Raw genomic sequence first — 56,119 nt, forward strand, 5'->3', positions numbered from 1 at the left:
GGCGTCGCCACGCCGGACGGCACGACGCCCTTGATCACCTCGTAGCCGTGCAGGCCCTGGGCGGACCAGCGCTCGCTCACCAGGGGCATGTGCTTCTTGAGATAGTAGTCCATGTCGAAGCGCGTGCCGGCTCCGGCGGGATACATCACGCTGATCAGGACCATGGCGTTCTCTCCAGTTTTTTGTTGGTGTCGCGGGGAGATAGAGCATTCGTCGTCCGGGAGGCAACGGACGACGCCGCGCTACGCCACGATCCCGCGAATCGCGAAGGCGCTCGCCAGCATGCCGAACACGTAGAGCGGCACGCCGAAGCCGCTGTACCAGATCGCCCGCTCGCTCGGCGCCTTCAGGAAGCGCCGCATCATCGCGATCTGGCCGAGCAGGAAGGTGGCGACGATCCCCGCCTCGATCGGCCGGCCCCACGACAGCAGCAGCCCGATCACCACGACCTGCGGCACGGCCATGACCCAGCAGGCGACGCGGGCGGCGCGCTCCGGCCCGAGCATCGCCGGCAGGGAGCGGATGCCCATCTGCAGGTCCCCCCGGATCGACTTGAAGTCGTTCAGGGTCATGATGCCGTGGGCGCCCGCGCTGTAGAGGAACGCGAGGATCAGGGTCGGGGCCGGCGGCAGCGCGCCGCCGATCATCACCGCCGCGCCGGTGACCCAGGCGAGCCCCTCGTAGCAGAGCCCGCAGGCGGCGTTACCCCACCAGCCGTTCCGCTTCAGCCGCGGCGGCGGCGCGCTGTAGGCCCAGGCCAGGGCCAGCCCGACGACCGCGGCGACGAAGACCCAGAGACCGAGGCTCGCCGCCACCAGCAGCGACAGCCCCGTCCACGCCACGGCGATGAAGAAGCCCCAGGAGCCGGGAATGCGTCCCGAGGGGATCGGCCGGTGCGGTTCGTTGATCGCGTCGACCTCGCGGTCGTACCAGTCGTTCACCGCCTGGCTCGTGGCGCAGACCAGGGGACCCGCCAGCAGGATGCCGACGAGGGCGATGCCCCAGTTGCCGGCGAGCGGCACCCCCGACGCGACCACGCCGCAACCGAAGGCCCACATCGGCGGGAACCACGTCACCGGCTTGAGGAGTTCGAGCACGGCCGACGGGGCGGGATAGGTCCTGGCGGTCGTGGTCACGCCCTGCATCTCCGGCTCCTCACGATTCATCGAGACGGCGCTCGCCGCGGGGCAACTCGTCCGCATGCGGCCTCAGCCCATAGGGTTCGACCAGCGCCCAGACATGCGGCGGCACCATGTGGCGCAGACGCCGGGGCACCTCGCGGCGCAGGTGCAGCACCGTCTCGACGGCCTTCATCTCGACGCGGGTGCGGGCGAATTCGAGCCCGCGCGGACCGAACCGCGGCATCATCCAGCCGACGATGGGACGGACCCAGTTCGGCATGCGCCGCAGCGGCAGCCCGCCGGCCGCGCGCTCGACATTGGCCATGAAGCCCTTCACCGCCCCCTGGCGCTTGCCGGCGCTGCCCGGTGCCTGCGTGCGAACTTCATCTCCAAGAAGATCAAGCAGCTCCTCGCCGCGCGCGTTGCGCACGATCAGCCATTGCTCGCCCTGGCCCGCCATATAGCCGACGGTGATGTCGGCGAGCACGTTGGTATAGTCCACGCAGGTGCGGCAGGTCAGCGGGAAGAAATCCGGCGGCAATTGCGAGATCGGCAATTGCAGGAACGGGATTTCCTTCACCCGACCGTCGGCGAAGCGCAGCTCCACGTGATAATCGGCCCGGAATTCGAGATAGACGATGGTCTCGGGCGCATCGCTCAGCAGCGCGAGGAAGTCGTGAAAGCGCTCGGTGGTGGTGTTGTCCGAGCAGGGCGTGCCGATGACGTAGAGCCGCTCGAAGCCGAGTTCCGTCTCCAACGCTCGCAGCGCGTAGACTTGGCAGGGAATGCCGATGATCGCGAGACGGCGGTAACCTCGCGCCCGCGCCGGTTCGAGCAGCGCCAGCAGCGGCGCGTAGCCCATGCGCATGCCGCGGCAGGAGGCCATGCCCTCGGCCTTGGTCACTAGCACGGGCATCGGCCGCCAGCGGTCGTCCGGGTCGGGCGCCATGGCGAGAACGGCGTCGACCGCCCCGGTCTCCAGCAGGCGCTCCGCGAGGCGCGTGGCGATCCCGGTCCATTGCGCGCCGTCGATGGGCCGCACGAGGCTCGCCCGCAGCATCCGCCGGAACGGACCGAAGAAGCGCTCGTCGGTCCGCTCCGGATCGCGCGCCCGGCCGTGGACCCTGGTCTCCAGCGCAGCGTAATCCGGCTTGATGAACTGGCAGGCCCGTCCGCAACGCCGGGCGTCGTCCATGCGCGAGACGCCGCAATCTGTGCAGAGGTCTCGCGGGGCTGCGTCGGCGACCGCGGGCGCCCAGACCGGCGGGGCGGAGGCCATGTGGGTCTCGGCGTGAACCGCAGTCACGATGGCTCGCTTGGGCGCAGAACCATTCCGAACACGTCCACGTCACTCCGAAGCTGCTGGCTTCAACGGCCAGCCCGTTCTCGAAGCGCATCCAACCGCCGCGAGCGGGCGATGTAAAGCGTCGTTGACAGATTCGGCGGCAATCCGATGCTTCGGCCGAAGCAAGATGGCGGGCGCAGACATCGAAAAAAGTGGTGCGGGCGGTCGGAATCGAACCGACACTCCTTGCGGAACCGGATTTTGAGTCCGGCGCGTCTACCAGTTCCACCACGCCCGCATGCGGCAGTGCCGTCTTCGCTCACGACGATCGCGAGGTTTGGGTCTGCCGTCGAAGCTGAATGGCACAGGCCACCCGATTCCGTCCAGAGCGCGGGAGAGGTTCAGGCGAGCATGTAGGCGAGGAGCGAGCGAAGCTGCGCCGGTTTGATCGGCTTGTGGACGAGTTCGGCGCCGGTCTCGATGACCTGACGTTCGATCGCGTTGCCGTAATCGGCCGTCGTGACGATCACGGGCGTCACCCACCCCTGCGTGCGGCGCAGATAGGCCACCACGTCGAGGCCGCAGGTGCCGTCGTCGAGGTGGTAGTCGATGATCATCACGTCCGGCCGCTTCATGCCGGTACGCAGGGCCTCGGCGACGCCGGCGAGGTCGCGGTGGGTGCGCACCTGCGCGTCCCAGTTCGTCAAAAGGCGCTCCAGCGCCTCGGCGGTCGAGGCGTCGTTCTCGACGACGAGGACGCGGGCGCCGGTCAGCGTCGTGGCCACGGGCGCGATGCGCACCGGCGCGTCGGGCCGCGTCTTGCCGCAGGGCAGGTCGATGGTGATCCGCGTGCCGTGGCCGACCCGCGAATGCAGCGTGATCGTGTGGCCGAGCGCGCTCGCCATGCGCTGCACGATCGACAGGCCGAGCCCCAGCCCGAGGCTCACTTCGGCGTCGTCGGTATCCTTGCTGCCGCGATAGAACTCCTCGAAGACCAGCGACTGCTCGGAGACCGGAATGCCGCGGCCAGTATCGACCACGTCGATGCGGCAGTGTTGTCCCCGGCGCCGCACCGCGATGAGCACGCCGCCGCGCTCCGTGTAGCGGACGGCGTTCGAGACGAGGTTCTGCAGGATGCGCTGCAGCAGCACGATATCGGTCTCGACCACGACGTCGCGGCAGCGGGTGACGAGGCGCAAATCCTTGCGCTCTGCGAACGGGCGAAAGCTCGCCTCGATATTGGCGACGAGGTCGGCGAGCCGCACCGATTTCGGCACCGGGTGCACCACGCCGGCATCGAGCTTCGAGATGTCGATCAGCGTCTTGATCAGGTCCTCGATGGTTTGGAGACCCCGCTCCACTTGTCCGGCGATAGTCTGCGCCTCATGGCTCGGCGCGAGGTCCGTCAGCGCCGAGAGCGAGAGGCGGGCAGCGTTGAGCGGCTGCAGCAGGTCGTGGCTCGCGGCGGCAAGGAAGCGGGTCTTGGAGCGGTTGGCGGTCTCGGCCTCCTCCTTGGCGGCCTGCAGCGCCTCGTTCGAGCGCTCCAGGCTGTGCATCAGCGCCGTCAGCTCCTCGGTGCGCGAGCGGACCCGGCCTTCGAGGGTGATCGCGGTCTGGAACAGCGAGTAGGCGCCGCCCTGCTGGTCCATGGCCCGCTCGACATGGGCCATCAGCGAGGCGTTGATGCGCTCGAGCTTGTACACGCGCCGGCCCAGCGCCTCGACGGTGCCGGCCGGCGGCGGATCGGCGGCTGTAGCGTCTCCGGCCGACATCAGGCGGCGTTGCCGCGGCCGATGGCGATGCCGGTGAAGGTCTGGTTGAGGTGCATCGAGCGATATTGCTCGCCGTAGGTTTCGAACCCCACGACGCCGTAGCGCCGGTAGAGGTCCGAGATCTTGTGGCGGACCTGCCGGCTCTCCGCATCGAGCCGGCGCAGCACGCAGTCGAAGCCGATCACCACGTCGATCCCGCCGAGCGCCGTGTCGAGGCTCGCCAGCTCGGCCCGGGTCGCCTCGACGATGTCGCGCGGCTGGGCCAGCGTCAGCACCGCGCCCTCGCTGATCGCGCAGAAGAAGGTCAGCGAGCCGTCCGGGTCGAGCCGGCTGATCGAGCGGCAATAGTATTCACCGCCGATCTTCACCGCGAGCGGATAGGCCGCGAAGCTCATCGGCGTCAGATGCTCGCGGTCGAGCCCGACCGCCATGGCGTATTCGTGCGCGGCGGGTTCGGCGTTCAGCTCGTGGACCCGGCGATTCTCCTCCGAGGCGGCGGTCACCACGAACTTCTGCGAGGTCGGCTCGAAATTGTCGCTCTTGAAGATCCGGACCGGAAAGTCGGTCTCGACGAGGATCAGCACGGCCGCATTGGTGTGGATCCCGCCGTCGTGGATCAGCACGGTTCCGGCGAAGGCGAGGTCGTCGCCGGCCGAACCGCCAACGAGGGGGATGCCGTCGAGCGCCCAGGCCACGGCGGAGACGACGGTCTCCTCGGCATTCGCCAGGGCGTCGATGAGCGACAGGGCGAAGCGCTGGCCGGGATCGCGGTCGGGCCGGCCCTGGTCGAGGGCGCGGCGCAGCGCCCTGACGGAGGAAGCTGTGGTCTCGACGTCGAGCCGGTCGATCTCGGTGAGCACGCCCGAAACGATACGAAACCCCTCGCGCGGGAAGGCGATGACGACGAAGCCGCGATCGATCGCGCCGGCCGGGCATATCCCGCCGGAGGTGCTGCATCCGGCGAGGCCGACGCCGGGAAACTGCTCGGCGATGGCCGCGGTGAGCTCGGCGGTGGAATAGGCGGGCGAGAAGAACACGAGCAGATGCCCGATCGACGCACGATCGATCACGGACGCGACGGCCTCGACGGCCTCCCGCGCGTCGGAGGCATCCGTCCAGGCCGTCTGGATCCCGCAGAGATGCGCGCGCATCTGCGTTGCCTGCATCACTGCTTCGTTCCCACGCGCGAGGGACCGCGTCCGGCGGATCTTCGCGACGGAACTATATGTCCGCATCGCAGAACCCTGGCAATCGCGGCCCGGACGGCCCTCGGGACGCCGCCCGGCGGAAGACGTCCCGCACGTCGTGGTCCTTCGGGGCGACGCGGCGTCCCGATCCGACCCGGACGTCATGGAATGGCGGCGCGGGTATCGCGAATTCGGGCGTCCGCAAGACTTGGACGGACTTGAGGCCGGCCGTTGAGCCTTCGGTCACCATTTAGACAGTTCGACGCGGCCGATCGCCGGTTCGCGCCGGCGAGGGCGAGAGAATTAGACATACGTTAATTGCCTTGCCCGTTCCTTGATTTCAGGCAGGGAGGCGTTGCGTGGCAAAGCGGGTGAGCTGGGGCGAGACCGAACTCTACGAAGTTCTCTGCCTGATGATGATCGGCGTCTGCGGCTGGATCGCCGGGATCCAGCTCGGCGCCTTCCGCCTGCTGGATGCCGTGATGATCGATTACGGTCTGTCCGACATCGTGATGCTCGGTTTCTTCGTCGGGATCGCGGCCTTCATGGCCAGCGTCCACAAGTCCCTGAGGCTGCGCCGGACGATGCGCGAGCGGGACCTCGCGGAGGGTCAGGCCGCGTCGGTCGCGCGCCACGATTCCCTGACCGGCCTCGCCAACCGCCGCCGCTTCGTCGAGGGCGTTGACGCCGCATTCCGGCGCGTTCCCGAGGGAGCGGCCGCGGCCGTACTCCTGATCGACCTCGACCGCTTCAAGCCGATCAACGACCTCTACGGACATGCCGCTGGCAACGTCGTGCTCTGCACCGTCGCCGAACGCCTCGAACAGGTGCTTCCACCCGGCAGCATCGCCGCCCGACTCGGGGGCGACGAGTTCGCGGCTCTGCTGCCGTCGTCCATCGGCAGCGAGACGATCGCGCGCCTCGCCCAGGCCGTGATCACGACGCTGTCGGCCCCGATCACCTGGCAGAGCTCGGAGCTGAAGATCGGCGCGACCATCGGTATCGCGCTGGCCAACGGTGCCGTCGGCGACGCGGAAGCCGCGCTGCATGCGGCCGATCTCGCCATGTATCAGGGCAAGAAGGACGGCCGCGGCACCTATCGCTTCTTCGAGAGCGGGATGGACGAGGAGCTTCGCGCCCGCGCCCTGCTGGAGCGCGACCTGCGCAAGGCGATCACCGAAGGGCAGATCGAGCCGTTCTACCAGCCGGTCGTCGCGCTGCCCGGCCGCGAGCTGATCGGGTTCGAGGTGCTCGCGCGCTGGCTGCATCCCGAACGCGGCGTGCTGCTGCCGAGCGAGTTCATCTCGGTCGCCGAGGAGACCGGGATGATCGGCGATCTCTGCTACGCCCTGCTCCGCCGCGCCTGCCGGGACGCCGCGACCTGGCCCCCGCACCTCCAACTCGCCGTCAACATCTCGCCGCAGCAGTTTCAGGACCGTTGGCTCGCCGAGCAGATTCTCGCGATCCTCGACGAGACCGGCTTCCCGCCGAACCGGCTCGAGGTGGAGATCACCGAGAGCGCCCTGATCCACGACCTTGAGGCGACGCGCGCGACCCTGACCGCCTTGCAGAATCTCGGCGTGCGCATCGCGCTCGACGATTTCGGCACCGGCTATTCGAGCCTGTATCACCTGCGCGAGCTGAAGTTCGACAAGCTCAAGATCGACCGCAGCTACGTGAACACGATCACCATGAGCGACGAACGCGCGAAGCTCGTGGATGCGATCATCAAGCTCGGGTCGAGCCTCGGGCTCGTCACGACGGCCGAAGGCATCGAGTGCTCCGGCAGCCTCGACTGGCTGGAGGGCCAGGGCTGCGATTTCGGCCAGGGCTACCTTTTCGGCAAGCCGATGTCGAAGATGGACGCCGACCGGTACGTCCAGGACGGGCCGCCTGAGGTGTCGGCGCGGCGCCAGATCGCGGCCTGAACCCGGCCGAAAAGCCGGGCGCATTAACCAACCGGACGATTTCTCCGTCGGGGGCAGATATGATGCCCGCGGGCGAGGGTATGAACGCCCGGCCGGAGGGCCTCGCGTTGCAGCTTCTCATCATCGACGACCATCCGCTGTTTCGGGAAGCGCTCGCCAGCGCGATCACCCTCGCCTTCCCACAGGCCCATCTGCGCGAGGCAGACGGGATCCGCGCCGCCTGCGAGGTGCTTGCCGCCACGCCGTCCATCGACCTGATGCTGCTCGATCTCTCGATGCAGGGCGTCACCGGCTTCGACGGCCTCGTCACCATGCGCACCCGGTTTCCGCGAATCCCGATCCTCATCGTGTCGGGGCTGGAAGATCCGCGCATCATGCGCGAGGCGCTCCGCCACGGTGCCGCCGGCTTCGTGCCGAAGGCGGTCGACAAGGCGACACTGACCCGCGCGATCTCCGAGGTGATGAGCGGTGCCCTGTTCATGCCGCCGGAACTGGCTGGCTCGCCCGAGCCGAACCCGGCCCGCGGGACGAAATCGCCGCTGGACGTGCGCGTGGCGCTCCTCACGCCGCAGCAGATGCGCGTGCTGATGATGATCCGCCAGGGCAAGCTCAACAAGCAGATCGCCCACGAACTCCAGGTCGGCGATTCCACCGTGAAGGCCCACGTCTCCGAGATCCTACGCAAGCTGGAAGTGATCAGCCGGACGCAGATCGTGATCGAGACGGCCTATCTGGATTTCGATCAGAGCAACGGGTCGTTCGTGGCGGGATGATCCTCCGGTCCTTCGCGCTGCGGAGGCGCGTCCTGCCTGCGGGATCGCTTCAGCCCGTCGCCGGCTTGTCCGCCCTCGCCCGGTACGACAGGGCCTCCGCCAGATGGAGCCGCCGCACCGTCTCCTCCCCGTAGAGATCGGCCAGGGTCCGCGCCACCCGCAGCGTGCGGTGGAAGCCCCGGGCCGACAGGCGCATCGATTCGGCAGCGTTGCGGATCAGGGCGGTGCCCTCGGCGTCGGGGGCGGCGACTTCTTCGATGACCGTCGCCGGGCAGGTGGCGTTGGTGATGGCGGGCCCCAGCCCCCGTTCGGCATAGCGGGTGCTCTGGCGTTCGCGGGCGGCGGCGACGCGGGCGGCGGTCTCACGCGAGCCCTCCGCGGGCGGCGGTAGGATCAAGTCGGCGGCGGACACCGCGCCCACCTCGATGCGCAGGTCGATGCGGTCGAGCAGCGGCCCGGAGATGCGTGCCCCGTACTGTGCCATGCAGCGCTCGTTCGGCCCGCGCCGGCAGGCATAGCCCGGCTCCAGCGCCTGCCCGCAGCGGCACGGATTCATCGCGGCGACGAGCTGGAAGCGGGCCGGATAAGTGACGCGGTGATTGGCACGAGCGATCATCACCTCGCCCGTCTCCATCGGCTGGCGCAGGGAATCGAGCACCTGCGGCACGAATTCCGGCAGCTCGTCGAGAAACAGCACGCCGCCATGGGCGAGCGAGACCTCGCCCGGCCGCGCATTGAGCCCGCCGCCGACGAGCGCGGCCATCGAGGCCGAATGGTGCGGCTGGCGGAACGGCCGGCGGTTCGAGAGCGCGCCGCCCTTGATCTGCCCGGCCACCGACTGGATCATCGAGACTTCGAGCAATTCCCGCGGCGACAGGGGCGGCAGGATCGACGGAAGCCGTGCGGCGAGCATCGACTTTCCGGCTCCCGGCGGACCGTTGAACAGCAGATTGTGGCCCCCGGCGGCCGCGATCTCCAGGGCGCGCTTGGCGGCCTCCTGGCCCTTGATGTCGCGCAGGTCCGGCAGCGGGCCGCCCGATGCGGCGATGGCCGGCTCGGGCCGCGCCATGACCTGGCTGCCCTTGAAGTGGTTGGCGAGCTGGATCAGCGAGCGCGGGGCCAGCACGTCCATGTCGCTGGCCGCCCAGGCTGCTTCCGGCCCGCAGGCGGCGGGGCAGATCAGGCCGAGCCCGCGCGCATTTGCGGCCATCGCCGCCGGCAGCACCCCAGCGACCGGGGTGATGGTTCCGTCGAGCGCCAGTTCGCCGAGGACGCAATAGCCGGCGAGCGCATCCGAGGGCAGCGCGCCGATGGCGCCCATCACGGCCAGCGCGATCGGCAGGTCGTAATGCGAGCCTTCCTTCGGCAGGTCGGCCGGGGCAAGGTTCACGGTGATGCGCTTGGCCGGCAGCGCCAGACCGGACGCGATCAGCGCCGAGCGCACCCGCTCGCGCGATTCCGCGACTGCTTTGTCGGCCAGCCCGACGACGTTGAACGCGACGATGCCCGCCGCGATCTGGACCTGTACGTCGACGGCGCGCGCCTCGATCCCCTCGAAGGCCACGGTGGCGACGCGCGTGACCATGGCGAAAAGCGAGCCCCCTGTGCGGGGCGGAAGCTTAGGCGTGGCGGCGTGCCGTGACAATCGTAGGCCGCCGTCTCGCAGGGGATGGGTCCGGAACCCTCCGGGCGCTCGACCGTTCGAACGCCGTTCCCCTCGGATCTGGAGACCCTCATGCTGGTTCGCACACTCGGCCTGTCCGCCCTCGCCCTGTCGCTCGCCTTCGCCGCCCCGGCCTTCGCCGACGAGAAGCTGCCGGCCGATCAGCAGGCCAAGGTGGAGGACGTCCTCAAGAAGGAGGGCTTCACCAAGTGGAAGGAGATCGAGCTCGACGACGGCTTCATCGAAGTCGACGACGCGATCGGTGCAGACGGCAAGAAGTCCGACCTGAAGCTCGATCCGAAGACGCTGGAAATCGTGAAGCGCAAGGCCGAGTAGCTTTTTCACGGCGGCGCCCTCCGTCCCTCCCCTGTCGGAGAGACACGGAGAGTGATGGGGCCGGGCTTCGGCCAAGGCGGGCGGGGATGACGGCGGGTCTGGCGCCCCGACGAACCTCCGCCCGGAAGCCGCGCGGACCGGCTTGCATCGCCCGCGCGGCCCGGCCATATACGGCGCGGGAGGTTGGCGAGGGACGTTTCACTCGCCAACCGGGTCAGGTCCGGAAGGAAGCAGCCCTAACGAGACCGAGCGGGTCTTCGTCCAGCCTCCCACCTTCGCCCTTGGCGAGAGCGGCGCCCCCCGAGGGCAACCCACCGACATCCGAAGCGGCATGGACGACACCCTCGGCACGCTGATCGACGAGCCGGGGTTCCCCGGCATGCCGGCGCCCGCGCAGGTGACCGCCGCGACGCCCTACCGGGTGCTCGCCCGCAAGTACCGCCCCCAGACTTTCGACGACCTGATCGGCCAGGGCGCCATGGTGCGCACGCTGGCCAACGCCTTCGAGGCGAACAGGATACCGCAGGCCTGGATGCTTACCGGCGTGCGCGGCGTCGGCAAGACGACGACTGCCCGCATCCTGGCCCGCGGCCTCAACTACGTCCGGGCCGGCCAGCCCGATACCGGCCCCACCGTGGTGATGCCGGAACTCGGCCTGCACTGCCAGGCGATCATGGAGTCGCGCCATCTCGACGTGCTGGAGATGGACGCCGCCTCGCATACCGGCATCGACGACGTGCGCGGGATCATCGACGGCATCCGCTACGGGCCGGTCTCGGCGCGCTACAAGGTCTACATCGTCGACGAGGTCCACATGCTCTCGGAGAAGGCGTTCAACGCCTTCCTGAAGACGCTCGAAGAGCCGCCGCCACACGCGAAATTCGTCTTCGCCACCACCGAAATCCGCAAGGTGCCGGTGACGATCCTCTCGCGCTGCCAGCGGTTCGACCTGCGTCGCGTCGAGGCGGATGTGCTCTCGGTGCACCTCAACAAGATCTGCGCAGCCGAGCACGTCGAAGCCGAGCCCAAGGCGGTCGCCGCGATCGTGCGCGCTGCCGAGGGCTCGGTGCGCGACGCCCTCTCGCTGCTCGACCAGGCCATCGCGCACGGGGCCGGCGCGGTGAGCGGCGCATCGGTTCGCGACATGCTGGGGCTCGCCGATCGCGGCCGCATCGTCGACTTGTTCCAGGCCGCCATGCGCGGGGACATCCCGGCGACCTTCTCGGAGTTGCGGGGGCAGTACGAATCCGGGGCAGACCCGGCCGTGGTGCTCTCGGATCTCGCCGGCTTCACGCATCTCGTGACGCGTCTTAAGCTGGTGCCCGAGGCGGCGGCTGCCGATCCGTCGCTCAGCGACGTCGAGCGCGCGCGCGGCGCCGAATTCGCCCAGACGCTCTCGATCCGGGCGCTGTCGCGCGCCTGGCAGATCCTGCTCAAGGCCATTCCGGAGGTGCAGGCCGCGCCGCGCCCGCTCGCGGCGGCGGAGATGGCGCTGGTGCGCCTCGCCTATGCCGCCGACCTGCCGACGCCGGACGAGGCGTTGCGCGGTCTCAAGAACGAAGCCGCCTCGGCCGGCGGCTCCGACGGCGGCGCGCGGTCCCTCCCCGCACAGCGTCCGGCGGCCGCCGCGCCCGAAGAACCGCCGCCCCCGCCACGGCCGCTGGTGGCGGCGGTCCCCGGGGGAGGATCGCCGCAAGCCGCCCCCCCTCCCCCCGCCGTCGCCGCTCCGCCGCAACCCGCCGGGCCCCGGCTCGGCCGCCTCGAAGACCTTGTCGCCCTTGCCGACGAGCGCCGCGACATCACCCTCAAGATGGCGCTCGAACGCGACGTGCATCTCGTCCGTTTCGAAGAGGGCCGCCTCGAATTCCGCCTCGCCGAGGGCGGACGCACGACCCTCGCCACCGACCTCTCCCGCGCGCTCGAAGCCTGGACCGGCCGCCGCTGGCTCGTCGCACTCTCGAAGGATCCCGGCGCGCCGACGCTCGCCGCCGCGGCGATCGAGACCAAGGAAAACCGCCACCGGGACGCCGCAAGCCATCCGCTCGTGCGCGAGGTGCTGGCGCGATTTCCGGGTGCGCAGATCATAGGCGTGCGGGACAAGACGGCGGAGGTCGGCGCTGACGTCGCGGCTGTTGAAAGCCTGACGCCCCCGGACGCGGCGGGTGTCGGGGAGGATGAGGATGCGGAGGGGTAGACCTCTTCCGTTCGTCCGTACCCTGTGCAGAATGCTCCCATGACCGACCTGCTCGAAAAAGCGATGACGACTGCGCGGAGTTTGTCCCCGGAGATGCAGGACGAGATCGCCCGGATGGTCCTCGCCTTCATGGGCGACGACACGTCCGTCTATCAATTCACGTCCGAGGAAGAGGCTGAGCAGGACGAGGCCGATGCTGCCGAAGCGCGTAGCGATTACGCGACGGACGAGGAGGTGCGTGCCATCTGGGCGAAATATGGCCTGTGAGGCTGCGTCTCACACGTCCGGCCACGCGCCAGCTCGATCGGGCGCTGTCCTATGTGGAGCAGTATAATCCTCAGGGCGCGCGAAAAGTGCAGCAGTGCCTGCAAGACGTGATGCGCATGTTGCTGCAGCACCCGTTCGCCGGGCGAGCGACCGATCGGCCTGGCATCAGGCGCATCGTGGCCTCTCCGTATCCATACGTTCTGACGTATCGCGTCAGCGACGCCGAGATCATCATCCGTAGCGTGCGTCACACCTCGCGACGATCCATTTCCTAAGCGTCCTGTCGGCAGCGTCACGCCTTGGTGCTCCTCATGTCCCTTGGACTGACACCCGGCATAGGACATAGACCACAGCCGCCGCTCCAAACGTCAGGAAATTCCCCGCATGCGCGACCTCATGGGCATCATGAAGCAGGCTCAGGCCATGCAGGAGAAGATGAGTTCGCTGCAGGGCGAGCTCGACCATGTCGAGGTGACGGGCGCTTCCGGCGGCGGCTCGGTGAGCGTGGTGATGACGGCCAAGGGCCAGCTCAAGGGTGTGACCCTCGATCCCTCGCTGATGGTGCCGGACGAGCGCGAGATTCTCGAAGACCTGATCGTCGCCGCCGTCAACGACGCGCGGGGCAAGGCCGAAGCCCTGGCGCAGGAGAAGATGGCCGAGCTGACCAAGGGCCTGCCCCTGCCGCCCGGCATGAAGCTGCCGTTCTAGCAGGAGGAGAAGTCAGACGACGGGCTCGGCCGCCTGCGTCGATCGCACCGGGCCCGCCATCTCCGACAGCCGCTCGAATTCCAGCACGTGGTCCGCATGCGCGATCGTCGCCGGGCGGTGGGCGACGATGACGCGGGTCATCTTGAACTCGCGGAGGGCCTGGGCGATCGCGGCCTCGGTGGGCTCGTCGAGCGCGCTCGTCGCCTCGTCGAGAAAGAGGATCTCCGGGCGCTGATAGAGGGCGCGGGCGAGGATCACCCGCTGCTTCTGGCCGCCCGAGAGCGTCGAACCCATGTCGCCGACAAGCGTTTCGAAGCCCATCGGCGTCTTGCGGATGTCGTTGAGGATCGCGGCGTGGGCAGCGCATTCCTCGATCCAGGCCGGGTCGGGGTGCTCGTCGAAGCAGGCGATATTCTCGGCGATGGAACCCGCGAACAGTCCATCGCTCTGCATCACGCCGGCGATGCGCTTGCGGTAGGCGGCCGCGCCCACCGTCTTGATGTCGCGCCCGTCGATGAGGACGTTGCCCTCGGAGGCCGAGAGCAGCCCCATCAGGATCTTCATCACCGAGCTCTTGCCGCAGCCCGAGGGGCCGGTGATGGCGAAACACGTGCCCGGCGCGACCTGGAAGCCGAGGTTGCGGAACACCCAGGGCTCGTCGGCGCCGTAGCGCAGCGACAGGCCGCTGGCGACGATGGAGCCGCGTGGCGCGCCGTCGGTGATGACGGCCGGCGCTGCGACGGGCACCGCCCCGGCCGGCTCCTCCGGGTCGGTCATGACGATGTCGGAGAGCCGGTCGGTCTGCACGTTGAGCATGCGCAGTTGGAAGCCCGAATTGATCAGGTTGCCGATCCGGGTCGAGAACTGGTCGCGGTAGGTCAGGAAGGCGACGAGCATCCCGAGCGACATCGACTGGTCGATCACCGCACGCGCCCCGAGCACCAGCAGGATCAGCCGGTCGGCCCCGAACAGCAGGTCGTTGGCGCGGCCGAAGACGAGGTCGAGGCGCTGCAGGCGCAGCCGCGCGTTCAGCGCCGTGACGAACTGGTTCATCCAGGTACCGCGGCGGCGCTCGCGCAGGCCCAGCAGCTTGACGCTCGCCATGCCGCGCACGGTCTCGATGAAGTGGGTCTGCTGCCGCGCCTCGGCGACGATCGCCTCCTCGGTGCCCTCCTTGTAGGCGTTGTAGGCGGCGATGCGCAGGGCGGCGGCGATGGCGGTGGAGAGCAGCGCCACCAGTGCCAGCCAGCCGCCGTAGAGGAACAGCATGATCAGCATGCCGACCGACATCACGCCGTCGAGCACGGCCTGGACGAGATCCGTGGTCAGGCCCTTCTGGATCGTACCGAGCGACCCGAAGCGCGAGATCACGTCGCCCACATGCCGCTTCTCGAAGTAATCGAGGGGCAGGCGCGAGAGGTGGTCGAACAGGCTTCCCGACCACTGGTAGTTCAGCTTGGTCCCGGTCAGCATGATCGCCCAGGTCCGGGCGACGCCGAGCGCCAGCTGAATCAGCAGCAGCAGCGCCAGCCCGATGGCGACGACGAGCAGCAGGTCGAGGTCGGCGTTGACGATGACCTCGTCGATGACGATCTGCGAGGCGATCGGCATCAGGATGTTGACGAGCTCGATGCCGACCGAGAGCGCCAGGATCGACATCATCGCCGGCCGGATACCGCGCAGGTTGCGGAACAGGTCGCCGAGCCTGAGGCCCTTGACGGTCTTCTCGCGCACGAAGCCCTGGTTCGGCGTCACCTCCATCGCGACGCCGGTGAACTCGCGTGACGCCTCCTCCAGCGTCAGTGTGCGCCGGCCGCGGGCGGGATCGTGGATGACGATGCCCTTGCGGCCGATGGAGGCCAGCACGACGAAGTGGTTCAGGCCCCAGTGCAGGACGCAGGGCAGCTTCAGCCGGGCGAGGTCCTTCAGCTCGATCCGCAGCGCGCGGGTCGAGAGGCCCATCGAGCCCGACAGGTCGATGAGGTTCCGCAGCGTCATGCCCTTGAGCGACAGGGCGTGGTGGCGGCGCATGGCGCCGAGATCGGTCTCGCGGCCGTGGAAGCCCAACACCATGGCGAGGCAGGCCATGCCGCATTCCGCGGCCTCCGCCTGCAGGATCACGGGCAGGCGCCGGCCGAAGCCGAACTGCAGCCCGCCCTGGCTGATGCCGTCGAGGATTTTCATAGCCAGGAGCCTTGATGCTGACGCCTCAAGGGCCGGTTGGTGGTGGTCGCGACATGCGGGTCTCTCCTCCCCCTTGTGGGGAGGAGTTGGAGGTGGGGGTGGTTCTGTCGGGCTCCGACACAGGCAAGCGGAACCACCCCCATCCCTGACCCCTCCCCACAGGGGAGAGGGGAAAAGGGCTCGGCGCAGATGTCGATGGTGACGAGAGACGTCACTTCGCCAGTCCCCGCGAGACGGGCACCGGCGCCCCATCCGTCACGAGGTCGACGCTGCGCTTCACGTGGTAGAGCGGGTCGAGCAGCCAGCGGTAGAGGGCGCGCTGTTCGAGCGCGATGTCGGCCTCGACGCGCATGCCGGCTTCGAGACGCCGCTTCTCGCCATAGGCCATCACGCCGTCCTCGTCGGGCTTGACCACGATGCGGTAGATGCCGCCGCCGGCCGTCTTACGCTTCATCTCATCGGGGGCGTCCTCGCCCTCCAGCGGCGCGCGGGTCACCTCGGTGACGACGCCGCGATAGAGGCCGAAGCGCTGGAACGGAAAGGCGGCGTAGCGCAGCATCACGCTGGCGCCGGTCTCGACGAAGCCGATCGCCGAGGAATCCACGAACAGGTTCGCCTGCAGACGGCCCTCGCTCGGCAGCAGGGTCAGCAGCGTGGCGCCGGCCGCCACGCTCTGGCCGGCCTGGGCACGGATCGAGGTCAGGATGCCGCTCTCGGGCGCGCGGATCTCGAGAGCGCGCTTGGCCTCGCTCTCGGCCTTCTGCTGCTCGAGCTGCGCGGCGGTACGGTCCATCTCGGCGAGATCCTTGGCGAGCTTCTCGTCGAACGAGGCCAATTGCGCCTTCAGGTCTCCGAGCCTGCCATCGATCTGCAGGGCGGTCTGCCGGAACTGCGAGAGTTGCGAACTCGACTGCATGTAGAGGTAGTTCTGGCTCTGCAGGTCTGCGGAGCGGGCGTAACCGCGCGAGACGGCGTTCGCCAGTTCGTCCGCCCGCGCCTTGAGCGGCGGCACAAGCTGCTCCTGCAGCGAGATCTGCTGCCGGATCTGTTCGGACTGGGAGTCGAGATTGGCGATTTGATCCTGGAGCGCCTGCTTCTCCGTGCCGGCCATGGAGGCGCGCAACGTCCGCTGCGTCTCCATGCTCTCCTTCTGGCGGCCGAGCTGCGCGATGACGCGCTCCTGCGTCGGCCCGCTGGCGGAGACCGCGTCGACATCCACCGTGTAGAGGAGCCGGCCCTGCTCGACCCGGTCGCCTTCCTTCACCCCCGAGGCGCTGACCCGGCCAGCCACCGGGCTTGCCACGGTGATCAACCCGACATCCGGCGCCAGCAGCCCCTGGGCATGGACGCGGCGGGTGTAGCTGCCGAACACGGCATAACAGAGGGTCGCGACGACCAGGGCGATGCAGACCCAGGCGACGAGGCGGATCGGCAACGGCTGCACGATCTGCGCTTCGCCGAGCCACGCGTTGCGGCGCGCCTCTGCGACCTCCTTGCGGAACAACGGCGTAGACATGGACACCCGTGATGCCGCGTCGGACGGAGCCGGCGCTTCCTTGCCCGCTTGTCACAGGCGCCCATGCCACGCAATCCGAGTGGCATGGTGTCTTGCGGAATGCTCGGATCGCTGCGGGAATCGGAGCCGGCTGGGCGAGACGACGGCCCGCGCCTGGAGGCCCGACAACGGAACGGTCTTTCCGCCGTCCGAAGCTCGGCAGAGCGTTGTTTCCACGGCCGTCGTCGAGTCCCGATTATCTGAAAAAGCCTTCTCCCGTACTGGCACATTTTGCTCCATGCGCCCGATCGAAGGATGCGGCGTCCTGCCGCATATGTTCGAGAGAGCGTTTTGATTTCAAGGCTTTGGCTGATGACGCCGCTGGTCCTGTCTCGAATTAGGTCGGCCTCGCCGTTGCCCGCTCCCGACGCCCCCGATGCCGCTGGACGCCCGCGCCCGGCACAAGGTGACGGCTGCCGGAAGAGACGGTTTTTCTCTAAAATTCACGGGTTCGTGAGCTGAGAAAGCTAAGTTCCGAATAAATATCGGCGTCGTTGCAGATAAAGTCGGATCGTGTTCGAATGATTTTAGAAGAAGACAGGGCAGCGCTTCTTCCGCAGCTGAGAGTGATCTTCGCTGCATTTGGATCGAACCGGAGAATATTTATGTCGCAGAACTTCGACACCATTCGCGAGCTCAGCCTGACCGAGCTCGATCAGGTGGGTGGAGGCCAGTCCGAACTGTCGGTGAGCGTCGGCGGCCTGAACGAACTGATCGACACGGTCCATTCGATCCCGGCCGGCGCCGTCAGCAACGTGCGGGGGCTCGTCGAAAATCTGGCGGGCGGCCTGCTCGGCTCGGTCGGCGGGCTGCTCGGCGGCTTTGGCGGCAAGTAGGCGACAGCGGACTGCGGGCGATCCGGCCGGCAGCCGAGACCCCGGCTGCCGGCCGGTCGCGGTGACTATCCGCCCTGCGCGCCTTGTTTTCGCCATGTTTGAGTCGGGGCCCGAAAGGTAGTCCGCAATTCGATTGCCCCGGCGGCAACCTGATCGGCTGCGTCCGCCGAACAAAAATCATCAAATGATAAGACGGAGTTGCGGCCGCATGCCTTCGCGAGTGCCCCGTTTAAGGCGCTCAGACTGCGCGAATCTCAGGTTGAATACAATCAAAGTATGCGGCATTTTGGCACAGTATTTCTGAAAAACATTGTTCCATCAGAGGCTTGCCGGGGCAGCCTGAAAGCATTCCACGCCGTGCCTCCGAATGCGGTTCGCGGCACGATGCTGCAACGCGGCGATCCAGAAAAGCTCAACGGCTTCGGGTGGATGCCGGGTCGATCGCTGCGGCCGCGAGACGCATCTGAAAGCTCAGATTGACCACGGCTGCCATAAACGGGGCGGCAGACCGGGTTGATCTGGTGGCCGATGAATGGTCACGTTGATGAGCGATGCGTAACCAACGCTTCGTGATGAGGTTTGAGGCCGGTTCTTCTTACAGAAGATCTTGCCTGTAGCCTGTCATTTCAGGAGAAGATTTATGTCGCAGAACATCGAGACCATCCGTGAGCTCAACGCTTCGGAGCTGGATGCCGTCGGTGGCGGCCTCGGCATCGGCGTCGGTGCCACCGTCGACCTCAGCCAGGAGCTCGGTGCCGTATCCGGCACGATCGGCCAGGTCGGCGGCCTCGTGAGCGGCCTGCTCGGCACCGTGCTCGGTGCGGTTGGCGGCGTTCTCGGCGGCGTGACCGGCGCGGTCGGCCTCGGCAAGTAAGCCGGCCCGACAATGCCGGCGGCGGCAGCGAGGCCCCCCTCCTCGCTGCCGCCGCTCGGCTTTCGCGTGAGCGGACATCCGCGCATCATCCCGGCCCGCGAACCGGAAGCCACGTGGCTGGACGATGCGGATCAGGCCGCGATGGACGCCACCGGCTCCGCCGCCCGCACGTCGGCGTCGACATGATCCTCGAAGCGCTTGAAGTTCTCCCGGAACATCGCGACGAGCCGGGTCGCCGTCTCGGCAAAAGCCGCCTTGTTCTGCCAGGTCTTCACCGGAGCCAGGACGTGCGGCTCGACGCCCGGCACGAAGTCCGGCACCGCGAAGCCGAAATACGGATCGCGCCGGAATTCCACTTTCGAGAGCGAGCCGTCGAGCGCCGCGGCCAGCAGTCGCCGTGTCACCCGGATCGGCATCCGCCGCCCGGTGCCGACGCCGCCGCCGGTCCAGCCGGTATTCACCAGCCAGCAATCGACGTGATGCTTGGCGATCAGCTCGCGCAGCAGATTGCCGTAGACGCTCGGGTGGCGCGGCATGAATGGCGCCCCGAAGCAGGTGGAGAACGTCGCCTCCGGGCCGGTCAGCCCGCGCTCGGTGCCGGCGACCTTGGCCGTGTAGCCCGACAGGAAGTGGTACATCGCCTCCGCGCCGGTGAGCTTGGCGATCGGCGGCATCACGCCAAAGGCGTCGCAGGTGAGCATCACGATGTTCTTCGGATGCGCCGCCCGGCCGGTGGCGCTGGCGTTGGCGATGAAGTCGAGCGGGTAGGCGCAGCGGGTGTTCTCGGTGCGCGAGGCGTCGTCGAAATCCGGTACGCGGGAGAGCGGGTCGATCACGACGTTCTCCATCACCGTGCCGAAGCGCTCGGTGGTGGCCCAGATCTCGGGCTCGGCGTTGCGCGAGAGCCGGATGGTCTTGGCGTAGCAGCCGCCCTCGAAGTTGAAGATGCCGTTGCTCGACCAGCCGTGTTCGTCGTCGCCGATGAGTTTTCGCGAGGAATCGTTCGAGAGCGTGGTCTTGCCGGTGCCCGACAGGCCGAAGAACAGGGCCGAATCGCCGGTTTCGTCCAGCGCCGCATTGGCCGAGCAGTGCATCGGCATCACGCCGGCGTCGGGCAGCATATAGTTCAGGAAGGTGAAGACCGACTTCTTCATCTCGCCCGCATAGGCGGTGCCACCGATCAGCACGAGCTTCTGCGCGAAATCGATGGCGATGACGGTCTTGGAGCGGCAGCCGTGCCGGGCTGGATCGGCCTTGAAGCTCGGCAGGTCGATGATCGTTATCTCCGGCACGTAGGCGCCCAGCGATTCCCGCTCCGGCCGGATCAACAGGTTGCGGATGAACAGTGAGTGCCAGGCGAACTCGGTGAAGACCCGCGCCTTGATGCGGTGGGCCGGATCGGCCCCGCCGAACAGGTCCTGCGCGAACAGCTCGCCGCCCTCGGCATGGGCTATGAAGTCCCGATGGAGTGTCGCGAACTGCTCGGGCGTGATCGAGCCGTTGTTCTCCCACCAGACCTGCGTCTCGGTGGAGGCGTCGCGCACGACGTACTTGTCCTTGGGCGAGCGGCCGGTGTGGTTGCCGGTCTGCGCCACCAGGGCGCCGCCGCGGGCGAGTTCGGCCTCGCCGCGCTTGAGGGATTCCTCGTAGAGGCGCGGGGCCTCGAGGTTCCAGTGGACCGCCTTCAGGCCGCGGAGGCCGATCGCCTCCGCGCCGTGGCCCGCATTGAAGTCGCCGATATCGCTCACGTCGTTCTCTCCTCGGGCCCCTGATCGCAGCCGCCTTCCGGCCTGGGTCTCGTCGTGTCCCGGAGCGTCCGCGCGGTCGGTCAGGTCCGCCGCGCGCAGGTTCACCGCTCCGTGATCCCTCCGGATTGGGTCCGCGTTGGTTTGCCGTCAATAAAACTTTAGACCGATCGACAATTTTTTTGAACGCAACCGCCAGCGACATCACGCTCGTGGAGCCGGTCGGTTGCCGGGGGGGGGCTAATGTCTGTCGGTGCGGGGCGCATGCCTATCTAAGGACCGGAGGCTTTGCGCCGGTGCCGGCCCGACGGTATGGCGCGGGGCCGTGCCGTCTCCCGTTCAGCCGCGAAGTCCCCCTCCCCCATGCCCCAATCCGTCGCCGGCCCGGAGATCGAGCGCCTGATCCAGCTGCTCGCGCGCATGCCGGGCCTGGGTCCGCGCTCCGCGCGCCGGGCGGCCCTGCAGCTCATCAAGAAGCGCGACACCCTGCTCGGGCCGCTCGCCGAGGCGATGCGGGTGGCGGCCGAGCGCATCGTGGTCTGCTCGTCCTGCGGCAACGTCGACACCAGCGAACCCTGCACGATCTGCCGCGACGCCACCCGCGACCCCTCGACCATCGTGCTCGTGGAGGACGTCTCCGACCTCTGGGCGCTGGAGCGCTCCGGCGCGGTCAACGCGCGCTACCACGTCCTCGGCGGCGTGCTCTCGGCCCTCGACGGCGTCCGGCCGGAGCATCTCAACATCGAGCGGCTCGTGGAGCGCGCCAGCGACCCGGCGGTGAAGGAGATCATCCTGGCCCTCAACGCCACCGTCGACGGCCAGACAACCGCCCACTACGTCACCGACGCATTGCGCCACCTCGGCCTCACCATCACCCGCCTCGCCCACGGCGTGCCGGTGGGCGGCGAGCTCGACTATCTGGACGAGGGCACGCTCTCGGCGGCGATCCGGAGCCGGACGGCGTTTTGAGGGGCGAGAACGCGTTCCGATCGGCAGCCGGTTTCAATTCGATCGTCCCGAACGACCCATTGTTTCCGAGTGTTGCCGGCGCGGCACATCGGGGCGGATCGATTATGCCTAGTCGTGATCCGTACTGGCCTCCATGAAGATTGCGTATGCTCGACATACAACTTTAAATGGCGGAGGCAGGAAAGATAAAGTCAAGTAATGTTCGGGGACAAAATGAGACGATCGGGCAGTGCGCGGCCGCTTCGTGGCAATAACGCGCGGTCGTTTCGCACGGTGGGTCTGGTCGTCGTCGCGACGGTGCTGGTCTCCGCATCCCGCCCTGCCCTGTCTCAGACGCTCGATCTTTCCACTTTCAGTTATTTCCCGCAGCGCACGACGCCGGCGACTGCTGCAGACCCCTACGGTTACGCCCTCGACCGGCCGAGCCTCCCGGCCGGCACGCCCCAGACCACCGTGTTCGAGTTCAACGCCAACTGGGGCAACCTCGCAGTCGGACAGGCGGCCGCCCTGAACACCACCGCAACGCGGGCCGGCCTGCCCGTCAACGGCCTGACCGGCCTCGGCGTTACGGTCGCGGTGATCGACAGCGGCATCGACGCCCAGTTCCGGACGGCCAACCCCGCCGACGGCTTCTCCAGTATCCACCCCGAATTCGTGGGCCGGCTCGACACCCGCAGCCGCGCCTTCCTAGCCGAAGGCGGTGCAACTCTCGACATCCTCGACCGCGACGGCCACGGCACGCACGTCGCCGGGACCATCGGCGCGAACCGCAACGGCGTCGGCATGATGGGCATTGCCCCCGATGCCAACATCGTCGCCCTGAAGGGCATCGGCGCAAAGGGCGAGCCCGTCTTCGATTCGGAAGCGGCCCTGGCCTACGCCGCCTCCCTTCCCGACGTGCGCGTCGTCAACGGCAGCTACGGCCCGACCATCGTAGCGAACACCACGATCTGGCAGACCGGCGATCTGACGAGCGAACTCGCTGCGGTCCGCGCGGCGCTGACCGCCGGCAAGGTTCTCGTCTTCGCCAACGGCAACGACTTCGCCTCGGCCCCGGTGGTCTCGCGCAACCCGACCGGCATCGCGCTGTTTCCGTTCATTCGGCCCGCCAATGCGGGGCTCGGCGTCTACAACGACGGCGGCCGCAACTTCGACTTCTCGTCGTTGGCCACCCTGCCCGGCAGCATCATCGCAGTCGCCAACGTCGATGCGAGCCTCAAAATCTCTCCCGATTCCAACCGCTGCGGCGTGACCGCGAACTGGTGCGTCTCCGCGCCCGGCGGCGGCACCGACGACGGCGCTGCGGCGATCCTCTCGGCCTATCCGCGCGCCGTGGCCGGCACCAATGTCGGCCCTTCGGCGCAGGAGACCTACCGGGCGATCACCGGCACCTCGATGGCGACGCCGCACGTCTCCGGCGTGCTCGCTGTGCTGTTCCAGGCCTTCCCGGCCTATTCGCCGCTCGATATCGTGCGCCTGCTCTTCGCCACCACGCAGGATCTCGGCACTCCAGGCATCGACGATATCTACGGCCGCGGCCTCGTCCGCCTGGACCGTGCCTTGAGCGCCCCCGCCATCGATCCCGCGGCGGCCGCGAACACCGCGACGCTGACGGCCGGCGAGACGCGCTACTGGTCGGCCCCCGTCACCGCGAACGGCACCCTGACCGTCACCGGGGCCGGCCGCGAGCAGGGCGCCGGCAGCGAACTCGTCGTCGCGGGCCGCACCACCCTGCGTGGCGCGGTGCGGGCCGAAGCCGTCGACGTCGAGGTCGACGGCACCTTGACGACGCCACTGCTGACGATCGCGCAGAACGCCTCGCTGAGCGGCGAAGGCGACATCTTCGGCAACGTCGACGTGAAGGGCCTGTTCAGCCCCGGCTCGGGCAACGGTGGCGACCTCGTGATCCACGGGAACGCCACGCTCGGCGACAGCTCGCTGTTCCACGCCCTGATCGACGCCTCCGATGCAGAGGACGGCGTCGTCGACTACAGCGTCGCCGTCGTCGCCGGGCAGGGCCATGGCTTCCGCGTGGCGGGCGCCTTGGTATTCGACGTGTTCGGAATCACCGGCACCAATCGGATCGGCGGTATCGGCTCGAAATTCCCGCTGGTCCTCGCCGCGGACGGCGCCAGCATCCTCGGCCGTTTCGCCAGCGTGAGCGTCACAGCGGAGAACGGACTGACCGGCCTGCCCGCAGCCTCGCGCATCGACCTCCTGTACCGCCCCGATGCGATCGTCGGCGCCATCACGCCTGCCGCCTATGCGCGCCTGGAGGCCAACGGCGTCGCCCTGAGCGACCGTCAGCGTGCCGTCGCCTCGGCCCTCGACCGCGCCCGCGGCCAGCCCGGCGACGCGATGAGCGACCAGGCTCTCGCGGTGTTCGACCCGCTGTTCGGCCAGTCGGCGGCTGACCTGCCGCGCGTGTTCGAGCAGCTCTCCGGCGCGGGCAGCAGCGCCAACGCCCAGGCCTCCGTCGAGGATTCGCGCCGGTTCACGAGCCTGATCGGCGGCCGCCTCGACGCCCTGCGCTCGGGCACGGCCGGAATCCAGGGCGATTTCGCGCCGAACCTCGCCACCGCCTCGACGGGTACCGGCGGCCTGTTCGTCTCGCCGACGGCCTTCGTGCCGACGACCTTCACGGCCTTGGCCGGTACGCCGACGGGCGTGGCGGGGCCGGGAGAGGCGCGGTCCGGAACCGGCCTTTGGGGCCTCGGCTTCGGCAACGGATACCGGGTCGGCGCCGACACGTCCGGGCCGGGCCTGCGCGCGCAGGGCGGCGGCCTGATGCTCGGCGCCGACCGGGCGATCGACCCCTCGCTCCTCGTCGGCGCGGCCTTCGGCTACGCCCGATCGAGCACCACGTCCTCGGGGACGCGGGGCACCTCCGACACCTATCTCGGCGCAGCCTATCTCGGTTACCAGCGCGACGGCGTCGAGGTCGATGCCATTGCCGGCCTCGCCTACGCCACCCTCGATTCGCTGCGGTCCTTCGCGCCGTTCGGCGGCGTCATGACCGCCCGTGGCCGTGCCGACGGACTTGGTGCCGTCGCCTCCGTCGAGGCCGGATACCGGTTCCTGGTGCCGACGGAGGCCGGCCTCCTCGGCATCAAGCCGCTCGTCGGCCTCGCCTACAACGACCTGCACCGCTCGGGCTTCGCCGAGACGGGAGCCTCCGGCTTCGGGCTGAGCTTCGCGGGCCAGACCTTCGGGCGTGCCACGACCTTCGCGGGCGTCTCCACCGGGCTCGATCTCGTGACGGCCGGCGGCCTCGCGATCCGGCCCGACCTGCGCCTCGGCTGGACCCACGACCTGCTCGATGCGAGCCCCTTCACCACCACCGCGCTGCTCGGCCTACCCTTCCGGACGCGCGATGCCTGGCCCGGCCGCGACGGGGTTCTGGTCGATGCGCGGGTGACGCTGTGGTCCTACGAGTCGGTCAGCCTGTTCGCCGGCTATCGCGGCGAGTTCCGCTCCAGCGCCGCCAGCCATCAGGGCCATGCCGGCCTGCGCGTGAGCTGGTGAGGATGCGGGGAGCACCGGCGGCGTTCCAGGACGGTTCGGCGGAACCGCGGGCCTGCCGGACGCCCGCTCACACCTTCCGGCATCGCGCCGGCCCGTCCCCCGAGACCGAGCGATGGACCAGGCGGCCCCCGGCGGCTTCGCATCCGGCCCGGATCACTGCCTCGGGGCGATGGAACCCCCAGACCGCGATCATCGGTGCCACCATCGTGAACACGGTGGCCAGCATCAGGAAGCCTGCGACCCAGCCGTGATCGGGTGTCGCCTTCGGCGGCTCCGGACGCGGCGCCGGCATCGGACCGAGGAAGGCCAGCAGGGGGAGCCACTGGAGAGTGCTCATCAGGCGCGCCCGCACGGTCGAAGGGTCGGCGGAGGCTGAGCCCGAACCGGTTCGGCGGCAACGGGTTTCACCTGTGACGCATCGGCGCCCCGGTGCGGCGGCGTCAGTCAGGCGCGACCGGGCACAGCGCCGACCGGAGTCGACATCCGCGGTGCCTTGGGAGCCTTGCCGGCCGGCGCCATCAGGTCGTCGACGGCGCGTTCCACCGGGCCGATCCCCGCATAATGAATCATGTGGCCGAGGCCGGGCAGGACCTTCAGCGTGCTGCCGGCGATCTCGCCGTGCAGCCGGCGCGACTGCTCGTCCACGTCCACCACCGCGTCGGCATCACCGGTGAGGATCGCCACCGGCAGTTGCAGCCGCGGATAGGTCTGCTGCAGGCCGCTCGCTGCCGTATTCATGGTGGAGGCATCTTCGGTGGAGGCGCGGAGCTGCGTAGCGCCCATGGCGATCTCCACCGGAAACTCGGCCTCGAAGCGCGGCGGCACCGCCTGCGGCCGGAAGACGTGCCGGAAGGCCTGCGCGGCGACGAGGCGGCCCATGGCCGGGTTCATCATGGCGCGGGCAGCCTCGCCGATACCCGGCATCGCCAGCGTCTTCGAGAGCGTCACGTCGGCGCGGCGGCTCGGGTAGTAATAGCCGGAGAGCAGAACGAGGCCGCGCAGCTCGCGCAGGCCGCCGGCCGCGAGCGCCAGCGCCACCAGCGTCCCCCAGGAATGCCCGACCACCAGGGGCCGCTCGACCTTCAGTGCCTCCAGGACGCGGTGGACGAGCGCCGCCTGCTCGACGGCGGTCCAGATCCGGGCGCGCGGCCGGGCCGTATGGCCGAAGCCGGGCCTGTCGATGGCGATGACCCGGTAGCGGGTCGCCAGCCGCTCGATCAGGCCGCAGATCGCAAAATCCTCGGCCATGGTGCCGTTGCCGTGCAGCAGCACGACCGGCCGGCCCCTGCCCCGGACGATGGTGTGCACGCGCAACTGGTCGATCGCGACGAAGCGGCCGGGCGCTTTTCGCGATGCGTCCGCTTTGCGGGCACGAACCGTCGCGCCTGTCTTGGGTGTGCCTGTCTTGGGTGTGCCTGTCTTGGGGGCGCCGGCCTTCTTGATGCCGGCAACTTTGGCGGCGGCCTTGGGTTTCGTCCGGACCGCCGATCGGGGCGGCTTGGCCGCCGCCGTCAGGAGCTTGGTGAGCTGCGCGGCGCCCCTGCGGACGGCCCGCTTGGCGCTGCGGCGAGTGCCGAATGGGAACACGGAGAAACCTGGGGCTGCGGTCGCGGATCGCCGGTGCGGGTCGACGGGCCGAGTATCCGCATCATGCGTGCCGGTTTCGTGGCGGGGGTGTGCGGCGATGTAGCGTGCGCTTGGCCTGCCAGCGAATGCCTCACGATCTACCACTGCAAAGTCGTAGCAAATTGTCGTAGTATCCACGGATGAAGGTCGTTCGCTTGAAACCCTACATGCGTGCGATGAAAAGCCTGGGCCTTGGAGAACAGGCCCAGGTCCAGATCGAATCCGTGATCGCCAAGGCGCCCGATGCGCATCCGATGATCCGCGGCCTGCGTGGGGTCCGCAAGGCGCGCTTTCCTCTGCCGGGACGAGGGAAAAGCGGCGGCGGCCGAGCCATCTACTATGTCGCGATCGCGCCGGGCTTGCTCTTCATGATGACGGCTTACCCGAAGAATGAGCGGGACGATCTTTCGCCGGAGCAACGGAAAGCGATCCTCGAGGCAATTGCCGGGATCAAGGGAGTAGAGCCATGACGCGCACCAACCAGTCTGTTGTCGGCTCCCGTGTCGGCGATGATCTCGTCGAGGCTTTCGAGGAGATGGCAGCCTATCTGCGCAGTGAGATCGCCGTCGAGAGCTACGAGTTGCCCGATGACCTTTTGACGCCTGAGCGTGTTCAGACGATCCGACGCAAGGTCGCGACCTCGACGAAGGAGTTCGAGCGCCAGTTCCGCATCTCCGCGCGGACGATGGAGGCCTACGAACAGGGACGTCGGCGCCCCGACACCGCCATGCAGGCTCTCCTGCGGATCATCGAGAAGGAGCCGGAGGCCGTGCGCCGGGCTTTGGCGTCATAGGGGTCGAGGCGGTTCTTATTTCGACGCGACGGTCTCGGCTGACCGGGCCTTGAGGATGTCGAGAAGCCGTTTCGCCAAATCGAGACTCGCGTTTCCCTTGTCTGGCGGTCCCCTGCCGTAGTGCTCCGGGGGCATACCGGCCTCGTCGGCAACCTGCGCGCTGACGCGGGCACGTTCTACGACACCGAGGGCGAAGCGCAGGAAGGCCGGGCCGTTCTCTTCAATGGCGGCGGCGAGGGACTCGGCTACGGCCTCGTTCGTATCGAGGTACTCGGCGGAATCGTGCGGCTCGGTACCGGCCGAGATGCAATCCGCCGCTTCGGTGAGCAACGCCATTCTGAATGCGGGATCCCGTTCGGCCCGCGCATTTACGATGTCCCAGAAACTTCGGGTCGCGACCATCGCGCGCCCTCCTTCGTCCACCTTGTGTCGTCGTGCCGGAGCGCCCGTATCTCGACAATCGAGCTCAGCGAGCAGCGACGGACGACTCCGCATTCCACCGACGTGCGTCACCGCACCTCGATTCCGCGAACCCCAGCGAACTCACTGGCAACGGTCGCCCCCTGCAGACCGCGTTCACCGGAAAGGATCACGTCATGACCCTTCGCTTCGCTTCTCTCGCCGCCGCCCTCGTCCTCGGCCTCGCCGCCCCGGCCTCCCCCGCTTTCGCGCGGAGCTACACCCTTCCGGCCGGCATCGGCTGGACGGTTCCGGCCTCCGATGCGGGCTCCGCACGTGCGGCCCGTCGCGACCATGCCGACGACTCGGCCAAGATGGGCAATGCCGAGCAGAACGCCCGGTCCGTGCCGAATTACGGCGCGACCTCGGGTGGCCCGGCCTACTGACGGCATCGCGTCCCGCGCGGCGGCGGATCGGGCGCGATCCGGCCGCCGTGACGCGGCGAAGTTCGGGATTTGACCGTCCGCAGGCCGCCCCCTATGCGAAAGGCTTGTCCGGCGCGCCCCATGGCGCTGCAATCGAGCCCGCCCTGCCCATGACGATCCGTCCCCTGGTGATCCTGCCCGATCCCGTTCTGCGCCAGACCTCCGAGCCCGTGAGTGCAATCACGCCCGAGATCGAGGCGCTGGCCAAGGACATGCTCGATACGATGTACGACGCCCCCGGCGTCGGCCTCGCCGCGATCCAGATCGGGGTGGCGAAGCGCGTCGTGACGATCGACACCAACAAGGAAGAGGACGCGCGCGACCCGACGGTGTTCATCAATCCCGAGATCGTCTGGTCTTCGGAAGAGCTGCGGATCTACGACGAGGGCTGCCTCTCGATCCCCGAATACTATGGCGAGGTCGAGCGTCCGGACCGGGTCCGGGTGCGCTACATGGACTTGAAGGGCGACACGGTGGAGAAGGAGGCCGACGGCCTGCTCGCCACCTGCCTGCAGCACGAGATCGACCACCTCAACGGCGTGCTGTTCATCGACCACCTGTCCAAGCTCAAGCGCGACCGGGTGATCAAGAAATTCGCCAAGGCCGCCAAGCGCGACGCCGCCTGAAGCTGGGCCATTCGAGCATGCGCGTCGTTTTCATGGGCACGCCGGATTTTTCGGTGCCGACGCTCGCGCGGATCGTCGCCGACGGGCACGAGGTCGTCGCCGTGTACACCCGGGCGCCGGCCAGGGCCGGCCGCGGCATGGGCCTCAAGCCGTCCCCGGTGCATATCCTGGCCGACAGCCTGGCGATCGACGTGTCTATCCCCGCCAGCTTGAAGACCGACGCGGCGGCGGCTGTGTTTTCCGGGCATCGGGCGGACGTCGCCGTGGTGGTCGCCTACGGTCTGATCCTCCCCCAAGGCATCCTCGACGCTCCGCGCCACGGCTGCCTCAACCTGCATGGATCGCTCCTGCCGCGTTGGCGCGGGGCCGCGCCGATCCAGCGCGCCGTGATGGCCGGCGACACCGAGAGCGGTGTCGGAATCATGAGGATGGAGAAGGGGTTGGACACCGGACCGGTTGCGCTGGAGGCGCGCGTCCCGATCCCCGAGGGCATGACCGCGGGCGCGCTCCACGACACGCTGATGCCGCTCGGCGCCGACCTGATGAGCCGAGCCCTCGTCTCTCTGGAAGCGGGCAACCTGTCTTTTACCCCTCAGGCGGAGAACGGAATCGTCTACGCCCACAAGATCACCAACGAGGAAGGCCGCGTCGACTGGACGCATCCATCTTCTGAAATCGCTCGTCACATCAATGGCTTGTCGCCGTTTCCGGGAGCCTTCTTCGAAGCCGACCTCGGCAAGGGGCCGGAGCGGGTGAAGGTTCTGCGCGCGGAGCGGTCCGAAGGATCGGGCGCACCGGGCACCCTGCTCGATTCATCCTGCACGATCGCCTGCGGCGAGGGCGCGGTCCGGCTCCTCGAACTGCGCCGGGCCGGCAAGGGCGGCTCCGCCTCGGGCGAGGAATTTTTGCGCGGGGCGCGCTTGAGCGCCGGGGCGCACCTCGCCTGATGCCCCGCTACAAGCTCGTCATCGAGTATGACGGCGCCCCGTTCTTCGGCTGGCAGCGGCAGGCGGAAGGCCTGACGGTTCAAGGCGTTATCGAGGCTGCCGTCCGGAAGTTCTCGGGCGAAACCGTGCGCCTCACTTGCGCCGGCCGCACCGATGCGGGCGTCCACGCCACGCATCAGGTCGCCCATCTCGACCTCGCCAAGGACTGGCGCACGGACACCGTCCGCGATGCCACCAACGCGCATCTGCGCCCGCATCCGGTCTCGATCGTCGGTGCCGAGATCGTCCCCGACGGTTTCGATGCGCGGCGCACGGCGATCCGCCGACACTACCGCTACCGCATCCTCAACCGCCGCTCTCCGCCCGCGATCACCCGCGGCCATGTCTGGCACGTGCCCTGGGCGCTCGACCACGAACTGATGCAGGCGGCCGGGCGCAAGCTCCTGGGCCGTCACGATTTTTCCGCCTTTCGCGCGGCCGAGTGCCAGGCGGCGAGCCCCGTGCGGACCCTCGAGCAGCTCGACGTCGAGGTTCGACCCATGGGCTTCCACGACGAGATCGTGGTCGCGACCTCGGCGCGCTCGTTCCTGCACCATCAGGTCCGCTTCATCGTCGGCACGCTGATGATGGCCGGCTGCCGGCGCCTCGGCGCGGACGACGTCGCCGACATCCTCGCCTCGCGCGACCGCAGCCGCTGTGGGCCGATGGCGCCGGCCCACGGGCTGACCTTCGTGGGGGTGGATTACGCCGAAGCGGACGGGAAATAGCCGTCCAGTACCCGCCGGTAGATCGCCGTCAGCCGCTCCAGATCCGCGACTGCCACGCACTCGTCGACCTGGTGCATGGTCTCACCCACGAGGCCGAACTCGACCACCGGGCAGGCATCCTTGATGAAACGCGCATCCGAGGTGCCGCCGGTGGTCGAGAGTGCTGGCTTGAGGCCCGTCTCCGCCTCGATCGCGCCCGCGACCAGATCGACGAAGGCGTCCGGCTGCGTGAGGAAGGCCGGTGAATTGGAAGGCTGGAGGTCGAGGCTGTAACGGACGACGTCGCCGGCCGCCCCGTCGAGCCGGCGCCGGATCTCGGCGCCCAGGCTCTCGGCGCTCCAGCCCTCGTTGAAGCGGATGTTGAACACCGCCTTGGCGCTCGCCGGGATCACGTTGGTGGCCGGGTTGCCGACGTCGATCGTCGTGAATTCCAGGTTCGAGGCATCGAAATGCGCCGTGCCGCCATCGAGCGGCTCGGCGATCAGGCCGGAGCAGAGCCGCAGCAGGCCGGGGATCGGGTTCTCCGCCCGGTGCGGATAGGCGACGTGGCCCTGGCGGCCATGCACCGTGACCGTGCCCGTCAGCGAGCCGCGCCGGCCGATCTTGATCATCTCGCCGAGGCGGTTCGGGTTGGTCGGCTCGCCGAGCAGGCAATGGTCGAAATGCTCGCCCTGGGCCCGCGCCCAGTCGAGAAGCTTGACGGTGCCGTTGATCGCCGGGCCTTCCTCGTCGCCGGTGATCAGGAAGGCGATCGAGCCGTCGAAATCCGGGCGCTCGCGCAGGAACGCCAGCGTCGCGGCGAGCTTGCAGGCGATGCCGCCCTTCATGTCGACGGCGCCCCGGCCATAAAGCAGACCGTCGGCGATCTCCCCCGAGAACGGGTCATGAGCCCAGGCGGCGGCTTCGCCCGTCGGCACCACGTCGGTATGGCCGGCGAAGAGCAGGCAGCGGCCGCCACGACCGATGCGGGCGTAGAGGTTTTCGATGTCCGGGGTGCCCGGCTCGGAAAACACCGGGCGCTCCACCGAGAAGCCGGCCCGCCCGAGCACGCTGTCGAGCAATGCCAGAGCGCCGCCCTCTTCCGGCGTCACCGAAGGACAGCGGATCAGCGATTGCGTCAGCGCGACCGGAGATGTCGGATCGAAGGTCATTCAGCCTGGCTCGTTCCGATCTTGCCCGCGGCGCCGTCGCCGAGGGCGCGGATACGCCCTGTTCACGACGCTTCGCAAGCGTTCTTGCGGCCGTTCGGACGCGATGACATTGCAGCATAACCGCGGCTCTTGATTGACAGTGCCAGTACCGTGCAAACGATTCCGACCGGAAACCACCACCTCGTGCCTGACGAGACCGGACGATCGTCCGAACGCCGCGGGCCGGAGCGTACCCCGGTGCTGATCCCGGCCATCGCCTCCTGCGACGGCGGCATGGAGTATCGCTGCGTCCTTCGCGACATGTCCGAGAACGGCGCCAAGATCGGCATTCCGCGAGCTTTCCGCTTGCCCCGCCGGTTCCGGCTAGTGACCGGTAGCAGGCCCGACGGCTTTCCGGTCAAGCTCGCCTGGCAACGGGGTGATTTCGCGGGCCTCGTGCTCGATCTGGAGGCCGACGAGGCGGAGAAGTCCTGAGCCGTCGTCCGGTCTTCCGCGAGATCGTCCGACCGCCTATCTGCCGGTGATGGCCCTCACCTCCGATGAAGTCGAACGCTACGCCCGCCACCTCGTCCTGCGCGAGATCGGCGGGCCGGGTCAGAACCGGCTCAAGGCGGCGCGGGTACTCGTGGTCGGCGCCGGCGGGCTTGGCGCACCGCTGATCCAGTATCTCGCCGCGGCCGGTATCGGCACCATCGGCATCGCCGACGACGACGTGGTTTCACTCTCGAACCTGCAGCGGCAGGTCATCCACGAGACACCCGATATCGGCCGGCCGAAGGTGGAGAGTGCGGCCGAGGCCGTGGCCCGTCTCAATCCGCATGTCCGGATCGCGACACATCCCGTCCGGCTCGACGGCGAGAGCGCCGCCACCCTGGCTACCGGGTACGACGTCGTCGCCGACGGCTCCGACAACTTCGCCACGCGCTACGCCGTGTCGGATGCTTGCTTCCACGCCCAGCGCCCACTGGTGACGGCGGCGCTCGGGCAGTTCGACGGCTCGCTCACCACGCTGCGCCCGCACGAAACCGGCGCCGACGGGCGGCCGAACCCGACCTATCGATGCCTGTTTCCGAACCCGCCTCCGGCCGGCGCCGTGCCGACCTGCGCCGAGGCCGGAGTTCTCGGAGCACTCGCCGGGGTAATGGGCTCGCTGATGGCGTTGGAGGTCATCCGGGCCATCGTGCCGTTCGGTGAATCCCTGGTCGGCCGCCTGCTGATGGTCGATGCCCGCTCGATGCGGTTCGAGACACTGGGCTATGCCTGGGACCCCGCCAACCCTCTCAGTGGAGACCGGGTAGGAGCGGTGGCGGCTCCTTGAGCGCCGAGCCGTCGAGGCAGCACTTCTTATACTTCTTGCCGCTGCCGCAGGGGCATGGATCGTTGCGGCCGACCTCCTTGAACGGGTTCTTGATCGGCTGGCCGGCGCTCTCGGCCGTCCAGGCCAGGGCGGCGGCCGGGTCGTCGAGGTAGCCGAACTTTTCGCCGGCGAACGTCTCGTAGTCCGGCGGCTGCTTCGTCGCCTGCCGGAACGCCTTGCGGAACCAGGCCAGGTCGCTGAATTCGTCGGTGATCCGGCCGTCCTTGCGGGCGGCCTCGACGCGGGGCACCAGCTCGGTTAGCCCGAGATAGGCGATCGTCTGCTCCCAGCCGAACCAGCCGGGGCTCTCCTCCACCGCCACCTGCGCGTCGTCGAAGCGCTCCAGCAGCGCGCGGGTGCCCTCCCGGTCGAGACGGCCTTCGCGGGTCAGGAAGGCCAGCGCGTTGAAGGCAGCGTTGCGCGCGAAATCGTCGATCGTGCTGTCCAGGAGAAAGCGGTGAAGCGCCGCGACATCGCCGTCGAAGGCGCTCGCCAGCGCGAGCGGCATCGTTTCCGACACGGCGTCGCCGAGGAGGCTGTCGAGGGTTTCGTCGTCATGCCGCAGCAGCCGCAGCAGCGGCGCGAACACGCGGGTGTCCCGCGCCGCCGCGAGCGCGTGCAGGCCCCAGAACAGCAGGTTCGCCTCCTCGTCGCTCGGGGCCTCGGGGTCCTCGGCCGCGAGGTCGAGCAGGCGCAGGACCTCGTCGTCCACCGTGTCCGGCGCTGCGACCGCGCGCCGAAGCGCGTCCGCAGGAAGGAAATTCGCCTTCGAGAGAAGCGAAACGAGCGCGTCGTCCATCACCATGTTCCTCAGGCGCGCAGGCTGGCGCCGGTCTTCTTGGCGACCTCGGCGACGATTTTGGCGCTCACGGCCTCGATCTCGGCATCGGTCAGCGTGCGCTCGACCGGCTGGAGCCGGACCGCGACGGCGATCGACTTCGAGCCCTCCGGGATGCCGACACCCTCGTAGACGTCGAACACCTCGATTCCCGCGATGAGCTTGCGCTCGGCCCCCTGGGCCGCGCGGATCACGTCGCCCGCCGCCACGTCGCGGCCGACCACGAAGGCGAAGTCGCGCGAGACCGGCTGCAGACCGGAGAGCGCCAGCACCGGCTTCACCTTCGTCGGCTTGAATTTCGGCAGCGGCAGTGCATCGAGCCTGACCTCGAAGGCGACGAGGGTGCCCTTGAGGTCGAGGGCCTTCATCGCCGCCGGGTGGATCTCGCCGAACCAGCCGACCGGGTTCTTGGGGCCGAACTGCAGCGTGCCGGAGCGGCCGGGGTGCAGCCAGGCCGGGCCGCCGGCGACGATCTGCAGGCTGCCGGTCTGGATGCCGAGCGCCGTCAGCAGCGCGAGCGCGTCGGCCTTGGCTTCGAAGGCGTCGACGACGGCCGCGGTGCCGCTCCAGTGGCGCCCGTCGCCCCCGTGGCGGGCGCTGCCGCGCCGGATCGCGGCGGCGCGAATGCTCTGGCCCTCGGGCTGATCGGTCTCGAAGCACTGTCCGACTTCGAACAGGGCGACGTCGCCGTAGCCGCGGTCGGCATTCGTCTGGGCGGCGCGCAGCAGCCCCGGCACGAGGCTCGGGCGCATGTCGGAGAGGTCGGCAGCGATCGGATTGGCCAAGGCCAGATCTGCGCCGCCGCCGCCGAACAGGCAGGCATCCTCGTGGCGGACGAAGGACCAAGTCACGGCCTCCAGCAGGCCACGGCTCGCCAGCGCCCGCTTGGCGCTGCGGGTCCGCCGCTGAAGCACGGTAAGCTTCGGACCGACCGCGTTCACGTCCGCGCGCAGCAGCGGTTTTGGTTCGATGCGGTCGAGGCCGGCGATGCGGATGACTTCCTCGACGAGATCGGCCTTGCCCTCGACGTCGGGCCGCCATGACGGGGTCAGCACCTTCACCCTGTCGCCGGTGCCGGCGACATGGAAGCCGAGCGTCTCCAACGTCACCTTCATCTCGGCTCGCGACAGCTCGATGCCGGCAAGACGCCGCACCTCCGTCCAGGGGAAGTCGATGACGCGGTCGGTGTCGGGCATCTCGCCGGCGATCGTCGCCTGGGTCGGCGTGCCGCCGCAGGTGTCGACGACGAGTTTCGTCGCCAGATCGAGCCCCGGAAGCACGAAGGCCGGATCGACGCCGCGCTCGAAACGGTAGCGCGCATCAGTGATCACCCCGAGGCGGCGACCGGTGCGAGCGATATTCTTCGGATCCCAGAGCGCCGCCTCGATCAGAACGTCGGTGGTGCTCGCGGCGCAGCCCGAGGCCTCGCCGCCGATGATGCCGCCGATCGACTCGACGCCGTTCTCGTCCGCGATCACCACGGTGTCGCCGTCCAGCTGGTAGGTGCGGCCGTCGAGCGCCTTGAGTTCCTCGCCTTCGCCTGCCCGCCGGATGGTCAGGCCGCCTGCGACCTTCTTCGCGTCGAAGACATGGAGCGGCCGGCCGCGGTCGAAGGTCATGTAGTTGGTGATGTCGACGAGCGCATTGATCGGGCGCAGGCCGATGGCGCGCAGCCGTGCCTGCATCCAGGCCGGCGACGGGCCATTGGTAACGCCGCGCACGAGCCGCAGGGCGAAGACGGGGCAGAGGGCCGGGTCGTCGCCGAGCTCGATCGTCACCGGCACCGTGCAGGCGCCCTCCCCGCGCACGGGCGGGAAGGCGTCGCGCTTGAGAGTGCCGATGCCGGTCGCCGCGAGGTCGCGGGCGATGCCGTGGATCGAGGCGCAGTCCGCGCGGTTCGGCGTCAGGTTGATCTCGATGACCGGATCGTCGAGCCCGGCATAGAGCGGATACGGCTGACCCGTGGGCGCATCGGCCGGCAGGTCGAGAATGCCGTCGTGATCGTCGCCGAGACCAAGCTCCGCGCCGGAGCAGAGCATGCCGCGGCTCTCGACGCCGCGGATGGTGCCCACCGACAGGGTGATGTTCTTGCCGGGCACGTAGGTGCCGGCCGGCGCGAAGACCGATTTCATGCCCGCCCGCGCGTTCGGCGCGCCGCAGACGACCTGGATCGGCGCGCCGTCGCCCGCATCCACCATGCAGACGCGCAGGCGGTCGGCGTTGGGGTGTGGCTCGGCGCTGATGACGTTCGCGACGACATACGGCTTCAGCGCCGCCGCCTTGTCCTCGATCGCCTCGACCTCGAGCCCGATGCGGGTGAGCGTATCGGCGATGGTTTCAAGGGACGCCTCGGTGTCGAGGTGGTCCTTGAGCCAGGAAAGGGTGAATTTCATCGTTCAGATCCCTCGCGGCCGCTATCGCGCTTCGCTGGGTCGAACCCGGTCGAAGGCGGGGCGCCGCGGTTCAAGCAGTGAGGCCGCCGACAAGGCTCGGCACGTCCAGCGGCCGGAAGCCGTAATGCTCGATCCACCGCACGTCCGCCTCGAAGAACGGACGCAGGTCCGGCATGCCGTATTTCAGCATGGCGAGGCGGTCGATGCCCATGCCGAAGGCGAAGCCTTGGAACTGGTCGGGGTCGAGGCCGCAATTCTTCAGCACGTTCGGGTGGACCATGCCGCAGCCGAGCACCTCCAGCCAGTCCGTGCCCTCGCCAAAGCGGATCTCACCCCCTTTACGCGAGCACTGGATGTCGACCTCGGCCGACGGCTCGGTGAACGGGAAGAACGAGGGCCGGAAGCGCATGCCGACGCTCTCGACCTCGAAGAAGGCGCGGGCGAAGGTTTCCAGCACCCATTTCAGGTTGGCGATGTTGGCCTGACGGTCGATCACCAGCCCCTCGACCTGATGGAACATCGGGGTGTGGGTCTGGTCGGAATCGTGCCGGTAGGTGCGGCCCGGGATAATCACGCGGATCGGCGGCTCGACGGCGCGCATCGTCCGGATCTGGACCGGCGAGGTGTGCGTGCGCAGCACCTTGCGCCGGCCGAGATGGTCGGGCGCGAGGAAGAAGGTGTCGTGCATCTCCCGCGCGGGGTGTCCCTCGGGGAAGTTGAGCGCCGTGAAGTTCAGCTCGTCCGTCTCGACGTCGGGACCTTCCGCGACGGAAAAACCCAAATCGGCGAAGATCGCCGTGATCTCGTCGATGACCTGGCTGATCGGATGGATGCGCCCGCGCATCTCCGGTGCTTCGCGAAGGGGCAGCGTGACGTCGATCCGTTCGGAGGCGAGCCTTGCGTCGAGGGCGGCGGCCTGCAGCGCATCACGGCGTGTGCCGAGGGCGCCGGCGACGCGGTCGCGCAGGCCGTTGATGAGGGGCCCGCGCTCCTTGCGCTCCTCCGGAGTCATCGCGCCGAGCGTCTTCAGCAGTTCGGAGACGGCGCCCTTCTTGCCGAGCGCCGAGACGCGCACCGCGTCGAGCGCAGCTTCGTCGGAGGCCCCGCCGACCTGCTCCAGCAGGCTGTGTTCGAGGGTATCGAGATCGGTCATCGCTGGTCCCGGGAGCGGCGGTGAACGCGCTGCTTTCGCGCTTCGCGCGGGGTCACGCAAGCGCGGCGAAAAAAGAAGGCGCGGCGCCTGGAGCGCCGCGCCTTGTCAGCTCGAAAGCTAGGCTTGGGGCTCAGGCCGCCTTGGCGGTCTCGGCCGGGAGTGCGGCCTTGGCCTTCTCGACGATCGCGGCAAAGCTCGCCGGCTCGTGGATGGCGATCTCGGACAGGGCCTTGCGGTCGACCTGGATGCCGGCCAAGGCGAGCGCGTTGATGAAGCGCGAATAGGTCAGGCCATGCTCACGGACGGCCGCGTTGAGACGCTGGATCCAGAGGGCGCGGAAGGTGCGCTTCTTGTTCTTACGATCGCGGTAGGCATACTGCATGCCCTTCTCGACCGCCTGCTTGGCGATCCGGATCGTATTCTTGCGCCGGCCGTAATAGCCCTTGGCGGCCTTCAGAACTTTTTTGTGCTTTGCGTGACTGGTCACGCCGCGTTTGACGCGGGCCATGGGAGATCTCCTGGATTACGAAATGAGCAAAATCGGCGTGTGAGAGAAGGCTTACCGGCTGTTGGGCAGGAAGTACTTCTTCACATTGGCGGCGTCGCCCTCGAACAGGGTCGTGGTGCCGCGCAGGTTGCGGATCTGCTTCGTGGTCCGCTTGATCATCCCGTGGCGCTTGCCGGCCTGGGCGTACATCACCTTGCCGGTGCCGGTGATCTTGAAGCGCTTTTTGGCGCCCGATTTGGTCTTCAGCTTGGGCATTTCGCTCTCCTGGCGCAAAACCCCGCCGGCCGGTGGACCGGGGATGTCAGCGCGAATGATGCTTTTTGAAAGCAACGGAAACCGCCACGGCAGCCCTATCGGCCGGGCGGTTCGACGCGGGCGGCTTATGGCAGAAAGCTTGCCCGCTATCAACGTGCTCGCGAGACGGCCTTCCGACGGGTCATCCCCTTCGCCGTCGGCGCCTCGAACACAGTGAGGAAGTGCCTCGCCGTGGCTGCCGTCTGCGTTTGGCTGAGCTCTTGCAAGGCAACCGCCCGCACCTGTGTCTAGCGGGAATAGCGGGGGCTCAGGGAAATCGCGGTGGCGTGAGACCCCAAGCGGAACCATAAACCTTGGCCGTCGGTTTCGTTCATGTGGCGCTCAGGCCGACTCAGTACAAAGTCCCGGCAACAAAGCATTCTCGTTCATAGGAGACGTGTTCGTGCGCATTGCCATGGTTGCCCCGCTTGCAGAGGCCGTTCCGCCGAAGTTCTACGGTGGTACCGAGCGCGTCGTTTCGTGGATCACGGAAGAGTTGGTTCGTCAGGGTCATGACGTGACTCTATTCGCAAGTGGTGATTCGGAGACGTCTGCAAAGCTTGCAGCCTGCCACCCTGAAGGTCTGCGCCTGCTCGGTTATCGCGACCACACCGCCGGCCACCTTGCCATGCTGCATCACGTGCATCGCCGGGCCCACGAGTTCGACATCATCCACTTCCACATCGATCTCTTGCAGTATCCTATGTTCGAGGATCTGTACCATAAGACCCTGACGACCATGCATGGCCGTCTGGATGTTCCGGACTTCATGCCGGTCTACAAGACCTTCACCGGCATGCCGCTCGTGTCGATTTCCGATAACCAGCGCGAACCGATGCCGGAGGATTCCAACTGGCTGGCCACGATCCATCACGGCCTGCCGAAGGAGAACTGCCCGTACTATCCCGAGTCGAAGGGTGGGTACCTCGCCTTCCTCGGCCGCATCTCGCCGGAGAAGCGTCCCGACCGCGCCATCGAGATGGCGAAGCGCTCCGGCATTCCGCTGAAGATTGCCGCCAAGGTCGACAAGGCCGACCAGGATTACTGGGACGACGTCATCGAGCCGATGATCCATCACCCGCTGATCGAGTATATCGGCGAGATCAACGAGGAACAGAAGAAGGACTTCCTCGGCAACGCACTGGCCCTCGCCTTCCCGATCGATTGGCCGGAGCCCTTCGGCCTCGTGATGATCGAGGCGATGTCGGCCGGTACACCGGTGATCGCCTTCCGCAACGGCTCTGTTCCCGAGGTCATCAAGGACGGCGTCGGCGGCTTCGTGGTCGACACGATGGACGAGGCGGTCGAGGCCTGCATCAAGGCCAAGGATCTGTCCCGGGCCGGCGTGCGCCAGCATTTCGAGAGCCAGTTCACCGCCGAGGTGATGGTGAACAAGTACGTCGCCGCCTACGAGCAGCTGCTCGCCAGCCGCGGCAACGTCGTCGACCTGCCGACCGCCGGCAGCTTCAGCCCGCAATATGGCGAGGTGAATGGCTCACCCCGTCCCTCGATCAACGTCGCGGCCCTTCCGGCCTGACGCAAGCGATCGGCGCCGGCCCCCTCGCCGGCGCTACGATCGCCCCTAACTGACGCTTCGACGCTGGCCGCCGCTTCGCTCACCGCGCATCGGCGGCCTTTATGATTCGCGCTGCAGCGCGGACACTCCGGCATCATCCCAGCAGAGGGCATTCGGTATGGCAGTTGACGAGGCATCGGCGAAGGCCAAGGTCATCTCTTCCGACGACACGAACCCTCAGCCGATCCTTGGCTTCCAGGACGCCGACGAGGCGCTTCCGCAATACCATATCGAGGCCCAGACCTCGCTCGTTGAGCGTCCGCTTCGCGCCCTGAAATACGGCGAAGCGTTCGCGGTCCTCGACACCTACGGCGACATCGGCGTCTTCCCCGGTCCCGAGGGCATCTATTTCCAGGACACGCGCTATCTCTCGCGCCTCGCCTTCACCGTCGAGGACCAGCGTCCGCTGATCCTGTCCTCCGTGATGCAGGACGACAACGGCGCACTCAGCGTCGACATGACGACGCCTGACATCCGGATCGATGCGCAGGACGAGACCTCGCTGCCGCGCGAGTTGATCGCGATCGAACGCACCAAGTTTCTGTTCCGCGCTACCTGCTACGATCGCATCGGGCTCCGAAACTACGACACCCGTCGCCGTACGCTGCGGATCGCCGTGACCTTCGATGCGGATTACCGCGACCTGTTCGAGGTCCGCGGTACGGCCCGTACCCGCTTCGGCAAGCGCACCGTGCAGGTGTCGAGCCCGAGCGAGGTGCAGTTTCGCTATGTCGGCCTCGACGAGATCGTGCGGACCACTTCCGTGCATTTTGGCCCCAAGCCAGTACGGATCGAGCCGGGCCGTGCCGAGTTCGAGGTGTCGATGGCGCCGGGCGAGCACACTTCGCTGTTCATCCGCGTCGTCTGCGATTCTCACCGCGCCTTCACCAGCGCGCCGAGCGCGGAGCGGACCGGCGAGGATTCGGCGGCGGCCCTCTCGCGCGCCTCCGGCAGTGGTGGCGACCAGCCGACCCGGGGCCTGCCCGAGGGCCGCGTCTTCGCGCGCGCCTATCGCGACAGCCGCCGCGACCAACGCCAACTCACGGCGGGCATCACCACGATCATCTCGTCGAACGACCAATTCAACGAGGCGCTCTGCCGGGCGACCGCCGACCTCTACATGCTGGCGAGCCGGACGCAGGAGGGCATCTACCCCTTCGCCGGCATCCCCTGGTATTCCACCGTGTTCGGCCGCGACGGCATCATCACCGCGATGATGGCGCTCTGGATCGACCCGAATTTCGGCAAGGGCGTGCTGCGTTTCCTCGCGGCGACACAGGCCAAGACCGTCGATCCGGCCGCCGACGCCCAGCCCGGCAAGGTGTTGCACGAGACCCGTCGTGGCGAGATGGCGATGCTCGGCGAGGTGCCGTTCCGGCACTATTACGGCACTATCGACGGCACGCCGCTCTTCGTGATGCTGGCTTGGGAATACTACGCCGTCACCGGCGACCTGGAGACGATCAAGGCGATCTGGCCGTCGATCGAGCTCGCCCTGGACTGGATCGACCAGTACGGCGACCGGGACGGCGACGGCTTCGTCGAATACGCCCGTGAGACCGAGCAGGGGCTGGCGAACCAGGGCTGGAAGGACAGCCACGATTCGATCTTTCACGCCGACGGCACCATGGCCAAGGCGCCGATCGCGCTCTGCGAGGTGCAGGGCTACGTCTTCGCGGCCAAGAAGGGTGCCGCCAAGCTCGCAAGCCTGCTCGGCCAGGAAGGCCGCGCCGAGACGCTGAAGGCCCAGGCGCGCGACCTGCGGGAGGCCTTCGACAAGGCTTTCTGGTGCGAGGAGATCGGCACCTATGCCATCGCCCTCGATGGCGAGAAGCGGCAATGCGCCGTGCGCTCGTCGAATGCCGGCCACGCCCTGTTCACCGGCATCGCCCTGCCGGAGCGGGCGGAGGCGGTGGCGGGCCAGCTGCTCTCGACGGACGGTTACAACGGCTGGGGTATCCGCACGCTCGCCAAAGGACAGGCGCGCTACAACCCGATGTCCTACCACAACGGCTCGATCTGGCCGCACGACAACGCGATGATCGCGTTGGGCTTTGCCCGCTACGGCCTCAAGGCCGAGGCGGCGCGGGTGTTCGAGGGGCTGTTCGACACCGCCCTCTACCAGGATCAGAAGCGCCTGCCGGAACTGTTCTGCGGTTTCATGCGGCGGCGTCAGCGCGGGCCGGTGAATTACCCGGTCGCCTGCTCGCCGCAGGCCTGGGCGGCGGCGACGCCCTTCGCGCTGCTCGCCTCCTGCCTCGGCCTGGAGATCGAACACGACAAGAACCGGATCCGGCTGCGCAATCCGATCCTGCCGCGCTTCCTCGACGGCATCACGCTGTACAACCTGAAGCTCGGCGCATCGCGGGTGGATTTGCGTGTCCACCGCCACGGCGACGACGTCACCGTCGCGGTGGAGCGTCGGATCGGCGACGTGCAGATCTCGCTGCTGAAGTAGAAGGACGCTGGGGTGTCGGCCGACTGGGTCGGCACTCCCTTCTCCATCATTCCGGGAATCGTTAAGGGCGAAAATCTCGAATGATGGAGGTGCCGTCGCTGCTCAACAGGTCGCCGATACGAAAACGCCGCCTCTCCGGGAGGCGGCGAAAACGGCGATCGGCTGAAAACTACGCGACCAAACTGCGGTCAACGCGGTGCCAGGATCATGATCATCTGGCGGCCTTCGAGCATCGGCTCGCTCTCGACCTTGGCAATCTCGGCTGTCTCGGTCTTCACACGCTCCAGAAGACGCAGTCCGATGTCCTGGTGGGCCATCTCGCGACCGCGGAAGCGCAGGGTGACCTTCACCTTGTCGCCCTCTTCGAAGAACCGGTGCACCGACTTCATCTTGGTGTCGTAGTCGTGCTTGTCGATCCCGGGACGGAGCTTGATCTCCTTCACCTCGACCGTCTTCTGGCGCTTGCGCGCCTCGTTCTGCTTCTTCTGCTCGAGGAAGCGGAAACGCCCGTAATCGAGGAACTTGCAGACGGGAGGTACGGAGTTCGGCGCGATCTCGACGAGGTCGAGCCCGACTTCCTCGGCCATGGCCAAGGCGTCGAAGAAGGATACGACGCCCTTGTTCTGCCCGTCTTGGTCGATGAGCTGAACGTCACGGACGCCCCGGATGTCGCGGTTCGCGCGCGGCCCGTCCTTCTGCGGGGCCGGCATCGCTCTCATGGGTCTACGAATGGCTTTATTCTCCTAAAACAGCGAAGGGCAGCGCGGATCCGCCCCTTGGCAGGTCCCGGCCACCATGTGAACCGGCTTGGCCGGTTTGCAGCACCTTGGCAAAACCTCTCGGCAAGTCAACTCGTCGATCACGGATCGGTTCATCCCAAGATCCGCTCCGCCTACGTGGCCGGCGCCAAGCCTTACGCCCTGCGCGGCCTGAGGAGGCCATCATAGACGTCCAGGGTGTCGGCGACCATCGTCTCCAGGGAGAAGTGGCTTTCGACATGCGCCCTCGCCCGAAGGGCCAGGGCATCGCGCGCGCTGGCACCGAGGGAGAGCAGTTCGCCGAGCGCATCGGCGAGAGCGACCGCATCGTTCGGCGGCACGCGCCAGCCCGTACGTCGGGACGGCTCGACCTCAGGGGGAGCGAGCACCGTTTCCGGCACGGCTCCGATGTCGGTGACGACCACGGGAGTTCCGAGCGCCTGCGCTTCGACCGCCGATCGTCCGAACGCCTCTGGCTCGACCGACGGTACGGCGACGACAGAGGCTGCCCGGAAGGCAGCCGGCATGTCGTTGCAATGGCCGACGCGACGCACGATCCCGCCGAGGCCGCGCGCCGCGACGAGGGAATCGAGTTCGCGCTCGTAGCTCGTGCGTCCCTGCGCATCACCGGCAAGGACCACCGCGATGTCCTTGAGTCCGCGGTCCCGCAACAAGGCCGCCGCCTCGATCAGCACGCGCTGCCCTTTCCAGGCAGTCAGACGGGCCGCCAGCAGGATGATCCGCTCGTGCGAGGCCACGCCCCAGGATCGGCGCAAGGCTTCGACCCGCCCGGCCGTGGCGGCGCCGGGACTGAAGGTAGAAAGATCCGTCCCACGGTGAATGACCCGGATCCGGTCCTTCGCCTGGTCGGGGTGCCGGTTGCGGATGAGATCTGCCGTGTAGTGCGAGTTGGCGATGACGACATCGCCGCGCGCCATCACCGAATTGTAGAGCACCTTGACGCCACTGAGGCCGGAATAGCTGCCGTGATAGGTCGTCACGAAGGGGAGCTTGAGCCGTCGCGCTGCGCCTAGGGCGACCCAGGCCGGGGCGCGCGAGCGCGCATGGATCAGGCTGACGCCCTCCCGTCGGCACAGGCTGGTCAACTTCAGGACGTTGAGCGCCATCGCCGCCGGATTCTTGGAATCGGCGGGGAACGGCAGCCAGACGCCACCCTTGGCCTGCAACTCGCCGACGAGCCGGCCGCCCTCGGTGGCCACGAGCGCCCGGCCGCCTGCCGCCGCGATGGCCTCCGCGATATCCACCGTCGTGCGCTCTGCGCCGCCGGCATTGAGAGCCGGAATGATCTGCAGGATATTTTGACCGGCGAGCGGCGCGGCCTCGCCGGGAAATGCCGAGCGGATCGCCTCGCTCATCGCAAAAACCCCGGCCGACCGGCTTCGGCAATGGCCGGTCCGGTCGTCGGCCGTGCGGCCGTGCATCGCGCTGCCTCAAGGCAGTCGGCCGTTTCGATCTCCATCATTGCTTCAAGATCGCGCGCGCGCTTTAGGTTTCCGTAAACGAAGCCCGGAAGCTCTGTGGACGGACCCGGCTTGCGTGAGAGGAACGGCAAGGCATGGCATCTCAAACCGACGCACTTCGGGACGATCTGCCGATCGTCAAGATCTCTGTCGGAGCCGGTGGCGATCGTCGCGACATCGCCGTACGTGTCCGCTCCGGCGAAGGCCGTCCGATCGTCTGGCTCGGCGGATTTCGGTCGGACATGCGCGCCACCAAGGCGTTGGCGCTCGATGCCTGGGCGGCGAGCCACGGGCGTCCGCTCGTGCGGTTCGACTACACGGGGCACGGCATATCGGGGGGGCGCTTTGCCGATGCCGTGACCTCGACCTGGGTCGAAGATGCGCTCGCGGTCCTGGAACGTTTTGCGGATGATCGCCCGGTCCTCGTCGGCTCGTCGATGGGTGGCTGGGTAACCTGTCTCGCCGTTCGCGAGCGGCTCGCGCACGGGTGCCCGGCCCCGGCAGGAATCGTACTGATCGCGCCAGCGCTCGACTTCACGCATGACCTGATGTGGGAGGCTTTTCCCGCCGAGGTCCGGGCCGAGATCGAGCAGAACGGCGTCTGGTATCGGAAAACGGACTACGCCCCCGAGCCCGATCCGATCACTTTGGCTCTGATCGAAGACGGCCGGCGCAACCGGCTCCTGACGGGACCATTGGACTTGCGCTGCCCGGTCCACATTCTCCAGGGGATGAACGATCCAGACGTACCCTATGCGCACGCCCTGAAGACCGTCGCACAGCTTCCGGCAGCTGGCACCCTGCTGACCCTGATCAAGGATGGCGACCACCGTTTGTCGCGGCCACAGGACATCGGTCTGATCCTGCGCACCGTTGCGGCGATCGCCGACTAGGATCAGGGACCGGCTCTCGCCGCTCCCTGATGGCTCCCGTCAGTGCAGGCTTACTGTGTGGAGATCGTGCGCCATCGCGTTCGCCACGGCGACGTCATGCGAGTCGGCCAGCAGGATCGGCGCACCGCTCGCCGACAGCAGCGCGAAGAGGTCCAACCCAGGGGTCAAGTCGGGCGCCTGCGGAAACAACCGACGGACCTCGTCCGAGCGGATCGCGCGGACATAGGCGATCTGACCCTCGCCGAGAGAGGCAAACTCGGCCGGGTTGAACTGTGGTGCAACCGTGGAAGTCGTGTCGAGGTCTGTCATGCGTTGCCCTCCAAGTGGCAGAGCGTTCTCCGGCATGTGGTCCCGCCTCAGTGCGGCGACAACTCCGGATCGGTGAAACGATCATCCCGTCAGGTGTGAGACCTCACCCATCCTTGTCTCAAGTGTCCCTGGCGACGATCGCGATCTTGCGGACGACCCGTTCCGGCTCTGGCCGTGCCAAGTCGATGGACAGAAGTCCGTTCGACAGGTCGGCACCGAGCACCTCCATCCCGTCCGCGAGCAGGAAAGTGCGCTGGAACTGCCGGGCAGCGATGCCGCGATGCAGGAACTGACGCGTCTTGTCGTCGATCTGCCGGCCACGGACGACCAGCTGGTTCTCTTCCAGCATCACGTCGAGCTGGTCGCGGGTGAAGCCGGCGACAGCGAGGGTGATGCGCAGACGCTCCGGTTCGCACGCGGTGCGCGGCACACGCTCGATATTGTAGGGCGGATAGCCGTCGTTCGCGGCCTTCGACACGCGGTCGAGAGCCTGTTCGATCTCGTCGAAGCCCAACAGGAACGGGTGCCCGAACGGAGAAGGCCGTGTCATCGTCTCGCGCGAACCTTTCGAAGCCTCAGGATGGCACCGGAAAGGCGCGTCCAGATAAGCACTTCGTGGATCAGGAAGCCCGCTCGCTGCAGCGCTTCCGGCGGCGATGGCTCGCCGTTACCATCGATATGGAGGGCGCACCGGGTGCGATCAAGCCACGCCGTGGCTCGGCAACGGGCGATCCGAACGGGCCCATTCCGACGAAGCCCGCCGACGACGACGGCCCGATACCCGAAGCACCGTCATCCTTCGGGTAACCAATCCTCAACCATCGCGTGGGAACGCAACCGGGCCTGGTGGTTTCGGGCATCCATTTAACCCTATCGCAACGTCCCTCAAGCAGTTTGCAGGAGCCGAAGGTCGACCAACAGATCTCCGACAGACATCGCGCAAGCTGCCAGACCAGGATTTGCACCATGAAGACCATCATGAAGCGCTTCGCCGCCGACGAGTCCGGCGCGACCGCCATCGAGTACGGCCTCATCGCCTCGCTCGTCGCCGTTGCCATCATCGCTGGAGCGACGACCCTCGGCACGAAGCTCAACACCACCTTCAACGGCATCGCCGGCAAGCTGAACGCTCCGACCTGAGCTGTCGGCCGACGATCTCGTCGTCCTACATCGACTGTTACTGTTGAAAGGGCCGCTCCTAGGATCGGCCCTTTCAAGTCATCAGACGCACGATCGCGGCCGCCCGGACCGCATCAGGAGTTTCACGGTATGGGCGCCTCGGGTCTTCTCGTCGTTTTTCCGTTCCTGATGGCTTATGCCGCCTCGAGCGATCTCTTGACGATGACCATCCCGAACTGGATTTCGCTTGCGCTGATCTCCGGCTTCGCCATCGTCGCCACCTTCTCCGGGCTCGGATGGGCGGAGATCGGTTGGCATGTCGGGGCTGCGGCGTTGACGTTGTGCGTGACCTTCGCACTCTTCGCCCGCGGGTTGATCGGTGGTGGAGATGCCAAGCTCGCCGCCGCGACGACACTGTGGCTCGGTGCCGGCAACATGCTGGATTACCTGCTCGTCGCTTCGGTTCTCGGCGGTGGCTTGACCCTTGGATTGCTGACCGCCCGGTCACATCCTCTGCCGTCGCTGCTGGTTCGCCTCCCCTTCGCCGTCCATCTGCACGATCGCACGACCGGCGTGCCATACGGCATCGCGCTCGCTGTGGCCGGTCTCGTCGTCGTACCGCAGACGGTGCTCTGGTCGGACCTGCTCGGCCTTTGAGCCAGCGTCGATGAGACGGCCACTCCCCTCTGTGTAGAGAAGCCGATTCTCAGTCGAGCCTGTGGCAAATCGAGATGCCAGCTGGATTACTTTCCATCTCGGATTGAGACTTCGCCAGATCCATCGACCTATGCGGGAACCGACACATCGATATGGCGACGCAGGACGACACCGCGCGCGTTGCGGGGTGACTTGATCACGATCGGTTAACCCTAATTTGAGGAATCCCGCTCAAACCTGACGAACGAACGGCGCTTGAGCCGTCGTCAGGACATTGGCTCCGATGAAACCAGCCCGCCTCGCCGTCCTCGCCATCGCGCTCGTCGCGGGCGGTGGCGCGGCGTATCTGATGAGCGGCGAGGAAGCCCCTCCGCCCGCTCCGGCGTCTGCGCCCGCTGTGGCGATGACGGATGTGCTGGTCGCGGCGGCAGACCTGCCCGTCGGCCAAACTCTCAAGGCTCAGGATCTGCGCTGGCAACCCTGGCCGGACCAAGCGTTGACTGCGGGCTACATCACCCGCTCCGCAGTTCCCAAAGGGCTCGAAGACGCGTCCGGATCGATCATCCGCACGAGCTTCCTCGCCAACGAGCCGATCCGTACCGAAAAGCTTGTGAAGGCTGGCAGCGGTTTCATGTCGGCGATCCTGCCTTCGGGCATGCGCGCCGTCGCGATCGAGATCGCCAAAGGCGGGTCGAGTTCGGCCGGCGGCTTCGTGCTTCCCAACGACCACGTCGACGTCATCAGCATCAGCGTCGCCAAGGCCGGACCGGGCGGGAGCAGCGAGCAGCCCGTCCAGACGGCCCAGACCCTGCTCACCGACATCCGCGTGCTGGCGGTCGGCCAGGTCGTCCAGGAGCGCAACGGCGAGACCGTGGTCACCGGGGAAACGGCGACGCTCGCGTTGACTCCGGCCCAGGCCGAGACGGTGACGCTCGCCCAGAAGGTCGGCTCGATCTCCCTCGTGCTGCGCAGCATCCTCGATACCGGCAAAGCCAACGACACGGCGTCCGCAGAGCCCGCGCCAGAGACGGCGCTCACGGTCGTCCGCTTCGGCGTCGCCCAGAAGCAGCTGCGTAAGTGAGGAGCGCCATGATGACGATGAACCGCAAGCGTCTGCTCCTTCCCGCCCTCTGCACGCTCGCAATGGCCTGTGTGGCCTTCGGCCGTGCGGAGGCGCAGCCCGACCCGCGCCTCGGTCAAGCTCCCGTGCTTTCGGTGGGGGCGAACGAATCCTCGGCCTCGCGCAGGGTCGACCTCAGCATCGGCCGTTCCCTGATCGTCGACCTTCCGCGCGATGCGAAGGAGGTGTTCGTCGCCAATCCGGCGGTCGCCAACGCGGTGGTGCGCTCGACACGCAAGGTCTTCATCATCGGCATCACCAACGGTGCGACCTCGATCTTCGTGATGGATGGCGACGGTCGTCAGATCGCGGCCCTCGATGTCACCGTTGCGCGCGATATCAGCGTCCTGCGCCAAACACTGAACCAGAGCATTCCGGGCGGCCGCTTCGACGTCCGCGCGGCGGGCGACTCTTTCATCCTGACCGGGAGTGTCGCGTCGGCCTCGGAGGCGCAGCAGGCCGTCGATATCGCCAACGGCTTCGTCGGAGCGAGCGGTGGCGGTGCCGGGGGCACCCGCGGCGCCATCATCAACAACCTGACGATCCGCGAGAAGGATCAGGTGATGCTGCGCGTCACCGTGGTCGAGGTGGCGCGCGTCGTGCTCAAGCAGTTCGGGGTGAACCTGAGCGGAGGCTGGTCGAACCTCAATCTCGTCAACGCGACCCCGCTTTCGCTGTCTGGCGGCCAGTTCCCGTCTGGCAACCTCCTTTCCGGTACGGTCAACACCGGCGGTGGCGGAAGTCTGACCGCCACCCTGCGAGCCTTCGAGCAGGCTGGCGTCTCGCGCATCCTGGCCGAGCCCACGCTGACCGCCGTTTCCGGCGAATCGGCGAATTTTACCGCTGGCGGGGAAATTCCGGTGCCGGCCAGCCAGGCCTGCGCCGTCGGCGGTCTGAACTGCGTGGTCGGCATCCAATACAAGCCCTACGGCGTCTCGCTGGTCTTTACCCCGATCGTTCTGTCGGAGAACCGGATTTCGATCCGCGTCGGCACCAACGTGACCGAGATCGACCCGCAGAACTCGTTCACTTTCGTCAGCGGAAGCACCAGCACCTCCGTGCCGGGCGTCACGGTCCGCAAGTCGGAGACGACGGTGGAGCTCGCCTCCGGCGCGACGATGATGACGGCCGGCCTGATCCAGCAGAAGTCGAAGGCCGCAATCAACGGCCTGCCGGGGCTCATCAACCTGCCGATCCTCGGCGCCCTGTTCCGCTCGCGCGACTACCAGCGCCAGGAGACGGAACTGATGATCATGGTCACTCCGTACATCGCCAAGGCGATGCAGCCGCAGCAGGTCGCGCGCCCCGACGACGGATTCGTCGATGCCACCGATCTGCAGGGTGTGCTGCTCGGCCGGCTGAACCGGATCTACGGCTCCGCCGGCGGCAGCTCGCTGGGACGCGGCTATCGTGGCCGCGTCGGCTTCATCGCCGACTGAGCCGGCTCTCCCCGACCCCTCACCGACATCCATGGCCGGCCCGAGGCCGCAGCAGGATCGCGAACGATGGCCCTCTACGCTCCCCTGACGCCGACGTCCCGATCGCCCCTGGCGTTGGCGGCGTTGGTGCTGCTCGCCGCTTCGCTCGGTGCCTGCAAAAGCGACCGTGTCACCGCGACGGGGTCCATCTACCCCGACGACGTGCGCGCGCGGCATCCCATCGTCCTCGCCGACGGCATCCGCACTCTGGATGTCTTTCCCACCGGCCCCGGTCATCTCGACCCGCGCCAGGCGGCGGATGTCGATGCCTTCCTGCTCGAATTCCGCCGCTACGGCCGCGGGCGGCTCGCCATCGACATTCCGCGCGGCGTGTCTCCCGGCGTCAGTGCGGCTGTCGAGCGCACCGGTGCTGCAATCCGCAGGCGTAGCACGGAGGGCGGCGTTCCGTCTGGTGCCGTCGTCGTAGCGAGCTACGCCGTCGCCGACCCGTCCCTCGCCTCGCCGCTGAGACTCAGCTTCGAACGTATGGAGGCTAAGGTCGCGAGCGCTTGTGGGATGTGGCCGCAGGATCTCGGCGTCAGCAACCCGGCCTTCAACCTGCGCAACGAGCCGTCCTGGAATCTCGGCTGTGCCACGCGCTCCAATATCGCTGCGCAGGTTGCCGATCCCGTGGACCTCGTCCGCGGCCGCCCGGAAGGCCGGATCGACACCGTTCGCCGGTCCCAGGTCATCGACAAGCTGCGCCAAGGCAACGATCCGTCAACCACATGGAGGCAGGATGGGACGGCCAACGTGAAGGGTGCGCTCCAGTAGCTGGGCGCACCAGCAGGCGGCCGGTTCGTCCCGCGTCGCTTGCCACCGAAGGCGCGCAAGCACTCGAATCGGAAACGAGACATGCCGGACCCGAACGAGGCCATCGACCGCATCATTGCCCCGGTGCCTCGGATCACCATCCAGGCCTTTTGCGAGACGCCGGAGACATCCGCGCTGATCGAGGCGGCGGTCGGCGACCGGCGCATGCAGAAGGCCCATGTGCGCATCCAGATGGGTGGCGGTGCGGCCGCGGTGGAAGCGTTCCGGCAGGCGCCGACGCCGAACGTAATCGTCATCGAGATCCAGGGGCCGAAATCGCGCCCCCTCGAATGCCTCGATTCCCTCGCCGAGGTTTGCGACCCCGGCACCAAGGTCATCATCATCGGCCACGTCAACGACGTGATGCTCTATCGCCAGTTCCTCCAGCGCGGCGTCAGCGAATACCTGATGGCGCCGGTCGAACCGCTCGGCCTGATCACCGCGATCTCGGACCTGTTCTCAGCGCCGGGGGCCAAGCCCGTCGGCCGGACCATCGCCGTCTTCGGCGCCAGAGGGGGCGCCGGAGCCTCGACGATCGCTCACAACCTCGCCTGGACCGTAGCGCGCGAGCACGGAACCGCGACGGTGATCGCGGACCTGTCCATTGCCTTCGGCACGGCCAGCCTCAACTTCAACCAGGATCCGCCGCAGGGCATCGCCGAGGCGGTCTTCGCGCCCGAACGCCTCGATTCGAATCTGCTCGACCGCCTGCTGTCGAAGTGCAGCGATAATCTCAGCCTGCTCTCGGCGCCCGCATCCCTGGACCGGACGGTCGACCTCTCTGAGGCATCATTCGATGCCCTGATCGACCTGTTGCGGGCTGCCGTGCCCTGTGTCGTGCTCGATGTACCGCAGGGCTGGTCCGCCTGGACGAAGCGCATCCTCGTCGGAGCCGACGAGATCCTGATCGTCGCGCAGCCCGATCTCGCCTCGCTGCGCAACACCAAGAACCTGCTCGCGGTACTGGCACAGAGCCGGCCCAACGACGCCCGCGCCCGCGTCGTTCTCAACGGCGTCGGCATGACCAAGCGTCCCGAGATCGCCGCGGCGGAATTCGCCAAGGCGCTCGACGTGCCGCCCTGTGCCGTTCTGCCCTTCGATCCGGCTCTGTTCGGCACGGCGGCGAATAACGGCCAGATGATCGCAGAGGTGCAGGCCAATTCGAAACCGGCCGAAATCTTCGCGTCCCTGGCGGCGGCCGTGACCGGCCGCGTGGAGATCCGCCGAGGCCGCGCGAACATGCTCGATCCGCTCCAGCCCCTGTTCGCCAAGCTCTCGCGCCGCAAGGCGTCCTAGAGCAGGCTGCGAAAAAGCGGCAACGGTTTTTCGCGCGAAGCCTGCTCTCAACTTTTGAATCGATCACGCTGCGTTTCGATCGATCCGAGCGAAACGCAGCGTGATCTAGACATCGGAAGGCGCTCGGCGCGATGTTCGGTAGACGATCAGGTTCGGCGGCGGCACCTGCCAGCGTGCCCGGCCCGGCCGCGCAGGTTGCGCCGCCGGTGCTGTATCAGGAAGAGCCCGCCCGGCCGCGCGTCGATGCGCCGGCCCCGAAGCAGGCCGTGGCGGTACCGGCAACACCTCAGAAATCCGAGGACTACTACCGCACGAAGAGCATGATCTTCGGTGCGCTGATCGAAGCGATCGACCTCACCCAGCTCGCCCGCCTCGACGGAGAAAGCGCCCGCGAGGAAATCCGCGACATCGTTTCGGAGATCATCGGCCTCAAGAACATCGTCCTGTCGATCGCAGAGCAGGAGGAGCTGCTCGACGACATCTGCAACGATGTCCTGGGCTACGGTCCCCTCGAGCCGCTGCTCGCGCGCGACGACATCGCCGACGTGATGGTGAACGGCGCGAGCCGGACCTTCATCGAGGTGAACGGCAAGATCCAGCTCACGTCCGTCCGCTTCCGCGACAACGCGCAGCTGATGAACATCTGCCAGCGCATCGTCAGCCAGGTCGGCCGGCGCGTCGACGAAGCCTCGCCGATCTGCGATGCGCGTCTTCCCGACGGTTCGCGCGTCAACGTGATCGCGCCGCCGCTCGCCATCGACGGCCCCTGCCTCACGATCCGTAAGTTCAAGAAGGACAAGCTCACTCTCGAACAGCTGGTCAAATTCGGCGCGATCTCGCCGGAGGGCGCAAAGATCTTGCAGATCATCGGCAAGGTCCGCTGCAACGTGGTGATCTCGGGCGGCACCGGCTCGGGCAAGACGACCCTGTTGAATTGCCTGACCGCCTTCATCGAGCATGACGAGCGCATCATTACCTGTGAGGACGCTGCCGAACTCCAGCTCCAGCAGCCCCATGTCGTGCGTCTCGAAACCAGGCCTCCGAATCTCGAGGGCCAGGGCACTATCAGCATGCGCGATCTCGTCAAGAACTGCCTGCGCATGCGGCCCGAACGCATCATCGTCGGCGAGGTGCGCGGACCCGAGGCGTTCGATCTGCTTCAGGCCATGAATACGGGCCACGACGGCTCGATGGGGACCCTGCACGCCAACTCCCCGCGCGAATGCCTCTCGCGTATCGAATCGATGATCACGATGGGCGGGTTCTCGCTGCCCTCGCGCACCCTGCGCGAGATGATCACCGGATCGATCGACGTGATCGTGCAGGCGATGCGCATGCGCGACGGCTCGCGCCGCATCACCCACATCACCGAGGTGATGGGGATGGAGGGCGACATCATCATTACCCAGGACTTGTTCGTCTATGACATCCTCGGCGAGGACGCGAACGGACGCCTGATCGGCCGCCACCGCTCGACCGGGATCGGTCGTCCGCGTTTTTGGGAACGGGCCCGCTATTACGGCGAGGAGCAGGCGCTGGCCGCGGCTCTGGATGCGGCCAGCGCACAGGGAGAAGTGGCCGCATGAACGTGTCGGGCGCCTCTCTCGCCGCTGGCCTCGTGGCCGTGGCCGCCGGCGGTGTCGCCTACGTTTTCCTGATGCCGCTGCTGTCCAGCGAGCGGCGGGCGGAACAACGCCGGAAATCCCTCGGTGCCGTCAAGGTTTCCGTCGACCGGGCCTCCGCGCTCAACCGCCGCGATCAGGTCGCCAAGAGTCTCAAGGAGATCGAGGCCAAGAAGAACACCGGGAAGGTAACCCTGGACGTTCGGTTGGCCCGAGCCGGTCTCGACTGGTCGCGGGAACGCTTCTTCGTGGTCGCAGCGGTGATGGCCGTCGTCTTCGCGCTGCTCGCCCTGTTCCTGACCGGGGAGCCCCTGGCGGCGGTCGGCGCACTCTTCGCCGGTGGCTTCGGGTTGCCGATCTGGATGTTGTCCCTTCTTCAGGCGCGACGCACGAAGAAATTCGTGGCCGAGCTGCCTAACGCCATCGACGTCGTGGTCCGCGGTATCCGTTCGGGCATTCCCGTCGGCGATTGCCTGCGCATCATCGCGCGCGAGGCGGAGGAACCGCTACGCAGCGAATTCCGGATCGCTGTCGAAGCGCAGACGGTCGGCATTCCGATGTCGGATGCGATCCTGCGGATGTACGAGCGCGTGCCGGTCACCGACGTCAATTTCTTTGCCGTCGTCATCGCCATCCAGGCCAAATCGGGCGGAAACCTCTCGGAAGCCTTGGGCAACCTTTCCCGCGTCCTGCGCGAGCGCAAGAAAATGGTTGGCAAGGTGCAGGCGATGAGCATGGAGGCCAAGGCCTCGGGCGTCATCATCGCCGCCCTGCCGTTCATCGTGGCGCTGCTGACTTACCTATCGAGCCCGGACTACGTCTCGCTGCTCTGGACGACGACAGTCGGCAAGGCGGCACTGGTGGTATCCGCCTTCTGGATGTCGCTCGGGATCTTCTCGATGAAGAAGATGATCACCTTCGATATTTGACGTCGACCCGGCGCAGACCGGCCTGGGAAGCACAACCATGAGCGCGACATTTATAGAGTTCCTGACCAATCCGAAAGTCGGAGCGATGGTGCTGACGGGCCTCGCGGCCGCGGCCACCGTGTTCACCCTGGTGCAGCCGCTGGTCGAGACCGACAAGCTCGGTAAGCGCATGAAGCTCGTCAGCGACGAACGCGAGCAGTTGCGGCAGCGCGAGCGCGAAAAGCTGACGAACAAGTCGTCGCTCCGCTCCGAGCCCAAGGCCTACATGAAGCGGATCGTCGATCGCTTCCAGCTGAGCGCATGGCTCGGCACCGACACGGCCAAAGCGAAGCTCGTCATGGCCGGCTTCCGAGGCCAGGGCGCAGAGACCGCGTTCCTGTTCTTCCGGCTCGTCTCACCGGCTGTGGCGGCGGTGGTCGCGATTTTCTACCTGTTCGTGCTCGGTGTGCTCGATCAACCCTTCATCGTCCGGTTCGGGTTGGTGATCCTCGCGCTCTTCATCGGCATCAAGGTGCCGGAACTCTATCTGTCGAACCGCACGAGCAAGCGGCAGGCGGAGATCAAGCGCGCATGGCCGGATGCTCTCGATCTGACCCTGATCTGCGTCGAATCGGGGATGGCGGTCGAGAATTCCTTCCGGCGGGTTGGCATCGAGATCGCAACGCAATCGGTGGTGCTGGCCGAAGAGTTCGCCCTAACTGTCGCGGAACTTTCGTATCTGCCCGACAGGCGCGCGGCCTACGAGAATCTGGCGAACCGCGTCGGCTTGGACGCGGTCAAATCGATCACGACGGCACTGATCCAGGCGGAGCGTTACGGGACGCCGGTGGGACAGGCACTCCGGGTTCTGGCGCAGGAAAGCCGCGATCAGAGGCTCAACGACGCAGAAAAGAAAGCTGCAGCGCTTCCGCCCAAACTCACCGTGCCGATGATCCTGTTCTTCCTGCCGGTCCTGTTCGTCGTCATCCTGACGCCGGCGATCATCCAGATCTTCCACTACCAGTGATCGCGCCCGATCGGGGTGCTCGATCGCTTCCGAGGGGAAATCCGCACCGTTCAGCCGCGCGGCGGGACCGCCGCCGTCTTCGGGAGGCGGCGGTTCGCAGCCTGCCGGGCCGCCATCGAGCGGAGCGAAGCGACGTTGGCGGAAGCCTCCTCGGGCGAGAGATCCTGACGTAAGACGCCCTCCGCCTCGTCGAACCGGCCCTTCAGCCCGAGGGCCAGAGCAAGATTCTGCCGCACGCGCGCATCCGCCCGCGGCTGTGCCACCGCAAGGCGAAGGGTGTTCTCGCCCTCGTCGAGTTGATGCGCCAGGACGTAGGAGAGACCGAGATTCGAGAGGATCGACGGC

54 protein-coding genes, 1 tRNA gene and 1 other RNA gene (1 of these 56 cut by a window edge) are annotated in these 56,119 nt (G+C 67.6%); 32 read left to right on the top strand and 24 right to left on the bottom strand.

What is annotated here, in order from left to right; all coding sequences use genetic code 11:
* From MFF07_RS22605 to MFF07_RS02005, 6 genes are all read right to left on the bottom strand, one after another.
* Positions 1-164: EthD domain-containing protein (locus tag MFF07_RS22605; RefSeq protein ID WP_505744260.1), on the bottom strand; the 164-nt coding region annotated here is incomplete at its 3' end.
* A gap of 78 nt (positions 165-242) precedes the next feature.
* On the bottom strand, positions 243-1,166 hold the full coding sequence (gene chlG / locus MFF07_RS01985; protein ID WP_238230557.1) for a chlorophyll synthase ChlG: 924 nt from the start codon (positions 1,164-1,166) through the stop codon (positions 243-245).
* A complete protein-coding gene (locus MFF07_RS01990; protein WP_147817143.1) occupies positions 1,156-2,400 on the bottom strand; it encodes a Coenzyme F420 hydrogenase/dehydrogenase, beta subunit C-terminal domain in 1,245 nt (414 codons plus the stop codon). The genes chlG and MFF07_RS01990 overlap by 11 nt, the downstream gene beginning before the upstream one ends.
* A 219-nt stretch (positions 2,401-2,619) precedes the next feature.
* Positions 2,620-2,704, bottom strand: a tRNA-Leu gene (locus MFF07_RS01995).
* Between the two features lie 103 nt (positions 2,705-2,807).
* On the bottom strand, positions 2,808-4,178 hold the full coding sequence (locus tag MFF07_RS02000; protein ID WP_147817133.1) for an ATP-binding response regulator: 1,371 nt from the start codon (positions 4,176-4,178) through the stop codon (positions 2,808-2,810).
* A complete protein-coding gene (locus tag MFF07_RS02005) occupies positions 4,178-5,347 on the bottom strand; it encodes an FIST N-terminal domain-containing protein (RefSeq protein WP_238230558.1) in 1,170 nt (389 codons plus the stop codon). Before MFF07_RS02005 ends, MFF07_RS02000 begins: the two co-directional genes overlap by 1 nt.
* 431 nt (positions 5,348-5,778) lie before the next feature.
* On the opposite strand from MFF07_RS02005, the gene MFF07_RS02010 reads away from it, so the two are divergent.
* Together MFF07_RS02010 and MFF07_RS02015 are read left to right on the top strand one after the other, a co-directional pair.
* Positions 5,779-7,293 (top strand): putative bifunctional diguanylate cyclase/phosphodiesterase, encoded by a 1,515-nt coding sequence (locus tag MFF07_RS02010; protein ID WP_147817144.1) that lies wholly within the window; start codon positions 5,779-5,781, stop codon positions 7,291-7,293.
* A gap of 62 nt (positions 7,294-7,355) precedes the next feature.
* The gene (locus tag MFF07_RS02015; protein WP_238230664.1) at positions 7,356-8,066 is read left to right on the top strand and encodes a response regulator; all 711 of its coding nucleotides are present in this window, start codon (positions 7,356-7,358) and stop codon (positions 8,064-8,066) included.
* 49 nt (positions 8,067-8,115) lie between these two features.
* Here the strand turns inward: MFF07_RS02015 and MFF07_RS02020 are convergent, their stop codons facing one another.
* Positions 8,116-9,651, bottom strand: coding sequence for a YifB family Mg chelatase-like AAA ATPase (locus tag MFF07_RS02020; RefSeq protein ID WP_238230561.1), 1,536 nt, complete (start codon positions 9,649-9,651; stop codon positions 8,116-8,118).
* 150 nt (positions 9,652-9,801) lie between these two features.
* Between MFF07_RS02020 and MFF07_RS02025 the strand changes: the two genes are divergently transcribed.
* The 6 genes from MFF07_RS02025 to MFF07_RS02050 all read left to right on the top strand — a co-directional run bounded on the left by MFF07_RS02025 (position 9,802) and on the right by MFF07_RS02050 (position 13,234).
* Positions 9,802-10,065, top strand: coding sequence for a PepSY domain-containing protein (locus tag MFF07_RS02025; protein ID WP_147817136.1), 264 nt, complete (start codon positions 9,802-9,804; stop codon positions 10,063-10,065).
* A gap of 177 nt (positions 10,066-10,242) precedes the next feature.
* An RNA gene (gene ffs / locus MFF07_RS02030) (signal recognition particle sRNA small type) lies at positions 10,243-10,339 on the top strand.
* A 57-nt stretch (positions 10,340-10,396) separates the two neighbouring features.
* The gene (locus MFF07_RS02035) at positions 10,397-12,259 is read left to right on the top strand and encodes a DNA polymerase III subunit gamma/tau (protein WP_238230563.1); all 1,863 of its coding nucleotides are present in this window, start codon (positions 10,397-10,399) and stop codon (positions 12,257-12,259) included.
* A 39-nt stretch (positions 12,260-12,298) separates the two neighbouring features.
* Complete coding sequence (locus MFF07_RS02040; protein WP_147816853.1) at positions 12,299-12,526, top strand: hypothetical protein; 228 nt, start codon at positions 12,299-12,301, stop codon at positions 12,524-12,526.
* Entirely contained in the window at positions 12,523-12,801 is a 279-nt protein-coding gene (locus tag MFF07_RS02045; RefSeq protein ID WP_147816852.1) for a type II toxin-antitoxin system RelE/ParE family toxin, read from the top strand. Before MFF07_RS02040 ends, MFF07_RS02045 begins: the two co-directional genes overlap by 4 nt.
* 109 nt (positions 12,802-12,910) lie before the next feature.
* On the top strand, positions 12,911-13,234 hold the full coding sequence (locus tag MFF07_RS02050) for a YbaB/EbfC family nucleoid-associated protein (RefSeq protein WP_147816851.1): 324 nt from the start codon (positions 12,911-12,913) through the stop codon (positions 13,232-13,234).
* Between the two features lie 12 nt (positions 13,235-13,246).
* Here the strand turns inward: MFF07_RS02050 and MFF07_RS02055 are convergent, their stop codons facing one another.
* On the bottom strand, positions 13,247-15,418 hold the full coding sequence (locus MFF07_RS02055) for a peptidase domain-containing ABC transporter (RefSeq protein ID WP_147816850.1): 2,172 nt from the start codon (positions 15,416-15,418) through the stop codon (positions 13,247-13,249).
* Positions 15,419-15,629: 211 nt separating this feature from the next.
* Positions 15,630-16,934: a beta-barrel domain-containing protein gene (locus MFF07_RS02060; RefSeq protein ID WP_147816849.1), complete on the bottom strand. Its 1,305-nt coding sequence runs from the start codon at positions 16,932-16,934 to the stop codon at positions 15,630-15,632.
* A 644-nt stretch (positions 16,935-17,578) separates the two neighbouring features.
* Here MFF07_RS02060 and MFF07_RS02065 point away from each other — a divergent pair.
* Both MFF07_RS02065 and MFF07_RS02070 read left to right on the top strand, forming a co-directional pair.
* Entirely contained in the window at positions 17,579-17,809 is a 231-nt protein-coding gene (locus MFF07_RS02065) for a hypothetical protein (protein ID WP_147816855.1), read from the top strand.
* Between the two features lie 640 nt (positions 17,810-18,449).
* Positions 18,450-18,683: a hypothetical protein gene (locus MFF07_RS02070; RefSeq protein ID WP_147816848.1), complete on the top strand. Its 234-nt coding sequence runs from the start codon at positions 18,450-18,452 to the stop codon at positions 18,681-18,683.
* Positions 18,684-18,814: 131 nt separating this feature from the next.
* Here MFF07_RS02070 and MFF07_RS02075 read toward each other — a convergent pair whose 3' ends face one another.
* The gene (locus MFF07_RS02075) at positions 18,815-20,431 is read right to left on the bottom strand and encodes a phosphoenolpyruvate carboxykinase (protein WP_147816847.1); all 1,617 of its coding nucleotides are present in this window, start codon (positions 20,429-20,431) and stop codon (positions 18,815-18,817) included.
* Between the two features lie 360 nt (positions 20,432-20,791).
* On the opposite strand from MFF07_RS02075, the gene recR reads away from it, so the two are divergent.
* Complete coding sequence (recR, locus tag MFF07_RS02080; RefSeq protein WP_147816846.1) at positions 20,792-21,397, top strand: recombination mediator RecR; 606 nt, start codon at positions 20,792-20,794, stop codon at positions 21,395-21,397.
* Between the two features lie 273 nt (positions 21,398-21,670).
* Complete coding sequence (locus MFF07_RS22465) at positions 21,671-24,922, top strand: S8 family peptidase (RefSeq protein ID WP_187272491.1); 3,252 nt, start codon at positions 21,671-21,673, stop codon at positions 24,920-24,922.
* Positions 24,923-24,989: 67 nt separating this feature from the next.
* On the opposite strand, the gene MFF07_RS02095 is transcribed toward MFF07_RS22465, so the two are convergent.
* Positions 24,990-25,259 (bottom strand): hypothetical protein, encoded by a 270-nt coding sequence (locus MFF07_RS02095; protein WP_147816844.1) that lies wholly within the window; start codon positions 25,257-25,259, stop codon positions 24,990-24,992.
* A 107-nt stretch (positions 25,260-25,366) separates the two neighbouring features.
* Entirely contained in the window at positions 25,367-26,509 is a 1,143-nt protein-coding gene (locus MFF07_RS02100; RefSeq protein WP_238230565.1) for an alpha/beta fold hydrolase, read from the bottom strand.
* A gap of 194 nt (positions 26,510-26,703) precedes the next feature.
* On the opposite strand from MFF07_RS02100, the gene MFF07_RS02105 reads away from it, so the two are divergent.
* On the top strand, positions 26,704-27,018 hold the full coding sequence (locus tag MFF07_RS02105; protein WP_238230566.1) for a type II toxin-antitoxin system RelE/ParE family toxin: 315 nt from the start codon (positions 26,704-26,706) through the stop codon (positions 27,016-27,018).
* A complete protein-coding gene (locus tag MFF07_RS02110; RefSeq protein WP_147816841.1) occupies positions 27,015-27,341 on the top strand; it encodes a helix-turn-helix domain-containing protein in 327 nt (108 codons plus the stop codon). The genes MFF07_RS02105 and MFF07_RS02110 overlap by 4 nt, the downstream gene beginning before the upstream one ends.
* 15 nt (positions 27,342-27,356) lie before the next feature.
* On the opposite strand, the gene MFF07_RS02115 is transcribed toward MFF07_RS02110, so the two are convergent.
* Entirely contained in the window at positions 27,357-27,677 is a 321-nt protein-coding gene (locus tag MFF07_RS02115; RefSeq protein ID WP_238230567.1) for a helix-turn-helix domain-containing protein, read from the bottom strand.
* A gap of 260 nt (positions 27,678-27,937) precedes the next feature.
* Here MFF07_RS02115 and MFF07_RS02120 point away from each other — a divergent pair, with 260 nt between their 5' ends.
* The 4 genes from MFF07_RS02120 to truA all read left to right on the top strand — a co-directional run bounded on the left by MFF07_RS02120 (position 27,938) and on the right by truA (position 30,565).
* Positions 27,938-28,186: a hypothetical protein gene (locus MFF07_RS02120; protein ID WP_147816840.1), complete on the top strand. Its 249-nt coding sequence runs from the start codon at positions 27,938-27,940 to the stop codon at positions 28,184-28,186.
* 149 nt (positions 28,187-28,335) lie between these two features.
* The gene (locus MFF07_RS02125; RefSeq protein WP_147816839.1) at positions 28,336-28,851 is read left to right on the top strand and encodes a peptide deformylase; all 516 of its coding nucleotides are present in this window, start codon (positions 28,336-28,338) and stop codon (positions 28,849-28,851) included.
* Positions 28,852-28,868: 17 nt separating this feature from the next.
* Entirely contained in the window at positions 28,869-29,798 is a 930-nt protein-coding gene (gene fmt / locus MFF07_RS02130; RefSeq protein WP_147816838.1) for a methionyl-tRNA formyltransferase, read from the top strand.
* Positions 29,798-30,565: a tRNA pseudouridine(38-40) synthase TruA gene (truA, locus tag MFF07_RS02135; protein ID WP_147816837.1), complete on the top strand. Its 768-nt coding sequence runs from the start codon at positions 29,798-29,800 to the stop codon at positions 30,563-30,565. Before fmt ends, truA begins: the two co-directional genes overlap by 1 nt.
* On the opposite strand, the gene dapE is transcribed toward truA, so the two are convergent.
* Positions 30,541-31,716 carry a succinyl-diaminopimelate desuccinylase gene (dapE, locus tag MFF07_RS02140; protein WP_238230568.1) on the bottom strand — a complete coding sequence of 392 codons (1,176 nt, stop codon included), beginning with the start codon at positions 31,714-31,716 and terminating at the stop codon, positions 30,541-30,543. The genes truA and dapE overlap by 25 nt on opposite strands.
* A gap of 183 nt (positions 31,717-31,899) precedes the next feature.
* Here dapE and MFF07_RS02145 point away from each other — a divergent pair, with 183 nt between their 5' ends.
* Positions 31,900-32,190 carry a PilZ domain-containing protein gene (locus tag MFF07_RS02145; RefSeq protein WP_187272490.1) on the top strand — a complete coding sequence of 97 codons (291 nt, stop codon included), beginning with the start codon at positions 31,900-31,902 and terminating at the stop codon, positions 32,188-32,190.
* Between the two features lie 49 nt (positions 32,191-32,239).
* Positions 32,240-33,034 (top strand): HesA/MoeB/ThiF family protein, encoded by a 795-nt coding sequence (locus tag MFF07_RS02150; RefSeq protein ID WP_238230569.1) that lies wholly within the window; start codon positions 32,240-32,242, stop codon positions 33,032-33,034.
* Here MFF07_RS02150 and MFF07_RS02155 read toward each other — a convergent pair.
* The 5 genes from MFF07_RS02155 to rpmI form a co-directional block, all read right to left on the bottom strand.
* Complete coding sequence (locus MFF07_RS02155; protein ID WP_147816833.1) at positions 32,997-33,872, bottom strand: DUF1186 domain-containing protein; 876 nt, start codon at positions 33,870-33,872, stop codon at positions 32,997-32,999. The two genes, MFF07_RS02150 and MFF07_RS02155, sit on opposite strands and share 38 nt — an antisense overlap.
* A gap of 11 nt (positions 33,873-33,883) precedes the next feature.
* Positions 33,884-36,304 carry a phenylalanine--tRNA ligase subunit beta gene (gene pheT, locus MFF07_RS02160; protein WP_238230571.1) on the bottom strand — a complete coding sequence of 807 codons (2,421 nt, stop codon included), beginning with the start codon at positions 36,302-36,304 and terminating at the stop codon, positions 33,884-33,886.
* A 70-nt stretch (positions 36,305-36,374) separates the two neighbouring features.
* Positions 36,375-37,457 (bottom strand): phenylalanine--tRNA ligase subunit alpha, encoded by a 1,083-nt coding sequence (gene pheS, locus MFF07_RS02165; protein ID WP_238230575.1) that lies wholly within the window; start codon positions 37,455-37,457, stop codon positions 36,375-36,377.
* 130 nt (positions 37,458-37,587) lie between these two features.
* Entirely contained in the window at positions 37,588-37,965 is a 378-nt protein-coding gene (rplT, locus tag MFF07_RS02170; protein WP_147816830.1) for a 50S ribosomal protein L20, read from the bottom strand.
* Positions 37,966-38,016: 51 nt separating this feature from the next.
* Positions 38,017-38,220, bottom strand: a complete 204-nt coding sequence (gene rpmI, locus MFF07_RS02175; RefSeq protein WP_018044555.1) for a 50S ribosomal protein L35 — start codon at positions 38,218-38,220, stop codon at positions 38,017-38,019.
* A gap of 442 nt (positions 38,221-38,662) precedes the next feature.
* On the opposite strand from rpmI, the gene MFF07_RS02180 reads away from it, so the two are divergent.
* Both MFF07_RS02180 and MFF07_RS02185 read left to right on the top strand, forming a co-directional pair.
* Positions 38,663-39,796: a glycosyltransferase family 4 protein gene (locus MFF07_RS02180; RefSeq protein WP_147816829.1), complete on the top strand. Its 1,134-nt coding sequence runs from the start codon at positions 38,663-38,665 to the stop codon at positions 39,794-39,796.
* A gap of 157 nt (positions 39,797-39,953) precedes the next feature.
* Entirely contained in the window at positions 39,954-42,293 is a 2,340-nt protein-coding gene (locus tag MFF07_RS02185; protein ID WP_147816828.1) for an amylo-alpha-1,6-glucosidase, read from the top strand.
* Between the two features lie 188 nt (positions 42,294-42,481).
* On the opposite strand, the gene infC is transcribed toward MFF07_RS02185, so the two are convergent.
* Both infC and MFF07_RS02195 read right to left on the bottom strand, forming a co-directional pair.
* Positions 42,482-43,003 (bottom strand): translation initiation factor IF-3, encoded by a 522-nt coding sequence (infC, locus tag MFF07_RS02190; protein ID WP_238180310.1) that lies wholly within the window; start codon positions 43,001-43,003, stop codon positions 42,482-42,484.
* A gap of 203 nt (positions 43,004-43,206) precedes the next feature.
* Positions 43,207-44,427 carry a glycosyltransferase family 4 protein gene (locus MFF07_RS02195; RefSeq protein WP_147816827.1) on the bottom strand — a complete coding sequence of 407 codons (1,221 nt, stop codon included), beginning with the start codon at positions 44,425-44,427 and terminating at the stop codon, positions 43,207-43,209.
* Between the two features lie 200 nt (positions 44,428-44,627).
* Between MFF07_RS02195 and MFF07_RS02200 the strand changes: the two genes are divergently transcribed.
* Positions 44,628-45,425 carry an alpha/beta hydrolase gene (locus tag MFF07_RS02200; RefSeq protein ID WP_147816826.1) on the top strand — a complete coding sequence of 266 codons (798 nt, stop codon included), beginning with the start codon at positions 44,628-44,630 and terminating at the stop codon, positions 45,423-45,425.
* A 39-nt stretch (positions 45,426-45,464) separates the two neighbouring features.
* Here the strand turns inward: MFF07_RS02200 and MFF07_RS02205 are convergent, their stop codons facing one another.
* A complete protein-coding gene (locus MFF07_RS02205; RefSeq protein ID WP_147816825.1) occupies positions 45,465-45,734 on the bottom strand; it encodes a BQ00720 family protein in 270 nt (89 codons plus the stop codon).
* Between the two features lie 118 nt (positions 45,735-45,852).
* Positions 45,853-46,284, bottom strand: a complete 432-nt coding sequence (locus MFF07_RS02210) for an Hsp20 family protein (protein ID WP_147816824.1) — start codon at positions 46,282-46,284, stop codon at positions 45,853-45,855.
* A 416-nt stretch (positions 46,285-46,700) separates the two neighbouring features.
* Here MFF07_RS02210 and MFF07_RS02215 point away from each other — a divergent pair, with 416 nt between their 5' ends.
* The 9 genes from MFF07_RS02215 (at position 46,701) to MFF07_RS02255 (ending at position 55,774) form a co-directional block, all read left to right on the top strand.
* Positions 46,701-46,874, top strand: coding sequence for a Flp family type IVb pilin (locus MFF07_RS02215; protein ID WP_147816822.1), 174 nt, complete (start codon positions 46,701-46,703; stop codon positions 46,872-46,874).
* Positions 46,875-47,003: 129 nt separating this feature from the next.
* Positions 47,004-47,510 carry an A24 family peptidase gene (locus MFF07_RS02220; protein ID WP_147816821.1) on the top strand — a complete coding sequence of 169 codons (507 nt, stop codon included), beginning with the start codon at positions 47,004-47,006 and terminating at the stop codon, positions 47,508-47,510.
* Positions 47,511-47,793: 283 nt separating this feature from the next.
* Entirely contained in the window at positions 47,794-48,591 is a 798-nt protein-coding gene (cpaB, locus tag MFF07_RS02225) for a Flp pilus assembly protein CpaB (protein WP_147816820.1), read from the top strand.
* Positions 48,592-48,599: 8 nt separating this feature from the next.
* Positions 48,600-50,069, top strand: coding sequence for a type II and III secretion system protein family protein (locus MFF07_RS02230; RefSeq protein ID WP_147816819.1), 1,470 nt, complete (start codon positions 48,600-48,602; stop codon positions 50,067-50,069).
* A gap of 66 nt (positions 50,070-50,135) precedes the next feature.
* Entirely contained in the window at positions 50,136-50,882 is a 747-nt protein-coding gene (locus MFF07_RS02235; RefSeq protein WP_147816818.1) for a CpaD family pilus assembly protein, read from the top strand.
* Between the two features lie 81 nt (positions 50,883-50,963).
* The gene (locus tag MFF07_RS02240; protein ID WP_147816817.1) at positions 50,964-52,217 is read left to right on the top strand and encodes a CpaE/TadZ family protein; all 1,254 of its coding nucleotides are present in this window, start codon (positions 50,964-50,966) and stop codon (positions 52,215-52,217) included.
* A 131-nt stretch (positions 52,218-52,348) separates the two neighbouring features.
* Positions 52,349-53,803, top strand: a complete 1,455-nt coding sequence (locus MFF07_RS02245; protein ID WP_147816816.1) for a TadA family conjugal transfer-associated ATPase — start codon at positions 52,349-52,351, stop codon at positions 53,801-53,803.
* Positions 53,800-54,768 (top strand): type II secretion system F family protein, encoded by a 969-nt coding sequence (locus MFF07_RS02250; RefSeq protein ID WP_147816815.1) that lies wholly within the window; start codon positions 53,800-53,802, stop codon positions 54,766-54,768. The genes MFF07_RS02245 and MFF07_RS02250 overlap by 4 nt, the downstream gene beginning before the upstream one ends.
* Before the next feature lie 37 nt (positions 54,769-54,805).
* Positions 54,806-55,774, top strand: coding sequence for a type II secretion system F family protein (locus MFF07_RS02255; protein WP_238230577.1), 969 nt, complete (start codon positions 54,806-54,808; stop codon positions 55,772-55,774).
* A gap of 50 nt (positions 55,775-55,824) precedes the next feature.
* Here the strand turns inward: MFF07_RS02255 and MFF07_RS02260 are convergent, their stop codons facing one another.
* On the bottom strand, positions 55,825-56,119 hold the end of the coding sequence (locus MFF07_RS02260; protein ID WP_147816813.1) for a tetratricopeptide repeat protein. Its footprint extends 503 nt past the window's final position; 295 of the gene's 798 nt are visible here — the last part of the coding sequence; its start codon lies off the right edge, out of view; the stop codon is at positions 55,825-55,827.

It is taken from the genome of Methylobacterium thuringiense (genome assembly GCF_022179645.1).
GTDB classification, from domain to species: domain Bacteria; phylum Pseudomonadota; class Alphaproteobacteria; order Rhizobiales; family Beijerinckiaceae; genus Methylobacterium; species Methylobacterium thuringiense.

Bases quoted from the DNA above. Each gene is read 5' to 3' on its own strand.
- chlG (WP_238230557.1), bottom strand. From the start codon at position 1,166: ATGAATCGTGAGGAGCCGGAGATGCAGGGCGTGACCACGACCGCCAGG.
- MFF07_RS01990 (WP_147817143.1), bottom strand. From the start codon at position 2,400: ATGGCCTCCGCCCCGCCGGTCTGGGCGCCCGCGGTCGCCGACGCAGCC.
- MFF07_RS02000 (WP_147817133.1), bottom strand. From the start codon at position 4,178: ATGTCGGCCGGAGACGCTACAGCCGCCGATCCGCCGCCGGCCGGCACC.
- MFF07_RS02010 (WP_147817144.1), top strand. From the start codon at position 5,779: ATGATGATCGGCGTCTGCGGCTGGATCGCCGGGATCCAGCTCGGCGCC.
- MFF07_RS02015 (WP_238230664.1), top strand. From the start codon at position 7,356: ATGCCCGCGGGCGAGGGTATGAACGCCCGGCCGGAGGGCCTCGCGTTG.
- MFF07_RS02020 (WP_238230561.1), bottom strand. From the start codon at position 9,651: ATGGTCACGCGCGTCGCCACCGTGGCCTTCGAGGGGATCGAGGCGCGC.
- MFF07_RS02025 (WP_147817136.1), top strand. From the start codon at position 9,802: ATGCTGGTTCGCACACTCGGCCTGTCCGCCCTCGCCCTGTCGCTCGCC.
- MFF07_RS02035 (WP_238230563.1), top strand. From the start codon at position 10,397: ATGGACGACACCCTCGGCACGCTGATCGACGAGCCGGGGTTCCCCGGC.
- MFF07_RS02040 (WP_147816853.1), top strand. From the start codon at position 12,299: ATGACCGACCTGCTCGAAAAAGCGATGACGACTGCGCGGAGTTTGTCC.
- MFF07_RS02050 (WP_147816851.1), top strand. From the start codon at position 12,911: ATGCGCGACCTCATGGGCATCATGAAGCAGGCTCAGGCCATGCAGGAG.
- MFF07_RS02055 (WP_147816850.1), bottom strand. From the start codon at position 15,418: ATGAAAATCCTCGACGGCATCAGCCAGGGCGGGCTGCAGTTCGGCTTC.
- MFF07_RS02060 (WP_147816849.1), bottom strand. From the start codon at position 16,934: ATGTCTACGCCGTTGTTCCGCAAGGAGGTCGCAGAGGCGCGCCGCAAC.
- MFF07_RS02065 (WP_147816855.1), top strand. From the start codon at position 17,579: ATGTCGCAGAACTTCGACACCATTCGCGAGCTCAGCCTGACCGAGCTC.
- MFF07_RS02070 (WP_147816848.1), top strand. From the start codon at position 18,450: ATGTCGCAGAACATCGAGACCATCCGTGAGCTCAACGCTTCGGAGCTG.
- recR (WP_147816846.1), top strand. From the start codon at position 20,792: ATGCCCCAATCCGTCGCCGGCCCGGAGATCGAGCGCCTGATCCAGCTG.
- MFF07_RS02095 (WP_147816844.1), bottom strand. From the start codon at position 25,259: ATGAGCACTCTCCAGTGGCTCCCCCTGCTGGCCTTCCTCGGTCCGATG.
- MFF07_RS02110 (WP_147816841.1), top strand. From the start codon at position 27,015: ATGACGCGCACCAACCAGTCTGTTGTCGGCTCCCGTGTCGGCGATGAT.
- MFF07_RS02115 (WP_238230567.1), bottom strand. From the start codon at position 27,677: ATGGCGTTGCTCACCGAAGCGGCGGATTGCATCTCGGCCGGTACCGAG.
- MFF07_RS02120 (WP_147816840.1), top strand. From the start codon at position 27,938: ATGACCCTTCGCTTCGCTTCTCTCGCCGCCGCCCTCGTCCTCGGCCTC.
- MFF07_RS02125 (WP_147816839.1), top strand. From the start codon at position 28,336: ATGACGATCCGTCCCCTGGTGATCCTGCCCGATCCCGTTCTGCGCCAG.
- fmt (WP_147816838.1), top strand. From the start codon at position 28,869: ATGCGCGTCGTTTTCATGGGCACGCCGGATTTTTCGGTGCCGACGCTC.
- truA (WP_147816837.1), top strand. From the start codon at position 29,798: ATGCCCCGCTACAAGCTCGTCATCGAGTATGACGGCGCCCCGTTCTTC.
- dapE (WP_238230568.1), bottom strand. From the start codon at position 31,716: ATGACCTTCGATCCGACATCTCCGGTCGCGCTGACGCAATCGCTGATC.
- MFF07_RS02150 (WP_238230569.1), top strand. From the start codon at position 32,240: ATGGCCCTCACCTCCGATGAAGTCGAACGCTACGCCCGCCACCTCGTC.
- MFF07_RS02155 (WP_147816833.1), bottom strand. From the start codon at position 33,872: ATGGACGACGCGCTCGTTTCGCTTCTCTCGAAGGCGAATTTCCTTCCT.
- pheT (WP_238230571.1), bottom strand. From the start codon at position 36,304: ATGAAATTCACCCTTTCCTGGCTCAAGGACCACCTCGACACCGAGGCG.
- pheS (WP_238230575.1), bottom strand. From the start codon at position 37,457: ATGACCGATCTCGATACCCTCGAACACAGCCTGCTGGAGCAGGTCGGC.
- rplT (WP_147816830.1), bottom strand. From the start codon at position 37,965: ATGGCCCGCGTCAAACGCGGCGTGACCAGTCACGCAAAGCACAAAAAA.
- rpmI (WP_018044555.1), bottom strand. From the start codon at position 38,220: ATGCCCAAGCTGAAGACCAAATCGGGCGCCAAAAAGCGCTTCAAGATC.
- MFF07_RS02185 (WP_147816828.1), top strand. From the start codon at position 39,954: ATGGCAGTTGACGAGGCATCGGCGAAGGCCAAGGTCATCTCTTCCGAC.
- infC (WP_238180310.1), bottom strand. From the start codon at position 43,003: ATGCCGGCCCCGCAGAAGGACGGGCCGCGCGCGAACCGCGACATCCGG.
- MFF07_RS02195 (WP_147816827.1), bottom strand. From the start codon at position 44,427: ATGAGCGAGGCGATCCGCTCGGCATTTCCCGGCGAGGCCGCGCCGCTC.
- MFF07_RS02200 (WP_147816826.1), top strand. From the start codon at position 44,628: ATGGCATCTCAAACCGACGCACTTCGGGACGATCTGCCGATCGTCAAG.
- MFF07_RS02205 (WP_147816825.1), bottom strand. From the start codon at position 45,734: ATGACAGACCTCGACACGACTTCCACGGTTGCACCACAGTTCAACCCG.
- MFF07_RS02210 (WP_147816824.1), bottom strand. From the start codon at position 46,284: ATGACACGGCCTTCTCCGTTCGGGCACCCGTTCCTGTTGGGCTTCGAC.
- MFF07_RS02215 (WP_147816822.1), top strand. From the start codon at position 46,701: ATGAAGACCATCATGAAGCGCTTCGCCGCCGACGAGTCCGGCGCGACC.
- MFF07_RS02220 (WP_147816821.1), top strand. From the start codon at position 47,004: ATGGGCGCCTCGGGTCTTCTCGTCGTTTTTCCGTTCCTGATGGCTTAT.
- cpaB (WP_147816820.1), top strand. From the start codon at position 47,794: ATGAAACCAGCCCGCCTCGCCGTCCTCGCCATCGCGCTCGTCGCGGGC.
- MFF07_RS02230 (WP_147816819.1), top strand. From the start codon at position 48,600: ATGATGACGATGAACCGCAAGCGTCTGCTCCTTCCCGCCCTCTGCACG.
- MFF07_RS02235 (WP_147816818.1), top strand. From the start codon at position 50,136: ATGGCCCTCTACGCTCCCCTGACGCCGACGTCCCGATCGCCCCTGGCG.
- MFF07_RS02240 (WP_147816817.1), top strand. From the start codon at position 50,964: ATGCCGGACCCGAACGAGGCCATCGACCGCATCATTGCCCCGGTGCCT.
- MFF07_RS02245 (WP_147816816.1), top strand. From the start codon at position 52,349: ATGTTCGGTAGACGATCAGGTTCGGCGGCGGCACCTGCCAGCGTGCCC.
- MFF07_RS02250 (WP_147816815.1), top strand. From the start codon at position 53,800: ATGAACGTGTCGGGCGCCTCTCTCGCCGCTGGCCTCGTGGCCGTGGCC.
- MFF07_RS02255 (WP_238230577.1), top strand. From the start codon at position 54,806: ATGAGCGCGACATTTATAGAGTTCCTGACCAATCCGAAAGTCGGAGCG.